Raw genomic sequence first — 56394 nt, 5'->3', positions numbered from 1 at the left:
CCCCCCTATAACCCTGTCATTTTTCACGTAGCACAATAGGTATTGCTGACTGCTGCTATCTGATATGGCGCCCGGAATCCTGATGCTGACTTAATACTCGGAAATAATAATTTCAGTCTTGGTATTTGGGAAATAAATCATATGTCGTTCAAATGGCGGGGGGCTGATACCCTCTCCTGTTCTGGTCGGGAAGTACCTATGCTGTTTTCACTCAGTATCCGAAAAATTTCAGATATATGATTAATAATATTATCAGCCTACTACCTTACCAAGTAGTGTCTGCTGAAGTGCCAGACAACCTCCAGATCCTGACAGCCTTTTAGTGCGAGTTTAACAATTTAAACCGGATGTCGTCGTACCTGCTTTGAGTTTTAACAGGAATGCATCATTTTACCACTACACGGGTCTCAGGCGCTTGATTTTTAAATTTACCAATAAGAAAATATTTAATCAGTTATAATCCATATAATAGGGAAATAATTTATAAACTCGACCACTGAGCTCCTGCAGTTCTCTTATTTTTAGTGATAAATAACCTTTGTTAACATTATATTTATGACAAACATCTGTCCTGGTGGCCCCAAGAACAAAATAGTCATGCAGTGCATTAATAACTTTGTCACTACGCATTTTTGAAATATCAATCAATAATTTTAAATGATCTTGTTCTGTTCTTCCTGGGATTAATCGATGTGCACTGCTAAAAATTTCATAAAATGATTTCATAGTCATCTATTAGCCTCAATACATTTAACAGTCAAAAAATAAATAGATAACGATAAATAAAAATATTATAATTACTATCTCTATACATATGCATCAAAAAATAAAGTATCATGTGCAAACCTGAAAATCATAAACTAATCGGATAATTACTAACATTTAGTATGTTTATTATATTTATGCTTTGTGTTTTTTGTATTAGCTAATTATGCACTTTCGTGTATAATGTGCACAATTAGTTAGTTGTTGTTAATTGTCGATAACAATATTTAAATTGAGACTATAATGATTAAAGAAATGACTATAAATGCGATAACAAAATACATTGAAGATACTATTGAAGTAGAAAATATTCATATTGATACTCTAGTTTCTTATTCTGGATATAGCAGGCGTTATTTACAAAAGATTTTTAAAGATAAACTCGGTTTTTCAATAGGTAAGTATATCCAGTTACGCAGGATAACAAGAGCTGCAATTCTCCTCAGACTATCCAACTTATCTATATCAAGTATATCAACGAGGTTGTGCTATGATTCACAACAAACATTTACAAGAGAGTTTAAAAAAAATACCGGCCACACGCCTCTTCAATATAGAAAAAATAAGATATGGACATTCCGCAATATGACTGGATATAGAGACATCAATGATTTATTCCCTCTTCCTGAAATTTATCACATAGATAGTAAAATTATTAATGGATTTTTATTTAGGCATAAAGATCAAATTCCTTTCACAGGAAAGCCATCAGAAGAAAGACTTAGGATAATAAATGAAAGATTAGAAAGAAAAAACACAATCTATATTTCAAATAAAATATGTTTAGAAAAAAAACCAGTGATGAAGTGTTAATAGATACTATTATCTGGACAGGTTCCGAACATTCTAACACCCAAATAGAATTAAATTCAGGTAGTTATGCTTGTTTTCCCTTTACAGGTTCTCATGAGAGCTATTTACGTTTTATTTATCACGTTTACATGAATTTGCTACCTTTTTTTAATCTTGATAAAAGAGATGATTTTGATATAGAGATAATATCTAAAGTAAATTTTTCAACTTTTTCTTTCCAGTATTTCATTCCTATTTATGTAAATGAAAAAGTTGATTTACCTAATAATATTCCTCCGTTGGTTGTAATCCCCGATTTTGATATCAACATATAAATTGACAGCAGGCAGCTGTCTGATTGTACTAATGAAAAATATACTTATTACAGAACTATACAAAGTCAGAATCCACGTAGCACATCATCCCTCTTCGGTCTTCCTCTTTAATGGCATCACCCAATTTATCCCAAATGTTCAATACTGGACGCGCCTTTGAGTATCTAATAAACTGATTGTAAGATTTAAACTTACAATCATGGGGCTTGAATATGGCCAGAACAATAACAGTGGATCTCGGAGATGAACTCCGTGACTTCATAGAATCACTCATAGAATCAGGTGATTATCGTACCCAGAGTGAAGTAATCCGCGAGTCACTTCGTCTCTTGCGCGAGAAACAGGCAGAATCACGTCTCCAGGCTCTGCGGGATTTACTGGCAAAAGGCCTGAGCAGCGGCGAACCCGTGGCGTGGGAAAAGGACGCGTTCCTGAAAAAGGTTAAAGCTGGCACGAGAGCTGCCGGTGAAAACCGCTAAACTCACACCTGAAGCAATTCAGGATCTGGAGGATATCTGGTATTACGGGTACCACCATTTCGGTGAGGAGCAGGCTGACAGATATATTAATCAGATATCCGGCATTTTTCAGGTTATAATTGATAATAATATCGGTACTCCCTTTTATTCAGACTGATACATATATTATTATCCGTATATTAAGTCAGCATCAGGATGCCGACCGTCATCTCAACTGGCATTAGTCAGTAACCTCATTGCGCTACGTGGAAACTGACAGGGTTACAGGGGTGTACCAGGTCAGAATTCACGTAGCGCTTCCTCTCCTTCTCTGCACCCTCCCCCTTCTGGTTCGATCCTGTTTGTCCTGGCATTACCCCAATTCTCCCAAAAACCGTAAAAACGCCCGCAGGCCTTACCACATCTGGCTTAAGCGTGGATCGGCGTCGAAAAAGGATCCTTTACGCATTTGGCTTTACCCGCAATAATGCGGGATAAGACAATAAAAGGATCCGCGCGCTGCGATTTATTGTCATGGCAGGATCGGCCGGTCAGGTGCAGAATACCTGTATCCATAACCAGTGCGTGCGCTACGTGAAAAATAACTGATGAACAACGTCATTCCCCTGCAGAATTCACCAGAACGCGTTTCGTTATTACCGATAGCACCAGGCGTTGATTTTGCGACTGCCGTGGCATTACGACGCATGGCCACCTCCACCGGCGCCACTCCGGCCTATCTTCTGGCACCGGAAGTGAGTGCCCTCCTCTGGTATATGCCCGACCAGCGACATCACATGCTGTTCGCTACGATGTGGAACACCGGTATCCGTATCGGAGAAGCCAGAACGCTGACCCCGGAGTCGTTCGATCTCGATGGTTTGCGGCCGTTTGTGCGGGTGCTGTCTGAGAAAGTCCGGGCACGGCGCGGGCGCCCGCCAAAGGATGAAGTCCGTCTGGTCCCGCTGACCGATATAAGCTATGTCAGGCAGATGGAGAGCTGGATGATCACCACCCGTCCCCGCCGGCGTGAACCACTGTGGGCCGTCACCGACGAAACCATGCGGAACTGGCTGAAGCAGGCCGTGAAGCGGGCCGAAGCTGACGGAGTCCATTTTTCGATTCCGGTGACACCACATACGTTCCGCCACAGCTACATCATGCACATGCTCTATCACCGCCAGCCGCGAAAGGTTATTCAGGCGCTGGCCGGTCACAAGGATCCGCGCTCCATGGAGGTGTATACCCGGGTATTTGCGCTGGATATGGCCGCCACACTGGCCGTGCCGTTCACCGGTGACGGGCATGATGCCGCGCAGATCCTCCGGACACTCCCCCCTCTTACGTGACAACGTCACTCACCACAGTTTATATAAGCTGTGGTGAGTAAACCTTCCCGGAGATAAGCTGTAGTGAGTGAAATAAACTGTAGCAAGCAACATAAGCTATAGTGAGCAGATGCCGGTTTATGGTGGGCACGACGGGCCCGCAGGTCTCGGGCAGTAACAGGCATGCCATTTTGACTGAGTTTGTGGATCAGGAAGGATATGCTTCCGGTATGGATTTCTCTCATCACTGCTTATATAAGCTGTAGTGAGCAGAACACTCACCAGAGGCAGTAATATAAGCTGTAGTAAGTAAACTGAGAAGGATTACTCACTACAGCTTATGCTCAGCGGGATTTGAAGAGTTTCTCCAGGTCATCGAGGGTGATTCCCAGTTTCTCGAGGAGCTTCAGTTTTTCAGCCATCTCCGGGCTGACATCACCCGTTGTGGCTGGCAGCTGCGGGTTCTCCGCACTCTCATCATGAGGTGGCTTTAACTTGGGCCGGCGGTAATGAATGCAGAAGAGTTTGGTGCGCCCCCGCTGGATCTCAGTGTAATCCAGGTAGCCAATCTCCCGGAGCTGCTCCATGGCACGCCTCACCGTCTGGTTCTGTGAGAACACCGGGGATTTCAGGTTAAGACGGGCCCGCAGACGCGCCAGAGATATCGGCGCCGGATCCCGTGGCAGACTCTCTATAAAGGTATACAGGGCCTGTGCAGACTCCCGGCGCTTCAGGGCATTGATGGCCTTGAGCTGCAGCAGCACTTTCCGGTCAAACTGGTAGAGCTCAAACAGCCGTGGATCGGCCTGCAGCTGGACGATATCCTTTTCCGTATCATAGTATGCCGACTGTACCAGATGCGTGATGTACTCTTTGGTGTGTTTCTCCGTTGTGCGGGAAAACGAAATCACCGTACCCGCAATACGTTTGAGCGAGGGGCTGATACGCTCCCGGAGCTTGCGTGATGACTGACTGGAGGGGATCCCACAGAGTTTGGCGAACTCGACAAAGGGCAGCTCAACTTTATCGCCGATAACCTTATGGCGGGCAAAGGAGTGGATCACCCCTACCCAGGTCTTGAAGTCATTATCCATATCCAGCCGAGGGCCGGTGATCTCGACCTTATCAAACCCTTCGGCTCTGGCGAGAGACAGACGCGTCAGTTCTTCCGTCGCATCAGTCCGGGAAAGCGTGTTTTTTTTGCTGTTCTTCAGTGATTTGAGCGTGGGAACAAACACCCCCAGCCGCATCAGTGCCACAGGCTGCACTGTATTACTGGCATTAGGTGTCAGATTTACGACTTCACCGGAGGATTTATCCACCTCTTCAAACAGCTTTTTTATGTCCAGATTGTCCTTGTCCAGAGAGCCTCCGATCGGTGGATAGTTTAAGAATAAAAGCAGCCACTCTTTTCATGTGATGGCCAGTAAAGCGCCAGACAACTGGCTTCAGTTTATGCACAGCCCTGATGAATTTTCAGGGGATATACTCACTGTAGTTTATATCAATGGCTCATTACAGCATATCCTTTGCATAATACAGCTTATTGTATACCAGTTACAGCTTATGATTAACATGCTACAGCTTATGTGATCATGCTCCAGGCCCAGTACTGATGCGGCCTTCAGCGGTGTCGGGATCTTCTTTGGATCTTACAGGGATCGTTTTAAGGATCTTATTACTGGATCGAATGACTGTATATGTGGATAACCTGCTGACCAGAAAGGTAATTCAGATGGTTCTCCAATGATCACTTGTCGTGACTCCAGTGCGTACCAGCTCCCTTCAGCTACTGTGTTATTGCGCTTCCTCGCCGGTTCGCGGGCTAAAGCCCGGTCACCGGACTGCGGCGAGCACTGATAGTTCAGCCCTCAATGTAGAGTATGCCGTACCTGAATTGCTCGCAGATCCATAATACGGTGGTTACGTAGTGCAGTTTAATAATGACTTCTTAAGATCAGACCCACCAAAGATAGTCTGAGGCTGCTCAGATTAGCGTCGTGAGTCTTCTCACTATACCTTTACGTGCTGTACCCGGATTCATAACCAACTTGTGGTTGAAACCTGCATACCATAACTCTATTATGTTTGTACGGTATGTTTCCGTACGTATTATAAAAGTATCACCATGACAGGCCTGGATAAATGTTATCGCCTTAAGGCCCGAACTTAACAAAGCTGACCGTTCTTTCAGAATTAAGAGTGGTCAGGGAGAAAAACCATGTCAGCACTGAAGAAGCAGCGCATCGATCTGAGATTAAATGAAGACGACAAACACATGATCGAAGAAGCTGCAGCAATGACTAACCAGTCAATTTCACAGTTCATGGTCAGTACCGCTTCAGAACGCGCTGCAGAAGTTATTGACCAGCACCGTCGACTGCTCCTCAATGAGGAATCCTGGAACCTCGTTATGGATGCAATTACTAATCCGCCAGTACCAAATGAACGACTGAAACGAGCCGCTAAACGTCTCCGGGAACTGGAGTAACAAATGGACGGTTTAAGGATTGAGATTTTTTCAGAGGAAGTTGAATATGAATTAAGCAACTTCGATTGTGGAGAAGAGTATCTGAATACTTTTCTCACTGATCATCTGAAACGGCAGCACAACAGTAAGATTTTACGTGGTTATCTGCTCGTGACGAGAGAGGATAAACCACGTGTCATGGGGTACTACACCCTGTCTGGCAGTTGCTTTGAGAAAACACTTCTACCCAGCAAAACACAACAAAAGCGTGTGCCCTATAAAAATGTTCCTAGTGTGACTTTGGGCCGTCTGGCAATTGATAAAAATCTTCATCGCCAGGGATATGGAGAAACACTTGTTACTCATGCTATGGGAGTTGTGTATCAGGCCTCGCAAGCTGTTGGTATACACGGAATGTTCGTGGAAGCACTGAACGACAACGCCAAAAAATTCTACCTTCGACTGGGTTTTATACAGTTAAAGGAAGAAAACTGTAATTCGCTCTTCTACCCGACAAAATCTATTGAAGAGTTGTTTGAAGTAAAAGATGAATAAAAAATCAGATTTAGACTGGTCCGACAAAGCTGTACAGCTTGTGCAAAGCAGCTTGGTCTGATTACAGTTTTTTGCACCGTTGGTAACATCATTGATGTCAAAATTGGTATTTTTAGGAACAATATTCTTTCATCTCACTAAAAGTTCCGATATCCCTTAAAGCCGGAAGTGGGTTAGGAGATGACAGAACAGGATGACAAAATAATAATAATGCAGGAAAAAGCACCTTCAGCATCGGTGCCTGTGAAGGCTATTTTCTCAGATACGTCAGGGCTGTATGCACCGCACCGGATAAGTACAATATATTTGGGACGCCCTTAACTAAGGGCGTCAGAGGCAGACGTTATTTGCTCAGGAGGCTGAGAGCTGACTGAATTGCAGCGGGTAGTGCCGGCAAGACACCGGCTACGGTCACGACGTTTGCCACATCGCCAAGCAGGGAGGAAATTCTGTCGCCAAACTGGCTTCCTGAACCTGATTTGATTTCTTGTTTGTATTCAGGATTAATGACGGCTAGTCCCAGTGTGGACTGAACGGCATCCATGACGGGCTCGATCCCTGAAATACTGTAGCATTCCAGCGCTTCTTGAATCTGAAACAGTTGTTTGAGAAGCATGGTTTTCATCGTGAGAGGGAGGTCAGCGCTGCGTATCTCACCGCGAAGTTCTGTAATTCTTACCAGCAGTGATTCTATTTCTTCTGCAGCAATGCCGGCGTGAGAGCCCCGTGTTTCAAAAATATCGGATAAAAGGCTCAGCTCGGACAGGGTTCTTTCGTCTATGTGGTTTTTAAATGTTTCCCAGCGGCCATTTAATGACTGTGAAGTAAATGCAGCCTCGATTTGGGCCCGCCAGTAGTCAGATTTATTCCTGAGTGAGGAAAAATGATCTTCCCTCACCTGCTCTATTCGCTCCGGAAGTTCCATGACTCGTGCCAGCCGGGAAAGCAACTGATACTCAGACAGATTCTGTGCTAGCAGAAGTGCTTTCCAGACTTCACGACAGGAAGTTGAAGCCGGATGACGTTGACCTTGCTCAAGAACGTCGAGCAGCCGCAGAGCCGGGTTATCAATCTTCAGTTCACTCATACTTTAAGTCCTTTCACTTATTATTTTACCCAGTCTTCCAGCTTCAGGTCCGGCACCCGCTCAAACTCTCTTGTATTATTGGTCACCAGTATCGCCCCGGCGGCGATGGCGTGCCCTGCAATCGCCGTGTCGTTCGGGCCGATCGGCGTCCCGGCCTGGCGCAGCGCCACTTTAATATCCGTGGTGGCATCCACCGCGGCGCGGTCCCAGGGCAGGATGGCATCGAGGCGCGCGCAGAATTCATCGACCAGTTGCACGTGACGCGGGGAGGCCTTCGGGCCGGTGGCACCGAAGCGCATTTCAGAGTAAGTAATGGCCGAGACCACAATGCGGTGACTACGCAGTGTCGCCTGCTCCAGGCGCTTCAGCACAGTTTCCGGCTGCTCGCGCATGATGAACGAGCAGATACAGGTGTCGAGCATATACGTATTGTTCAAAGTTCAAATCGTCCTTCGTCGCTGACAACATCCTCGCGCTCCGCCATAAAATCCGGATCGGCTTTTTCGAGCTCAAAGAATGAGCCCCAAGTCGGCCGGACGGGGCGCAGGATGATGCTGTCCCCTTCCCGGACGATCTCGAGCTCGCTCACCCCCTCAAAATCCAGATCGCGGGGCAGACGGATGGCGCGGTTGTTACCATTTTTAAATATCGATACGGTTCTCATGTTCTTTCTCTCCCGAGCAGATGGATATGTGAAACATATCCGGAATATTCAAAGCACCGGGTGTGTGCATATGTTAAGTATATGCAGATGTGGGGCATATGTATAGCCTTAGCATATGCAGATGCTAAGAATATGCGTATGTGAAACACAGGATGACAGGCATGTGCTTGCTGCGGCTATTCGCCCGGATTCCGAAGTGATTGTGACCTACAATCTTGCCGATTTCCCGCGTGGGAGCCTCGCTGAATTTGATATCGAAGCGCTTTACCCGGATGAATTCTTGTCTGACTTTTTCGACTTGAACCATGCCCTGGTGCTTGAAGCAGTGAGAATGCAGCGCTCGCACCTGCGTAATCCCCCCCTCACTCCAGACCAATTTTTGCAAAGCCTCCTGCAACTGGGCTTGCCTAAAATAGTGACTGAATTGGAAAAATATCGACTGATGATATAAGCCATTTAAACCGCCGCACACGGTGGTTTCAGTTGGGAGCATAGGATTAATTATTTTCTGTTCTTCATCTTTTAGAGTCTTATGCTGGTTAATATCTGAACATTGAACCTGATTTAACATGTTGTAACCTACCTTTGTAATTGCTCCTTGAGCAACCAACACATCAGAACCCACTTTTTATAATTCAGGGTGAAACCTGCATGCTACGGCACACTTTTAATCGGTTTAAATCCTCCTTCCTCTCGTTATGAAAGATGGGAGGGAGGTGTTTTCTCGCTAACATCATCGTTATTTGTGATGTGCAAAAAAATACGCCCATATCAAAAAAAGTTGCACATAACAAAATCACACGTACAATCACCCATATGCGAAATGATAAAAGAGGTGATGATGAAACGTGATTACGGCGGTGTAGGCACCATTGCGCTTCGTGCGAGCGCCCTCCTGAAGTCCATGAGCCAGGATATTGAAGATCAGCGCAAAGAATTCAATCTGACCGAGTATTATCAGACATTTACTCGTAATGCAGTGGCCAAATTACCGAAGCTGAGCCGTCGAATTGTGGAACAGGCCATTAAGGAGATGGAAGACGATGGGTATGAGTTCAATAAAAAGCAGGTAGGTAACGTTGAGCAGTATGCGTTAACTATCCAGAACGTCATTGATATATACGATCACCGTAAGATCCCCAAGTATCGCGATATCCATAAATCGCCTTACGTCATCTTTGTTGTAAATCTCAAAGGTGGTGTTTCGAAAACAGTTTCAACTGTTACTCTGGCTCACGCGTTGCGTGTTCATCAGGATTTGTTGCGCCATGATCTGCGTATTCTGGTTATCGATCTTGACCCACAAGCATCCAGCACAATGTTCCTGGACCATACACACAGCATTGGATCCGTCCTAGAAACCGCCGCTCAGGCAATGTTGAACGACTTGGATTCTGAGACACTACGCAAAGAAGTGATTAGGCAGACCATTGTCCCCGGTGTGGATGTTATCCCGGCTAGCATTGAGGACGGATTTATAGCCAGCCAATGGAAGGAACTGGTTGAAGAGCATTTGCCTGGACAAAACCAATATGAAATTCTTCAAAGAAACATCATCGATCGTGTAGCTGACGATTATGATTTTATTTTTATTGATACTGGCCCTCATCTTGACCCATTTTTGCTTAATGGGCTGGCCGCGAGTGACTTGCTGCTAACCCCTACCCCGCCAGCACAAGTGGATTTCCATTCTACGTTGAAATACCTCACTCGCCTGCCTGAAATGCTGGAGCGACTGGAGGAAGAAGGTGTAGAACCTCGCCTGAGTGCGAACATAGGGTTTATGTCGAAAATGACAGGTAAGCCTGATCACCAGACGTCTCACAGCCTTGCTCGTGAGGTTTATACCAGCAACATTCTTGATTCTTCATTACCTCGTCTCGACGGGTTTGAGCGTTGCGGAGAAACATTTGACACCATTATCAGTGCGAATCCTTCTTCATACCCTGGTAGTGCAGAAGCGCTGAAAAAGGCGCGTACAGAGGCTGAGCGCTTTACTAAAGCAGTGTTTGATCGAATCGAGTTTGTCAGGGGTATTGCAGCATGAAAAATATAGTTTCTCGTGGGCGAGTATTGGGTAGAAGTAATTCAGAATTTGCCCGTATGTTGGAAGGCAATGAAGGCTCAAAGACCTTTACTCTTAAGTCTGGTCGTCAGGCTAAATTTACTCATACAGTCATCATGAGCGGTGAGATTGAATCGCGCACTTTTGTTGACCCTGCAGTTAACGGACGTGATCAGTCTTTGCTCACACCTGAGTCAGTAAGCGATATTTCCCGTACTATAAAATTACAGCAGTTCTTCCCGGCAATCGGCCGGGAGGTTGATGGCCGCATTGAGATTTTGGATGGTACACGTCGCCGGGCTGCCTGCATATTTAACCAGACGAAGTTCGAAATTCTGGTCACGAAGGATGAAATTAGCCTCGATGATGCTCGTCAATTGGCAATTGATATCCAGACAGCTAGAGAACATACATTACGTGAGCTCGGCAAGCGGTTTGAAATTATGTACGACAAAGGCATGACTAAAGAGGAAATTGCCCGTGCAGAGAATATCTCCCCAGCCAAAGTGACGCGAGCTTTTCAGGCGGCGGCAGTGCCTGACGAGATGATTGCTGTATTCCCTGCCGTCAACGAGCTTTCGCTGACAGATTATCAGGCGCTACTTCAGATTGCTGAAGACGCAAAAACTAAAGGAGTGTCGGTGTCTGAGCTGGCGGAAAAAGTTAGCTCGCGCATTGCTGAATATGAAAGCACAAACGTCGATAAGACGAAAATCATGGCTATTTACAAGGATGAGAGTAAAAACCTAAAGCCTGCGCCAGTTAAATCGGTAGAGACAGAGAAACTGCGAGAGTTTTCTGATCGCCGACAGTACGCGCGTAAGAAAACCGATGCCAAGAAGCGTCTGGTTATATATGAGTTCGCTCGTATCCCCCCAACTGTGCAAGCTGAGATTGATGAAGCAATAAAAAAAATTATGGACCAGTTCCCTGCCGCCGATTAAATGGATATTGGGAGGGGGTAAAAGCTCCCTCTCCTGCAAATTTGTCCCACTCAAATTTCACACCTAACATCATGAATATAAATGTTTTTATCCGATTCTTTCATAGTGAAAGTCCCACGGCTCACCCTCGCTATTCGCCCTCCCCCATACTCAATTAATTAAGTTCTTTTTCGCTTGTCAACAAATGACTTTTAAAAAAATTCATCCTGAAAAGAGCTCCAAAGCAGTGCCTTGCTTTTGAAGGATAGAAATTTTGAATAATCTCCGTGAATACAAGACACGTCTGGCGACATAATGATGTCGCTGAAGGCTCCGCTTTACCCGACCATGACAAGGGTCATGGCCTTGTGGTTTTAAACTCTGACCGCTCTGAGTCGTGACGGACTGTGCCGTGCCTTCACTTTAGCCCGGTCACTGCGGATTCCAGTGTTCACAGTCCGTCACCTGCGCCCGGTCGCAGTATTTTTATAAGGTGCTCGCCGTTCTTCCCGTCGTTCTCTCACTCAAATTTCGCTCAATAACCGTCCAGAACCGCTTCGTGCTGTATCTGCGCTGCGGCCTTGGTGTCGCACTGGAATCCTCCGTTTTCCCCGGCTGTCGTGTCGGCACGGCACCGCCCGGTGTCGCGGAATATGTGAATAACGGAGGAAAAATCATGCACTATGCGAAATCTGTCACCCTGAACGTTGAAGAATCCGATCACCTGTCCTTTCTGCCGTATCTCTTCGGAAATGACTTCATGATTGCCGAGATGCAGGTCTACGCGCTGGCACGAAAAATGATGCCCGAATACGACGGGGATTCTGGCATTTCATCCGCCCACCTGACGGTGGTGGTTACATGATGCCGGACGGCGACCGTTTTCATATAATTAACAGTGAAAACTGGTTTGATCGCACCGTCAGTGCCGATGCTGCCGGAATCATCCTGTCCTCTCTGGCCATTAATCGCCGCTGCTGGGTTCATCATGACTGCGGGGATGCCGCCCTAACTCGCCTGTTTATGCTACGTGATACCCAGCTCTGGAATCACATCGCCTTTCACCCTGAATGCAACGCTATTTACGCCGCGCTTGACTGATTAACCGACGGGGCGGCTGTGCCGTCCCGTTGAGGCAGGAACCCCGCGACCTTCAGGGCGTTGAGGATGTCATCGGATGTCGCGTGGCCGCTCCGCTTTTCATGCTCATCCTCCACGATGTTCCGGCTTCGCGGTGAATTAAGTCCCGTGCGGCCTGCGACAAACGCCGTGCCTCTACTGTAGCCGGGCCGCGGCTGATGCAAGGGAAGCGTAAACGCCGTCACCTTCACCCGGTCGCAGTGTATTTCAAAGGCATTATCCGCCGTCTTCCCGTCGTTTTCCGGCTCAGTTTTCGCCGTCAAACCGTCCAGCCTGCTCCTGCTGTTCTACTGCGCTGCGGCTTCAGTGACGCCCTTGCATCCTCCGCTTTTCGCCCGGCTGTCGTGTCGGCACGGCGTAAGCCGGAACAGAGACGACATTGACTACGGAGGATTTTCTATGAGCACTACGACCACCACACCGGCTGTCTATGTGGGCACATATCACAAATACAACTGCGGCAGTATCTACGGCAAATGGTTTGACCTGACGGAATTTGACGGCCGGGAGGAGTTTTACGAGGCCTGTCAGGCGCTGCATGCCGATGAATGGGATGCCGAGTTTATGTTCCAGGACTGGGAAGGCATCCCGTCACAGTTCATCTCTGAATGCTCCATCGACTGGGATTTTGTCGCCGCCTACAAACAGGCTGAAGGAGAGGGCAGGGAAGCCCCCTTTATCGCCTGGGCTGAGTATACCGGCGAGTGTGACTATGACGCGTTTGACGATGCGTACCGTGGCGAGGCGGAAAGCGAGGAAGCCTACGCACAGGAGATGGTGGAGGACAACGGCCTGTTAAATGAGGTGCCGGAGCCGCTGCGCAGCTATTTCGATTTTGAGGCTTATGCGCGAGACCTGTTCAGTAGCGGCTATGTGTTCCATGACGGCTATGTCTTCAGCAACTGATTAATGTCCGGCGGGGAAACCCGCCGGACAGGGAGAAAACGTATGAAACTTGCCCCGAAAACCCGCGAAATCCTGCGACAATACAAGGCGGTGATTAATGCCCGCTGCCGTGAGAATGGCCAGTCGGCACTCAGAACGGAACAGGTGATCGACGAAATCTGTTACTACATGACCTGCCAGAACGCAGTTTTCCTTTGCGGACAGTTTATTCGACAGGACGGATACGACCAGTGAACAGGATGGCAGGCGTTCGTAGGCGCCTGTCAGCCCGCGCACAAAACCCTGGCAGGCTGGCGCCTGCGGGAAAGGGACGGGAAGCTGCGCTTCGCGCCTCTCCCTGTCCTTTCCCCCTCTGGCTCCAATGCCGTACACTGATAGAGGGTTTCTGTTAGTGTCGGAGGGTGTGATGTCCGGATCTAATCTCGCGGCAAAATCGAAAGAAGAACAGGATAAAGTCGCTGTGGACCTGGTGGCGTCTGGCGTGGCGTATAAAGAACGGCTGGCCATGCCGGTTGTCGCTGAACTGGTGGCCAGAGAGCAGCCTGAACATCTGAGGGAATATTTTATGGAACGACTGCGGCATTATCGCCAGCTCAGTACGTAGTTGCCGGACAAAAATGCCCCGGAATATGCAAAAAAAGAGGATGAGGTTAAAAAATAGCGCCTATCCTTGTGGGTCTTTCTGGTGGTGATAATACACAGCCTGTTCCCTGTCTGGTTTCACTGCCGCCGGGCGACTTCCCTGACGGGAACCGGGGCTGTCATGCTTCGCACCGAGCCAGCTGCGCTGTCTCTGCCCGGCCCCTTCGGGGCAGCGGGTTTCCATCCCAGGCTGTCGCAATTTCGCTTGCAGCATCCGTGATATGATGCGCCGCTCTGGCGCGCCGTTACCTGCGCTTTCCGCACCCCGGCGGTAAGGCTGCCGGGCTGTAAGGCGCAACGCCGTTTCGCGCGCCGCGCTTTCCGTCGTTGCGGCGGGTCCCTGCTCATTTTCTCATCTGCTGCCATTCCAGCGTTTAAGCCCCTGTCGCCGGGGGCTGATACAGCCACAACCTGCCGCACTGCCCCGGACAGGTGAGTCAGGCCGTGGCCGGTGCGCCCCTGCGGCGAAGGTTCTCAAACGGGTGAAGTTCAGTACCAGAGGGAACAAAGCAGCAGGTTCCCGCAAACCTCAAAACCGCGGCTCCCGAAACTCAACGGGTGATGTTCTGTGACTGCTCCCCGCCCTGTCGGGCGAGGTTTCCCACTTCTCAGGGCGCAACCGTCTGTACGACGGATTTACGCTGGCCTCCATGAGCAGAGACGACGAGTCCCGCCGCCTTTAGTTCCAGTATTCCTTTTTGCCGGATGTTGAGCGCCGCATTGATGTCGCGGTCATGTTCAACACCGCATTCCGGGCATCGCCAGATGCGTTTATGAAGCGGCATTTCCGGCATTTTGTAACCACAACAATGGCAGGTTTTCGAACTGGCAAACCACTGTTCGAGTTTTACCAGATGAACGCCTTTTTCTACTGCCTTGTACTCCAGCTTTGTGATGAAGCTATGCCAGCCTGCATCACCTATCGCTCTTGCCAGATTATGGTTTTTCATCATGTTAGCTGTTTTCAGCGTCTCGACAATTACCGCTTGGTTTTCGTCAACAATTGCACGAGAAAGTTTATGCTGAAAATCAGCACGGGCATTGGCTACCCGTTCGTGTAACGCTGCCAGACGGATTCTGGCCTTTTTGCGATTTGCGCTTCCCTTTTGCTTGCGGGATAACGCTTTTTGTTTGCGTCGCAGATTGCGACTGGCATTGATGAGATGACGAGGGTTAGCAACTTTTACCCCGTCGGACATAATGGCATAGTGAGACAGTCCCATATCCATCCCCATCACGCGAGAGATCTTTGAAGGTTTGGCTGGTGTTTCAATGCCATTATCACAGAGTATCGAAGCATAATATTTACCCGTCGCTGAACGGGTGATGGTTATGCTTTTCACCTTGCCAACAATTTCCCTGTGAATGTTCGCACGAATTGCGGAAATTTTCGGGATCTTGATTGTGTCGGCGGTGATTTTCAGGCTCGAACAATGATAACTGGACTGTGAACCGTGTTTACGCTTGAAGCGAGGATATTTAGCCCGCTTTTCGAAGAAATTCTTGAATGCCTGATCCAGATTTTGCAATGCAACCTGTAGCGAATTTGAGTCTGCCTGTTTGAGCCAGCTATAGCTGTGGGACTTTTTGGCGATGGGTAGCAGTGGCTGAATATGCTTTACGTTATTCAGTGAAACGCCATGGCGTTTGTACCAATGTGAGCGGATATGCAAAGCCTTATTGTACGCAAAACGCACTATGCCGAACTGTTTTTCTAACAATTCAGCTTGTTCTGGTGTCGGGTAAATGCGTACTTTTGTTGCCCTGTACATAATGGGTGCGCATGCGTAATATGGGCATTTTTATAGCATAAAAGAGCACTTTTTCAAATGGGTGTGCAAGAGGAAATTTTTACAGGGTATCTAAAGCGCCGTCATAGTGTCAGCAAACTGATAGTGCATCTGATCTTTGTAACGAAGTATCGCCGCAAGCTGTTAGATGGTGCGATGATTGAGCAAGTCCGAGAATCATTTTTATCTGCTGCCAAACGACTGGAAGTGGAAATACTGGAGATGGATGGCGAAGCGGATCATGTGCATGTATTAGTAGCATACCCGCCCAAACTGCCTGTTAGCGTGCTGGTGAATAACCTGAAGTCGATTAGTAGCCGTTATGTGCGTCAGTTGAATTCGCATCTGCCAAAACAGAGTAATAGCGGAGTTCTATGGTCGCGCTCTTATTTCGCCTGTAGTGCTGGCGGCGCAACAATCGAAACACTGAAAGCGTACGTTAGCTCGCAAAAAAAACCTGAATAGCCCCCTTTATATCCCCGCCCGTATTGGGCGAGGATTTACGGGGCATTTGTTAAAAATCAGGAAAAAAAATGGCAAAGACAGTATCCCCCTGAAGTCCCTGTCCGATGGTTCATTTACCCGTGAACAGGCGGAAGCAGTGGCGGCACAGTATCAGAATGTGACGATTGAAGACGATCAGGGGACACATTTTCGTCTGGTCGTGCGTCAGAACGGAGAAATGGTCTGGCGTACCTGGAATTTTGAGCCGGACGGCGCGTACTGCCTCAACCGTTATATCGCGGTCTACGGTATCCGCAAGCAGCATTGACATCCTCCCCGTCCTGAAGGGCGGGGATTCCTACAGCGTTCAGACCGGAGCCAGAATCACCTCGGTGGGTTCCTGCTTCAACGGGCGGCCTGACTGCACCATCCCTCCACAGGCAAGCACGGCGTGTCCCGCCGCTAAAATGTTACGCGCGCCGTTTACATCAGCGTTCGCTGTATACCCACACGCCTGACATCTGAATTTACTTTGTGACAGGCGGTTTTCTTTCGCAGTATGACCGCAGCACGTGCAACGCTGGCTTGTGTATGCTGGCGGAACAGCCAGCACCTGACCGCCACGCCAGAGCTGCTTGTACTCAAGCTGTCGGCGCATCTCATACCAGCCCTGGTCCAGTATCGAACGGTTTAAACCTGATTTTGCCCGGACATGGCGCCCCGGCTGGCTTATCGTACCCGCTGCTGACTTTGACATGTTGCTGACCTTCAAATCCTCAATGACTATCATGGCGTGGTTTTTGCTGATGGTTGTGGTGACTTTGTGAAGGTAGTCCCTGCGGATGTTTGCGATACGGGAATGCAGTCGCTGTATTTTGCGTTTCTGCTTCTGCCAGTTGTTGCTGAATTTGACCCTGCGGCTTAACTGGCGCTGAAGTCTCGCCAGCTTCTTCTGGTTTTTATGAAAACTGTTTACAGACTCAAAGACCGTGCCATCTGACAGCGTGGCGAGTTTAGCCACGCCAGCATCCAGCCCGACCATTGATGCTGAAGGGTGAACCGGAGTTGATACTTCACTTTCTGTCTGAATACTGATGTACCACTTACCGCAGGACTGGCTGACAGTGACGTTTTTTACCATGCCCGTGACCTGACGGCTGTTGCGGTAGCGTATCCAGCCCAGTTTTGGCAGAAAAATACGGCTGTTCCCCTGGTCGAGCTTTACACCCTGCGGATAGCGGAATGCATCATTCTGTCCCCGCTTTTTGAATCGGGGAAAAGCGGCACGCTTCTGAAAGAAATTTTTGTAGGCTCGCTCAAGGTCTTTCAGTGACTGTTGCAATGGCTGTGACGGGGCATCTTTAAGCCATTGCATTTCCGGTGAGTTTTTCCACTCAACCAGCCAAGAGGTCATTTTCGTGTAGGAAATATATTTATTTCCAGTCTCGTGATTCTCATTCTGACGTGCCAGAGCACGATTGAAAACGAAACGACATGCGCCAGCGAAGCGCCTCATTTCACGCTCCTGTTGACCATCTGGTCTTAACCGGAATTTAAATGCCTGTCGTCGTTTCATACCACTATTTTAAGCAAAAACAGTCAGGTAGAAAACCGTGCCTTATATCCCCGCCCTGAAGGACGGGGATATAAGGCTCATCGGGTAACGGGGAACACGCTCACAATGCAGTTTAATCGGGTGCGGTATACTCCAGTGTATTATTTGAATAGGTTCGAGAAAAAACTGGCTGAGCAACGCAGGATAAAGGCTATGCTCGATTTCATTAAAATGCACTCTGGAGACATTGCCCAGAAAGACGGGGATTAATTTAATATTAGCTCTTGAGCTAAGTTAGCTTTTAAGCTAATATAAAGAAACTGAATCAGGGAGCAGATTGAATGTTTACCGTAATTTTTCATGATGAAGCTGAAAAAGAATTCGTTGCTCTGCCTGTTACCGTTCGTGCCAAGCTGTCGCGCATACTCGCAAAGCTGGAGGCCAACCCACGTCAGCTTCGTGAGCCTGATACCAAACCCCTGGGTAACGGGTTGTTTGAAATCCGGACAATGGGCACCGATATCGCACGAGGATTGTGGGTATATCAGAGCGGTGAGCGCATTTTTTTGTTGAGAATTTTCATTAAAAAATCGCCTAAAACTCCACCGGCAGATATAGAGCTGGCATTTCGTAGACTTGAGGAGATGCAGAATGAAATATAAAACACTTAGCCAGGTACATGCTGAAGCGATGCATGATCCTGAATATCGTGCAGCGTATGAGGCTGAAGAAGCCTCAGAGCAGCTTCGGGAGACATTAGCTTCCTGGCGAAAGGAAGCAGGGTTGACGTCTGCGCAGGTTGCAGAGCGCATGGGTATTAAAGCGCCTACCATTTCACGCATGGAAAAGAACGCATCACGTATGAGTATTGATACACTGGTACGCTATGCCAGAGCCTGTGGTGTGAACTTTAAAATTCAGCAAGTATGAATATGCAGCAACAACAATAAAATACAGCGCGTCGGCATAGTTATTTATTCCGACGCGTGATTATTTAATATCATTCATTTTATCCCAGCCGGTTTTATTCTTCTACTGATGCATCCCTTTATTTCCTTCCTGTCAGCCGTTCATCGCCATTTGCCACTCTTGAATCAGCTGAATAATTTAAAACAGACTAATTTCTGCGCTATTGTGTAAACGATGGTGATGAACGTCTTGATTTTATCCCGGCACTCTTTTTTACACCGTCAACTGACAATATGATCGCCTGCTGGTTACGTCAGCATTCAGGTTACGATGGTAGTTTCTGGAACTACTGGATTGTTCCGCAGGATGTCGGCGGTAATGTAAATCCGAACAAAATTATCTTCACTACGACCCAAACTGGTTATATTGTACATGAAGGAGAACACGCTATAACATATGCATCTTGGGAAATTATTTTGAAGCAGAAGTCAGTGCCGATGCTGCCGGGATTATAGCGACGTTAATGATAATGAACAGGTTAACTTGGCAGGTGACAGATATGGGGCCTGAATATGCCAAAATCTATAAACATCTGGTCGCACGACAGGAGGCTCTGAAGGATTATGTCAGCCTCATTCAACATCCTGAGAAAGTATTAATATTCCGTGCGATTGACTGAAAACAAATGCGTCACTTTAGTGGCACATTTTTCTTTATATTCACATAAATTTCCTGAATTTCTCGCGCGTACTGCTGCCGTTTTTTCTCCTGTATCTCCGTATTACGAAAACCTGCATTATATGCACCTACAGCACGCCACGAATATCCCCAGCGTTTGAAAGCAATGGCGAGATAGTAGGCACCCGTATAGATGTTCATACACGGATCCATCAGCAGGTGCTCTGGTTTTATTCCATAATTCTCAAGTTCATTAAAATGCTGGGAATCGACCTGCATTAAGCCTGAACCAAAGCCAGTGACTGGATTTACGCCAATAGCATCAGCACGATAACGTGACTCTTTCCAGGATATAGCACGAAGTAAGTCAGGGTCTATCCTGTAATCCCGACCTGCGCGTTCGAAACAGTCGGATGAATAAGCCATATGCGTTAATAAGAGAAGAATGGCAGCAAGTACTTTTCTCATTTCCATATTATTTACGGGCGAACTCATGACCCAAGCATGCCATTTTTTTGATGACGGACAACGGCCCGGATACTGGAACTAACCCGGATGATACATATACCAAATCACGCTTCTCTGAAGCTATTTTCTCACACCCATCGCAAAACTATATTTTGCATGATTTGTCTTTATATTCAGTGCGTTATGATTATGGTATCTGGCAAATTAGCAAAATTTAAATCATACGCAGCACCGTAACGGTGCCGAGTTGTGGCTGGATCCGGCACTGTAAGCAGCACCGTTACGGTGTTAATTCTTTATTATCATATAGTTATTGTTTGTCTGAGATAAAGGCAGCACCGTAACAGTGCTGCTTTTTAGTTGAAGAGTGCTGCTTGCAGTGCTGCTTTTTAATGGTACAGTGCTGCTTACGGTGCTAGTTATAAATCAGGCGCTGTAGTAACAGGTTATTTACAGTGCCGGTTACGGTGCTGGGTCAGACAGTGAGTGCTTATTTTCATGCCAAGACAAAATGTATATTTGAAACAAAAAACCCTGGATGAAATCCGTAATATTGTTGATGAACGTATAGCAGAGGGGGCAAGTCCAGCCGATGCCAATATGTCGAGTGTCTGCTCTGAACTTCTGGAAGTGGGATTGCGTATTACCCTGCAGATGAAGAAACGTGAAGAGGAAGAAGAACGAAATGGTGGATTAACGGATGATGAATTATTCCGTCAGCGCTTGCTGGAAGAATGCATGAAGAGTCGCATGGCCTCGCAGTATATTCTGAGTTATATGTTCGATTTAAACGAAATAAAAGGGGACTCCAGAAAAAACTATCAGGAGTTGATCTCCAGGTTCAGGGAAGAGATAAAAGAGACTATGCAGACAGTGTTTCCTTGGCGTGAAAAATAGGATTGTTGTTAACAATAGTGTATTGAACTGCTGATCATCGTTTGATAAAATTTGTAATAAGTTTGATGGTGATGTTAATTCATCATTAAACATTAAAAAATTTTAAGAAGTCGTTCTGGCAGGGGATTGGCCTCCCGCTGCCAGAACTAACCACAGCCTAGTATAGGAGAATGCTAGTCATGGCTGAACGTAACTCTATTGATCTCATTCAGAGATCTCAAGATCTTTCTTCTTCTTTTTACCGCTATCATCGTCAGCATGGTGGTCTCTGGTATATCAAAAATAGCACAGGGCAATTTTTAGACTGTAGTGATGATTTCTTGTCCTTTGGCGCATTAAAGGATAGACAAGAGCTTTTGATTAGAGGACAGGAATCTTTTATGGCCAGCCTTTTAGGTGATGTGAGTAATTCAATTATTTGTTGTGAGCGTGAGATTGCTAATGGGGTTCCCCGTGTCGTTCTGTTTGTTGTAGCCAATATAAATAGTGAATTAACACCTCTCATTGTAACAATACATAAAATTGATATTGGAGTTTATGTCAAGATTAATAATCTTTCCTTTATGGGGATTGAAAACCTCATTCTTGAAAATATTGGTGTGAAGAAAAAAAGGAAAATCAACAGCGAAATAAAAATAGAAAGATTGTATAGCGTTAATCCATTTTCCTCTATGGATGAAAAAGAATGGTGTGTTGCTTGGTTGATGTCTGTTGGTCTCTCAAAATCCGAGATGGCGAAATATCTGGATGTAAGTGATACTGTTATAAAAAGAAGAATGCAGAAAATATATAGAACACTATTGCTCAAAAATTACAACAACTTCATGTATGTATCAGATCTGTTGTTATGGCGCAGATTTGTTCCTCCTAGTTTATTAAGCAAAAACACTGTTTCTGTACTTAATTTATTTTTTTAACATTTTGTGCTGTGTTCCCTGGTTAGGTAACTAGTCAGGGATTTTTTTTTATGAAACCATTCTCAACTGGTTATTGAGAGGTTGATGTATGAATGAAAAGCAATTGCCAAAAATTGTATCAGTAACGGTTTTGCTAGATTCGGACACAAACCAGAAGCTAATTTCAGCAGCGAAATTATCTGGATACTCGAAAGGTCTGGAGGCTGGTCTGCGTTTGACTCAACACCTGAATACTGTTCCTAAGCTTGATGAAAGCAGTTACTGGGAGATCCTACAGCCAAAAGAAAGCTAAGATTCTTTCCGTTTTTAAAATCTGTTTATTCGAAGGCACTCCGTAGCGGGAGTTTAAATATCAGCATCCGGCCATTGCCTTTTGCTGAGAACCTTTCTTTTGCATCTGTTATGTCCTGTTGTTTTTTGGGCAGGCATCGTTGCGCCCCGCAGATCGTATTTCTCGATCACGATCGGATTTGCACCCGAGGGCGGTAGCATGCCCGAAGCGATGCGGAGTTGGACTGTGAATCACTGTGCGCGGTTATTCACGGGGCAATTCCGCCCATATTAATTAACCGTTAAAGAGGAATTTTTATGGCTGAAATCGCTGTAATGAATGATGTGCTTTCTCAGACTGAGAAAAAACGTGAGCCGGGTCTGTTATCCCGTTGCCTGAATGCTGTCGGAAAAGGCTCCGGTAAAGCCCTGGTGAAATATGTTGCTGCGCCGCTGGCTCTCTGGCTGGCTGCACAGGGCATGGCGCAGGCCACTGACCTGGCGTCTGCCGGTAAGGCCGATGTGGAGGCAACCTTCGGTGAAGACTCCACCATGATGTATTACTTCATGATTGCGGAAGTTTTCCTGGTCTTCATGCTTTATCTGCGTAACCACAACCCGGCCACGTTTGTGTTGATCCCGGTGTTTATCGTGGTGACCAAAGTTATTTTCAGCATGATTGCCCCCTGACAGTAAAAAGGACGGTCAATGAGCGGTGAAATGGAAGATCGTTACATCTTTCCTCAGACGCTGACCGAACAGAAACGCCTCATCGGAATACCTCTCGATGAGGCGTCTGTTGGCCTGACACCGGCCTGTGTTGGGATTTACTTCAACCAGAGTCTGGCCGGACTGATTATTGGTCTTCTGTTCTGGTTTGTGTTGACCCATTTTAAAAAAGGGAAGGGCACTTCCTGGCTTTTTAACATGTGTTACTGGCACCTGCCCGGACTGAACGGACAGTTTAAGGTCCTGCCGGAATCAGCCTGGCGGCTGTGGCTTAAGTAACTAAGGAGGGGCATATGGATCTGAGCGCCCATCGCTCAGCCCTGAAGTTCACATCCCTGATGTTCGTCATTCTGCTGTTTTTCCTCGGACTGAGCCTGTCCGCCAACGTTCTCGCCTGGTTGCGTATTGAAGACCTGGAGCGGGGGCAAAAAGAAACCTATATCCCGATGTTTTTTAACCAGCCGTTTTCGCTCTCCCGTAACGTGGCAGATGCCAGCTATCTGCAGCAGGTCGCGGAATCGCTGATGTTCCTGCGGCTTAACGTCACGCCGGAGTCGATTAAAGCCCAGCATCAGGCATTACTGCGTTACTTCGATACGGCTGCACGTCCGCAGATGAAAGAGATCCTGGACGGTGAGGCCAGCCAGATCATTACCAATAACGTCAGTTCGGCGTTTTACATGACGGGCATTGATGTGTACCCGAAGGCCGGTGTAGTGGATTTTCGCGGGACTCTCAAAACGTGGATAGGTAAGCGGGAAGCCCTGCCGGAAGAAAAAGCGTACCGGCTGGAGCTGGGCTACCGGGATGGCATGACAACAATCAGGTCATTTAAGGAACTGGTGAATGAAAAAGATAAACCTGCACAGTAACTGGCAGAGGCGGTTGAGTGCCGTTGCGCTGCTGTGTGGTCTGGCCTGTGGTGTACAGGCTGCGCCGTCCGCACAGTTGCCGGTCAGAGTGCCGGTCAGCCCGGATGCGCAGGCGCGGATCGCGCTCAGCAATACCCAGCCCAACCTGCTGGTTGTGCCGGGCGACCGTATTGTGGCGGTGGACAGTGCGCAGGGGACGTTCACGAATGCCGGGGACTACGGGCAGACAGGCATGGCGAACGGGGGGGTTGTGCTGATGACGGAGAAAACGACCCCGTTCACATTTTATGTCCGCACGGAAGGTGGCCTGGTGGTGTCGGTCATCGGGCAACCGCAGGCACGGGACGGGCGGGTGGTGCATCTGATGAGTGACCGTCCGGTCCGCCAGAAGGCGGCTGAACCCTGGGAGCGCAGCCACGATTATGTGGCGTTGCTGGTTGATGTGCAGAAAGCTCTGCTGCGCGGGGAAGTTCCGCCGGGGTATGTGGCCTCGCCGGTTGTCGGTGAGCCGGTGTTTTCACTTCCTGCCGGTCTGACGCTCCGGGCGGAGACGATGTGGAGTGGTGATGCCCTGCGGGTGTACCGCTACCGGGTCAGTAACCGTCAGTCTGAGGCAAGGGCTTTACCGGAGCGTCTCTTCAGTGCGCCTGGCGTGCGCAGTGTGCTGATATCACCGTGGGCAGAAACACTGCTTCCCGGTGCCAGCGCGGAAGTCTGGGTGACGGTGGGGCAGGAGGAGGTGAACGGTGGCTAATGTCAATCAGCAGGTTCGCCGCAAACAAAACCTGCGCCTGGCCCTGATTGCACTTGGGATCAGTGCTGTTGGCGGGGGCGCCTGGTATATGTCCACGGTCAAGTCTTCCGGGAAAGCAGCACAGACGCAGCAGAAAGCACCGCCACCCAATATGACCGGCGTGGTGTCTCAGACGTTTGACAAGAAAGTCTCAGATGCCGCGGTGGCGGATATTCAGCATACCGCCAGCGAGGCGGAGAAAAAGCTCAAATCCTTTGAGTCCCGTCTGGCGAAGATGGAACAGCGGGAGCAGGACTACCGGGCAAAGATTGAAGAACAGGAGAATGAACTGGCCATTCTGCGGGCTGAACAGGAGGCCATGAAAGAGAGTGCCGGCCCTGAATTACCCGCAGGACAACCGGTTCCTTCTTTTGGCACCGGTTCTTCTGTTCCGCCGCCGACGGCGTTTTATCAGCCGGGAGCCGGTGGTGAGGTGAATAACCTGGCACCTGTCACGCAGTATCAGGTGACGCCACAGCCGAAAAAAGGCCTGTCCTCGATGACGGTGGATTACGGTGAGAAATCTGCTGTCAGTGATAAGCCGCTTCTGCCTTATATCCCGTCTGCCAGTTTTGCACCGGCTGTGGTGATTGAAGGGGCGGATGCGAATGCCTCTGTCACCGGCAACAGCGACCCGTCCCCTATGCAGTTCCGTCTGACCGGCCTGGTCAGAATGCCCAATGACAAAACCTATGACCTGACCGGCTGCATGGTGACTGCCGGGGCCTATGGTGACATTTCCAGTGAGCGCGCACTGGTTCGCACAGACCGGCTGTCCTGCCATAAGGATGAGGGGGTGATTGATATGCCATTCAAGGGACACGTCTCTTTCCAGGGCAAGAACGGTATCAAAGGTGAGCCGGTGATGCGCAATGGCAAAATTATCGGCTGGGCGTTTGCGGCGGGAGCAGTGGACGGTATCGGCAGCGGTGTGGCCAAAATTGGTCAGGAGACACCGGGTGCCGGCGCTGTGGCCTCTGTCTCTGGCAGTACGGTGATGAACGGTGCGCTGGGTGGTGGGGCATCACAGGTCGGTAAAACACTGAGTGATTACTACATCAAACGTGCCGAACAGTATCACCCTGTCATCCCGGTTGGTGCAGGAACGGAAGTGACGGTGGTGTTTCAGGAAGGCTTTCAGCTGAAGTTCACGGATGAGGACAAAAAGTCCCGCCCGGCACAGCAGGCGAAAGCCGTGGTGGATAACGGCATTCAGGTATCACAGCAGATGCTGCGGGAACTGAATCTGGGGGATGCGGTCCCGCAGTCGGCGGGCCAGATCGGAGGACAATGACAATGAAACCTGCATTACTGATGGTTCTTGCCAGTGGCCTGGTACTGACAGGCTGCGCCGGCATGAAAAGCGAGTTTGACTGCAATGCCACAGCCAGCAATGGCTGTATGACGATGGACGAGGCGAATAACAAGGCCCGGGCCATGACCGAAAATCAGAAAGGGAAAAAAACTGAGGGCCGCCGCACATTGCCACCGCTGGCTGCTGTGCCGATGGTTAAGGAAAACTCCACGACTGCTGGCGTGTCGTCTGTGACAAAACCCGTCGCAGCGACTGTAACTGCGGGGGCAGCATCCCGCAATCCGTTCCGGGGGCACGTGGCGGGAACAGGGCATGTCGCCGTCACTTCCGGTGGCGCTCAGGTTTCCCCTGCCTGGTCTGATATCGGGATGGCGCGTCCCGTTCGACTGCCGTCCACAACGGCACGGATGTGGATAGCGGCCTGGGTCGATGAGCAGGCGGTCTGGCATCAGCCGTCTGTCGTGTCTTTTGAGGTGGAGCCTGCCCGCTGGCAGCACCAGGAGGTGAAAGGGTGACAGAGAAAGTACCCCATGAACAACCTGAGGTGAAAGGCTGGCAGGTGTTGCTGTCGCAACTCATGGGCGGCTGGAAAAAACCGGACGGCAGTCAGCAGGCCAGGCAAATCCTTGATGAGATGGACTACCCCTCTTTCGCCAGTCTGTTGCCGTATCGTCAGTACGACCCGGACAGCGAGCTGTTTATCAATGCAAAAACTGCCGGTTTTGTCCTCGAATGCCGGCCTCTGTCCGGGGCCAACGAAGCTATCAGCAAGTCGCTGGATTATTTTTTGCGGGACAAAATTCCCCGCAAAATCCCGCTGACGTTCACCCTCGTGGGGTCTCAGTGTGTACGCCCGATGCTGGAGCACGGGCTGGCAGACTTCCGCTGGCAGGGGAAGCGAGCGGATGAATTCAACGCGATTACCCGCGCCTACTATGAACGGGCGGCGCTGACGCAGTTCGCCAACAAGAAAGGGTACCCGCTGACGCTGCGCCATTACCGTCTGTTTGTCTCGTATGCCGAAGAGGCGGGCAGCCTGACGGAGCAGAAAAAGACGGAGCTGAACCAGGTGGCCAACCGGGTGGTGGCCGGCCTGGCGTCGGCAGGGCTGTGGTCGAAGCGAGTGGATAAAAAGGGGCTGGTCTCACTCGTGCGCGAACTGGCGAATTTCCGCCACGGCAATATTGAGCCACCTGCCGGACATGTGGCGGAGTTTGAACCGCTGAACACTGAATGTGTCGACCGCTCCCTGCGGCTGATGCTGCAGCCTGACCGGATTGAGCAGAGCCTGCAGTCCCGGCGCGGAGGAGAGCGGGAGCGCACGCGCATTCTTAACTTCATGCTGGAGAAAAACCCGGAGAAGCCGTATGCCCTCTGGCAGATGGGGGACAACATCAGTAATGTGACCGATCCGCTGTGCTCCATTTCCTGCCCGTTTGTGATGACGCTGGCGCTGGAAGTGGAAGATCAGGCCGGTACCCAGCGGGAGGCTAACCGCAAATTCATCCAGCTGGACAAAAAGGCGAACTCACCCTTCGCAAAATTTGTGCCGTCAGTGAAAAAACAGGCCGCGGAGTGGGGCGGTTTGCGTGAATCCCTCAGTACCAACCAGGACTCACTGGCGCGCTTTTACTTCAACGTTACGCTGTTCTGTGAAGATAAGGACGAAGTGGCGTTGGAAACGGAGATGGCGGTGCTGAACACCTTCCGCCGTAACGGGTTGTCGATGTACATGCCGGAGTTTATGCAACTGCGTAATTACCTCTCCGTTTTCCCGTTCATGATGCCGGAGGGGCTGTGGAGCGATATCTGTCGTACGAATGCCATTCAGCGGGCGCGGGCCAGCAATGTGGCCAATATCCTGCCGGTGGTGGCGGATAACCAGGTCTGTCTGCAGGGGCTGCCCATACCGTCCTACCGCAACCAGCTCTCTTTCCTGAACCTGTTCGACCGCAATGCGGGGCTGGATACGGATAACAACAACCTCTCCGTTACCGGCACCTCCGGGGGCGGTAAATCGTTCCTGATGCAGGGCATCATTCGTCAGGTGCTGGACAGCGGTGGCCGGGCCTGGGTGTTTGATATGGGCGACTCCTACAAGGGGCTCTGCCGTAATGTGGGCGGGGTGTACCTGAATGCGCTCGATCTGCGCTTCAACCCCTTTGCCAACATTGTGGATATTAAGGAGTCTGCTGAGAGTATCCGTAACCTGCTGGTCGTGCTGGCTAACCCCTCCGGTAACTGCGATGACACCTTTATGTCGCTGTTGCTGAAAGCGGTGCATGAAGTCTGGTTGCGTAAAGAGAACGAGGCGCTGATTGACGATATCGTGCTCTACATGCGGGAAGCGCTGGAGCAGCCGGAATACCGCGACACCACCACTGTGCGTTCGCGCATGGATGAGATTATCGTCGGTCTGGAAAAGTACTGCCGTAATGGAATTTACGGTGAGTACTTCAACAGTAAAAAGCCGTCACTGGATGACAACGTGCGGTTCTCCGTGCTGGAGATGGGCGAGCTGAAGGACAAGCCTGACCTGCTGGCTGCCGTGATGTTCTCGATGATGATTTATGTCGAGCAGCGGATGTATCTCTCCGACCGTCAGCAACACAAGGTCTGTCTGATTGATGAGGCCTGGAAGCTGCTGTCGAAGGACAACAAGCGGGCCGAGGACTTTATCGAGAACGGGTACCGCACTGCGCGTAAATACAACGGGGCCTATATCACCATCACCCAGGGGATTGAAGACTTTGACGGGCAGAAAGCCAGTGGCGCGGCGAAAGCCGCCTGGGCTAACTCCTCCTTCAAAATTATTCTGCGCCAGAACCGCGATGCGTTCCGTAAATACTGCCTGGATACCCCGGACCAGTTTAACCGGTTTGAACGGGAGGTCATCGAGGGGTTTCCGGCGGCCCGTGAGGCACACTTCAGTGCCTTTATGTTGCGTTACGGCGGGCAGGTTTCTTTCCACCGTCTGCTGCTCGATCCCATCAGCCGGGTGATGTTCTCGTCTGACGGTGAGGATTTTGACTACCGTGAAGCCGGACTGCGTGCCGGCAAGGATATCCACGACATTATCGGAGAACTGGCTTGGCGCAAGTTCCCGCAGGAAATGGAGACACTGAACGGATGGATACAACAAACACACTGATACCTTCTGTAGATACTCCTGAAAACACTCCGCGCCGACGCTCAAAACGTCGCAACCGATGCCTGAAGCCTGTCGCCTGTGTGGTGGCCGGGATGGTGATACTGAATGCCGGCATTGCCCTGCTGCTGACAGAATGGCGCCAGCAGAAAACGGTCAGTTTTGATATGGCGGGGACGGTGAACAGCTTTATGGCGCAGGCCGCAACGCAGTCACTGGATGAGGCTCAGATAAAGGCGCTGACAGCCCGTTTCAACACAGCGCTGTCCGACAGCCTGACGGCATACCAGCGTGAACACCGGGCGGTCATTATCGTGGCCCCGGCGGTGGTGGGGGGGGCCGAAGACATCACCCCGGTTGTGCAGCAGGCGATTGCAGAAAAAATGGCGGAGGGGAAATAGACGATGGCCGATGATATCGAACGTTACCAGGCCCATATGGACATGCTGGAGACAAACCGGATACAGCAGATCCGCCAGCAACTGACAGGAGTCAGCGCCACGCAGTGTGAGGAATGTGGCGCCCCCGTTCCGGCAGAGCGTCGCAGGCTGATACCAGGAGTCAGGAAATGCGTGGGCTGTCAGGAGGTAGAGGAGATTAAGGGGCGCCAGTACCGGAGGTGGCAGTGAAGTGGATATGGTGTGGCCTGCTGATCAGCCTGCCTCTGGCAGCGAAGGATCTGGGCGTACAGGGCGACCTCTGGCCGGTACAGGAGCAGAGCATGCTGTCGATGATTAAGCAGCGCCTGAAAAGTATGGAGGCCAGCGGGGAGCTGGCTGACATGCAGGCGCAGTTTAAAGAGCGAGTGGTGCAGAACACCCTGCGACCGAAGTCAGTGGAGGGGCTACAGACCGATACGCAGTCACATACTCACCGGGTAGATCCGACGGTGAGCGTGGCGGCGGATATGGCCGATCAGAATGGCCGCTTGTTTGCCCGTAAGGGGCAGCGTATCAATCCGCTGGAGACCGTTTCCCTGCCCGGTCCGCTGTATTTTCTTGATGCGGATGACAAGCGCCAGACGGACTGGCTGAAGCAACAACCGGTGGAGCTGAACCGGAAAGTGATACTGGTGAAGGGAAATATCCGGGAAGCGACACAGGCGCTGAACACGCGGATTTACTTTGACCAGGACGGCACGCTGAGCCGCCGGTTCGGGCTGACATGGATACCGGCAGTTGTACGTCAGGACGGAAACACGCTGGTCGTGACCTCGGCGGCCATGCCGGAGGTGTCGCCATGATGCGAAAAACAGTGCTGGCTGGTCTGATTGCGCTGGGACTGTTGTCCGGAAATGCGCAGGCCGAAGACAAGGACAAGATGTGTGACGGGAACTTCGTAAACTCGATCAGCGATATCTGCTGGGAGTGCACTTTCCCGATGACCATCGGTGACGTTTCTGTGTTCGACGGGGATGCGCCGGACACGGAGAATCCGTCCATGCCGTTACAGATTTGTCCGCTGGAGCCTGTGGGTTACCGTATCGGGATGGCCATCGGTTACTGGGAGCCTTTTGCAATGACGGATGTGACCCGCTCCCCGTACTGTATGGTCAATCTGGGCGGTTTTAATATTCCGGTCGGCAAGGTGGGGGCGGGGAATGCCGGGCAGGAGGACAGGCCTGTATCGGGTGGTTTTTACCATGTGCACTGGTACAAATACCCGCTGACATACTGGCTGAATATTATCATGTCTCTGGCCTGCCTGCAGAAAGGCGATCTGGATATTGGCTATCTGTCAGAACTTGATCCGACCTGGGACGATGATGCGCTGGCGCTGATTTTATCACCGGAGGCGCTGGTCGTGGCCAACCCCATTGCGCAGGGTGCCTGCGCTGCCGATGCCATCAAAACGGTGAAAGGTAAACCCATCAATGCGCTGTTCTGGTGTGCCGGCTCACACGGCAGTCTGTATCCGTTTACCGGGTTTATTTCGGATGAATTCAGCCCGCAGCAGTCGTCGGTGCTGTTGTCAGAACGTATGGCGTTCAAACTGCACCGTCAGGGAATGATCCTCAACAGTATCGGGAAAGACCGGAAAATTTGCTGGGAATATCCGTCCCCGATTATGCCGAAAGACCGCTTCCGCTATCAGATGGTGAACATGCACCCGGATACGAAAGCCTGTCACCCGTTCGGGCGAACGGTGATGGCCTGGGAGGCCGGTCATGCGTCCCCCAATACCAAAAAGAACTACGGCTACCTGATCTGGCGTAAACGTAACTGCGTGTTTTTGTGAGTAGAAAAATGACAGTAAAAACGATACTGAAATGGCTGGATATGCTGACAGCCTGGGGATTTGTGGTCGGATTAGCCTGCTGGGCATATGATCTCTTTATGGTCCAGTCTCCCGCCCGGTTTCGTGTTTTTGGGCAGGGAGAGATTATGGGGGATTTTACAGGGGTGTTGTTTGTGATGATGCCTTATACAACATGTATCGGAATATCATGTGTGTCTCTTGGGCTATACAGAGGCTGGCCAGGGGAGCGAATATGCTGGAAGATGATTATCTGGCTGCATACCCGACTCCTGGCTCCGACACTTTTTAGTTATTATTCTGCATATGTTTTGTACGATAATGCAGAAGAACTGATTAATACGTCATTTTCACTTGATATGATGTCCACTTCCCCGGCGATTGTGATTATATTTTTCTGCTATTTCTTTTCTGCAGAGAAGTATTATAAGAATAAAGAAAAATAAAGATGAATAAATCAGTGCATTCCTGATTGAGTTGGCTGTTTCTTTAATGATGTATTCTGATTTGTAATTGCTGTTGTTAGCAACATGGTAAAATATTTTGTGTTTGATGGAGTATTTTGCTTTTTCCTCAAGACACTTTTCAGTGCACTGATGTTCGGGGATTGAATTAAGTAACTGTTCTGCTTGTTGATGGTTTTCGTTCTTGTTAAAGAAACGCGCTGCAATGATTTTTTTATCAAAGGAGTATGTATCTTTCTGTAGAAGATAGAGCAGGTGATTTACATCCTCCCGGTTGATATTTTTCTTATTGCCATAATATGCACTGAGATAGAGTGGATTATCATGCAATGTTTCATCCAGAACGGAAAGCAGACGTGTTCGTTCATTCTCAGACAGCTTGTCTGATATAAATAACCGGTATATATCCTCAACCTTGTTTTCAGGTTGTGGTGTGTAGAAAAAAGGATGCAGCGTTTTGGCATACGCAGATGTCCATAGTTCTGCCGGCTGTCCATGATTATCTGGTTCAATGGTTTCCCAGAACTGCGGCAGACCATTCTCGTCGGTGTAAGCAATAAACGCATGTCCGGGAGCATAAGCAATATTTATTTGCCGGTTCAGTAACTTTGCTGCATCAAGTAACAAATAAACATTCAGGTCACAGTCTGAAATCTTTCGCGAATAACCCGCTGAGGCGAGGGCGGTTTCCTGGTAAGAAAAATGCTCGCCCAGAATGTTGTTGGCGCACTGCAAAAACTGCCCTGTATTTCTGGTTGATGAACACTGTTTCTTTATTTCCGAAAGCACAAACTGAGAGTTTGATAAAGCAGCCTGAACTTCTGCATCGGAAGTCAGACCATAATGCTGGTCTGTCATGATTATCCGGTGTGTCAGCAGTGAGTTGTCAGGCTTAACTGGCCCGGATGACATTATCTGAACAGGATGCTCTGTTGTTCCGGCATTTCTGAATGCAATAAAGCCGGCGCCGGCGCTGCCAGCAATGAATATCAGCGCCATAAAAAGGCACTTCTTTCTGAATAACATCATATCCCTCTGCGTTTGACTGTTTTTCCGTAAATTTTAATCAGGAGTATTACTGTGTGGAAGATTGTCTCTGTCTGCAGCATAGCGATGACCTGCATGCTGTCACCCGGCATTGTCTGTGCTTCGCAGGACAGTGCGGTTTTTATTGAATCCCTGCGAGACCAGGATGATATCCGGCGCAGACAGGCGAATGTGCCGGAATTTTTGCAACAACCAGTGCCGGGGAAACAGCATGATGCCTGGATTCAGGGACTTTCAGGCAAGTCGCAGATGGTATCACAGCGTCGAAAGCCAGCCCCGCGCGCGCTCTATTTTGTGTCGTTTTCCATTCCCGAAGAAGGGCTGATCCGTATGCTGCCGGAGGCGCGGGCGCTCGGTATCCCTGCGCTGGTCAATGGACTTATCGACAATGACTTTCGTAAAACGGCGAATGCGGTGTTCCGGGTGGCCAGAGAGAAGAACAGTGGTGGCGTGCAGATTGATCCGACGCAGTTCGCGAAATATGGCATCACGACGGTCCCGGCCCTGGTGGTGACCTGCGGGCAAAAATACGACGTGATACGCGGCAATATCCGCCTGAAAGCGGCACTTGAACGGATTTCGAAGGAGGGAGAATGTGCATCGGTGGCGGAGGCGATTCTCAGGGAGAGTGAGCGATGAAACGAGCCATTGTGGTGGTACTGGCTGCGCTGGTCACATTCGGAACAGGGTTGCAGGCCAGTGATAAATATACGCCAGGCAAGCAGTTTGCAGACAGTCTGAAGGGCAGTGGCACTGGTGTACTGAATAATTTCCGTCCGGACGAGACAATCCCGGGTTATACCGATAATCCGCCAGAGACCGGGCATTATGGCGGCGTGACGTCTTCCGGCTCTGCCAGCCTGGAGAGTGCCGGTGCCGGGGCGCTGAACAGTTCTGAGGTGGGGAAGCTGACATCGGAGGTGATTATGAATCGGCCGAAGGACCCTATTTCCATGGATGCCCCCTTCCTCAGTGGCGGGTTCGATATTCAGGACAAGGCAGACATCATCACTAACGGGACTTATGACAAGTGCGAGACGGTGAATGTGAATAAAACCGAAATCACTTCTCATGTCTGTGAGCGAACGCCGGCTGTGGAACTGGCCTGTACGCGAAAAGCTGTTATCACGGGTGACTGGGTGGATGGGGAAGAATACCGTGAGATCACGATACCTCATTCTCAGTTTCGCTTCAGTCGGGATGGAAAAAAACTGGTGTTCAGTTTTACGTCCCCTGTAACCGGAACGATTGAGCATGCTGCGCTGACGGTTTATGCAGGATTTTTCTTCTTAAACTCCCGTTATACCTTTCTGAACTCTACTTTTAATGTGGGGCTGACAAACGGACAAAGCGGCACTTTTGTTCTGTCCGGAGCAGCAGGTTTGCATGTTACTGATGGACAGACGCTGACAGGTTCGGGGTGCTCAGCTAACGGAAACTGTATTTATGGCGGGAATGGCGACGATGTTATCTATGAAAAACTGGTCAGCGGAGCTTCCACTTTTACACTGAAACTCCGGATGAAAGTCGCCTCTAAAGAGTGGGCCCCGAAAGTCGAGTGGGTTGAATCCTGTCCGTTCGACAAATCAGAAGAAGTTCTGCAGGGGAGTCAGTGTACGGAAGCCGGCGGGAACCGGGTGGTCAGCGTGGGAGGTAAAAATTACACCGTTTACAGCGACTGCTGGGCCTGGAAGGACACTTATCTGAGTCAGGAAGCGGATAATGGCAGTTGTGATGTGTATATGAAAAATCCTGCCTGTACGGTGTCCCGCACGACCTGTCAGGAGAAAAACGGCAGTGCCTGCCTGCAGGAAGAGGTGGTGTTCTCCTGCGAGAAGAAGGTCAGCGGTGAAGCGCAGCTGTGCAGTGGTCAGCTGGTCTGCGCGAACGGGGAGTGTGATGCCATTCAAAATAATTCCTCTGACGGTTTCGGTAAGGCGGTCTCAGCACTTGCTGCGGTAACGGCTGCCGCAAAAGATGTGGCCGAGATGAATGACGTCAATGTCCGGGCTTTTACCGGTGAGCCTAAAGCGTGCCGGATGGCCATTGCCGGCTTCAGTAACTGCTGTAAGGACTCCGGATGGGGGCAGGGTATTGGCCTGGCACATTGTGACAGCGAAGAGAAAGCGCTGGGAAAAGCCAAAGAGAAGTTACTGACCGTTTATGTCGGGACCTACTGCTCGAAGAAAGTGCTCGGCGTCTGTCTGCAGAAGAAAAAAGCCTACTGTCAGTTTGACTCGAAACTGGCGCAAATCGTGCAGGCGCAGGGACGTAAGGGACAACTGGGGATTGGGTTTGGCAGCGGGAAAAATCCTGACTGTCGCGGTATTACAGTGGATGAACTGCAGTCCCTGAAGTTTGACCGGATGGACTTCAGCAACTTCTACAGTGACCTGAATGCCGGCACGACCATTCCGTCCGACAGCGAACTGGCGGAGCGGGTGAAAGAACAGGTGGCATCTGCCCTGCAGCAGTCTTCAGGCAAGGGGCGGTGATATGAAACCTGTCTTTTTAGGGCTTGTTATCTCGATGAATCTGCTTGTTTCAGGTCAGGCATGGGCACAACGTGAACCGGTGCGAACCTATGTGGATGACCCCATCGTGGGCTGGCACTGGTATAACGAACCGGTCTCGCCAGAAGAGGAAGAACGGCCTGTTTCACCTCCTGTACCGCTGACTTCATTGCCACCCTCCGCCCAGATGAAAGTGCTGCAGCGAATGACGGAAGATCGTCTCAATACCGCCATTCTGTATCCGACCGTGGAGAACTTCACGGCGTATATGAAGATGCAGAACTTCTGGACAAGTCAGGCCAGCCGTTTCAGCGCGGTGGCTACCAAATCCCTGCTGGCTCACCCCGAGCTGGATTACAACCTGCAGTACAGCCATTACAACAGTACGGTGCCGCTGCAGCTGCAGGCTGACCAGGCGCGTCAGGTGGCCGCCATTCGGCAACTGGCCAGTCAGTACGGGCTGTTCTTCTTTTACCGGGGGAATGATGCGCTGGACAGCGAGCTAGCGAAGGTGGTGCAGCGTTTCTCTGAGGAATATGGCATAGCCCTGATACCGGTCAGTATGGACGGTGCCCGCAGTGAAGCGCTGCCGCAGACCCGTCCTGACGGTGGTCAGTCACAGCGTCTCGGCGTCACCCATCTGCCGGCGCTGTATCTGGTTGAGCCGGGCGCGGAGCGTTATCAGCCTTTAGCGTACGGCTTTATGACGCAGGATGACCTGATGAAGCGTTTTTTAAGTGTGGCGACAGATTTTTCGCCACGGTCGTGAACAAAATGGAGAGATGTATGACACGCGAACGTTTTACTGAAAATCTGCTGATGTATCCGGGGATGGCGCTGATGGTTGCCTCGGTTATCTGGTTTTATCTGGCCGGCATGCTGTCCCAGCCCGCATCGGCAGTCAGTGATGAACTGGCGTATGCCCTGTATCAGATGACGCTGGTTCGTGATGCACTGGCGATATTTGTGGTCGGGGCGACACTGGGTTTGTCCGGTCTGGGGCTGGCCGCCGTTCATGCCTGGAAGAAGTGGCAAATTTCGCCAGTCCCTACCGGGGAGCAGTGAAATGCGAAAAACCGTATTAATTACCCTGCTGCTGGCAGTTTCTGGCGTGCAGGCTTCCACGCTGGATGAACTGCGCCAGCTTGAGGCGCATAAGGTATCGCCGGGTAAGGCTTCTCAGGCTGCATCACCGGTAGTCGGTACTGTAGCTGAACCTGCTCGCCGGGATTATCGTCTGCCGGACGGGCGGGTGGTGAACCTGAAAGATTACAAACTGGTGCTGTTTATGCAGTCGCGCTGTGGTTACTGCCAGCAGTTCGACCCGCTGCTGAAACGGGTGACCGGGCAGATGGGCTTGGATGTGTTTCCGTATACCCTGGATGGTATGGGTGATGCATCTTTCCCTGATGCCATTCCGGCCACCGAAGCGGTGGTGCGGGATATGTGGGGTGATATGCGCCCGGTCACGCCGGCGGCATTTCTGGTGGAGGTGAACACCCTGAAAACGCTGCCATTGCTGTATGGTATCGTTGATGAACAGACCCTGAAACAGCGTATTGACGAGGCGCTGGTTTTTTCGCTCGCTGCCCGAGCGGGAGTAAAGCATAAAAACGGAGCAAACAAATGAAAGAGGTTACTGAAAGAAAGAAGAGTATGCAGACGTGGGAATTCACGGAAAAACTGTGTAGTGTGTTGATAATATGTGGCGGTGTGCTTCTGATTGCCGGCGGGATAAGCGACTGGTTCTGGCGGGCAATGTTTGAGGCTATATACGTGGTACACACCGGTGATACGGGGGCGGCAGGCATGGCCACTGATCCCACCATTATCGCGGAATATGCAGCACTAAAGCCGCTTATGAATCTGACGATGTATATCGTTCCCTGGATCTTCTGGGCGTCAGGCTGTGGGGCTCTTTTGATGGGTTTTGCTGGTCTGTTGCTGTCGATTGTGTCTGGCACTATTTGTCGTATCTTTGGCAAACGAAGGGGAAAACAGAACGTCATCCGGTAACACTGCAGTGTGGCAGTTTTAAGCTCACCTTCTTTCGTTTCTTACCTGATTAATTCCTTACCATTATGAACCAAAAACCTTCTTTCCTGCTCCGGCGGGTAACGTTGTCATGCCTGGTTGCCGCTGCGCTGGCTATGCCTGCACAGGCTGACGTCAATACTGACCTGAATAAATTCTTCAACAAACTGGGCTTTGAAGGTAATGCCACGCGAGCGGCCGTCTGGCAGGGGCAGGCTGCGGGCTATGCCACGGGCGGTAACCTGTTTCTTCGTAATCAGGTTAATAATCTGCAGATTGCCTCCTTCACGCCTCCGCGAATCACCGCCGGCTGTGGCGGGATTGATGCCTATCTGGGCTCGTTCTCCTTCGTAAACAGTGAGCAGATCGAACGCTTTATTAAGCAATTGATGGGTAATGCCGTAGGGTATTTCTTCGACCTTGCGCTGCAGACGGCAGTGCCGGGCATGAAGCAGGTTAAAGATTTTATGCAGAAGCTGGCCAGCGACCTCAATAACATGAATGTCTCATCCTGCCAGGCGGCACAGGGCATCATTGGTGGGCTGTGGCCGAAAAACAGCGTTCAGTCCCAGAAAATCTGCCAGGACATTGCCGGTGAAACCAACATGTTCTCTGACTGGGCGGCGTCACGCCAGGGCTGCACCGTAGGCGGTCAGATGGACAAGGTGCTGGATAAAGCACCGGAGAACATGAAGGACCAGGTGATGCGTAACAAGAACCTGATGTGGGAGATCCTGAAGAAGAACGGCATGATGAACGGCAACACCGAGCTGATGGAGCTGGTCATGAATGTGACCGGGACACTGATTTTTGATGATAAAGGTGAAATCCAGTTTATCGGACCGCAGGCCAACCATCAGGGACTTATTCGTGCCCTGATGTACGGGGGGCAGGCCACGATTTTTGGATGTACATCCACGGGGGACTGTCTGAAGACCAGCAACCGCACAGTGACGGTCAGTCAGAGCAACAGCCTGAACCAGCGCGTACAGAATATGATAAAGAATATTTCTGACAAACTGCGTAGCGATGACCCACTGACCAACCAGGAAAAGGGATTTATTGAAAGCACCAGTGTCCCCATTCTGCGTTATCTGGTTGACCCGCAGATGCTGAATATATCCACGTTCTACCCGTCACTCTCCGATTACATCGCCTACGACATTCTGCTGCAGTATCTGAATGAACTGCTGAGTCAGGCGCGCGTGCAGGCGGGCAGCAAAAACTTCCCGGAAGAGCAGATGAAGATGCTGCGTGAGAATTTCTCGGAAGCCTCACGTCAGCTGGAAGGGCTGCAGGCGCAGGTGGATGTGAAAGCGAACACCCTGATGGAGCTGGAGCAGCGCATGGGGTATCTGCGTCAGCAGGTGTCCACACATCTGATGAGCCGTTATGAGCAGAACATGCGTTACACCTCGGTTTCTTCCGCGCAACTGACAACCGGGGGCAACTGATGAGCATGGTAGATACCATTTATGTCATGAGCGGCGGGGAGTTCTTTGAGGCGGCATTCAATGGTGTGGCCGCACTCATTGGCTCATCCACGTGGGACTCTTTGTTTCATATCGTAGGGTTCTTCTCGGCCATCGCGCTGTTCTTCGTCTATATCCGGGGTCATGACCCGAAAGAGGTACTGAAGTTCTTTGCGGTGTTCATTCTGATAACCAGCGTGCTGGTTATCCCGAAACGTACAGTGCATATCATCGATATGACCAACCCGACGCTGGTGCTGCGGGTGGATAATGTACCGACAGGACTGTCGGTGCCGTTCCGGTTTATTACCAGTATTGGTGGCTCGCTGACAAAGATTTATGACGCTGTATTCCATACCCCGGATTCTGTTGCCTACAGCAAAACCGGGATGTTATTTGGCGCAACGCTGATGGCCAACACCACCGACGTGGTGGCACAGAACGGCGACCTGGCCATGCTGCTGAATGGCTATGTCCAGCAGTGTGTTATCGGGGATATCATGCTGGTGAACAAGTACAGTATGGCCGACCTGATGCACTCCTCTGATCCGTATGAGCTGATATTCCGTAAACCCAGCCCGCTGCGGGGCGTGATTGTGCCATACGGCAATGGACTGGCGGCTGCAGGATTCCATACCTGTGAAGCGCTGGCCAACAATGTGCTGAAGAGGGAGCTGAAGGTGGATTCCTCAAAAGGCGGCAAGACCTGGGATTACTATGTGAACCGCTTTATCGGCCCACGCCCCGGTGCTGATACGCTGTTCGGTATGATGATGGCAGACAGTTATAACTTCTACTATCAGGGCGGGCGGGATGCCAGTGAAATTCTGCGCCAGAATGTGGTGATGAATGCGGTGAAGCAGGGGATTACCAGCCATACGGCGGCCAGCGGGAACGTGGCCAGCCTGGTGAATATGGCGGACCAGTCATCGAACAGTAAAATGCGTCTTAGCTGGGCGGCATCAGGCGGTCTGGCGGCAACGTTCACACCGGTGATGCATACTGTTTTGATGGCCATGCTGGTCGGGATGTTCCCGATTATAATCCTGCTGGCGACCATTCATGGTCTGACCCTGCCGGTGCTGAAAGGGTATGTGTTCTCCCTTGTGTATCTACAGAGTTGGCCGCCTCTGTATGCCATCCTGAACTATGCTATGGCGTTCTACCTGAAAGGTGAGACAAAAGGGATGAATTTCTCACTGTCGAACCTGAGCAGCATTCAACAGACCCACAGCGATATCGGCCTGATGGCGGCATGGCTGTCCAATGCCATCCCGTTTATTGCTGCGGGTCTGGTGTTTGGTCTGTGGCGCGTGGTTTCACAGGCCGGTAATTATCTGGGTTCTTCCATCAACAGCACAGCATCGTCAGCGGCCTCGCAGGCGGCAGACGGTACCTGGGCGTTCAATAATATGCAGATGGAGAATGTCTCCGGTTTTAAATGGGATACCAACCAGTCGTTCCGTGACGGTCAGATGCTGACTCAGCATGCCAGTGGTGCCACCACCACCCGAACCGCCGGAGGCAGTGTGGTTCATGACGGAAAAACCGGTATCTCCAGTCTGGCCACGGATATCCAGTTTGGCCGTATGCTCAGCAGCAGCTACCAGGCGCAACAGCGTGAAGCGGAAAGCCAGGTGCAGAGCCTCAGTCACAGCATCAGTCGGGGCAGCCAGCTGGTCGGTAGCCAGATGACACAGTGGGCGCAGCAGCGGGGTAACAGCGACACCGTGGTAAGCGGGGCTGACAGCAGCCGGGCTACCACACTGACACAGGCATTTAATAAACTGTACGGTGTAGCAGATAACTACGCAAAACGTAACGGTATTAGTACTTCAGAATCAGTGACAGAGGCGCTGAGTAAATCACAAGATATGAAGTTTAATGTTGGTGGGCATGGTGAAGTAGGTATTGATACCAGGAAACAGCTGGCAGGAAAAATTGTTGAATTAACAACCGGAGCCAGTGCAAGTGGAAAACTGTATACCGATATTGGATATACCGGGGCAGATGGCTCATCACATGGTATTAATTCTGATGTCAGCAACCGAACCAGTCATGATCGTGAGCTGACCGCACAGGAAGCGAAGGATGTTCGTGATGCGATGGATGTTATTAACAACTATCGAACAACGGACAACAGCAGCCATACCGACAACACCTCGTCATCCCTGTCGAATCAGCTGGCCAGCAACCTGAGTGATTTGCAGAACCAGATTCGTCAGTATAATGAAGCCCTTAACCGCAGTCATGAGTATGCTCAGATGGCCAGTTATGCGGAAAACAACAGTGCAAGTATTAACAGCAACTACAGCCAGGAGTTTGTTAACTATGTGCACCAGTCTGCTCCAGCGCGTGCCACTACCGTGCTGACCGATGCGGCCAACCCATCGTTGCGTGCAGAAAGGGAACAGCTGGCGCAGGCATTTGTGGATGAGAGACTGAGGCCACAACTGGAACAGGAATTCCGGGAAAACAGGCTGCGGGCTGCAGAAGGAATAGGAAACGTCGGTCCGGATGAGGGAATGAAGGCCAGCCTTAAGCAGACCCATGCGGCGAGTACCGAAGACATGCAACAACGTGCTGACACTGCGGGTGTGCAGACGTATGAACAGACCCGTGAGCAGGTGCGTGATGCCCGTCAAAATGTGGATTCCAGGGTGCTGCAAAATGAGCAGAAAATGGCATCATCTCTGGATGACATGGGGAACCAACGTGATGTGCTCTCGAGTCAGCATAATGATAGCGAAGGGAAATATAACGAGGCACTGGCACAGGAAAGAGAGAAGCAAGGACCTTGGCTGTTGTCGCCATTAGATGCCTGGAATTCAGACAAAGACGAAGAGAATATGCAGCGTTTAAGGGATTCTGTAAAAGGAAAAAATAAGTCATGATGCCGAATACCACATCTAATCAATTAATTGAAAAATTGGATTCGATTAACTGGGAATCTGACAAGTTAAGATTGTTGCAATATTGTAAACCTCCGTTGAAGATAACAGCATATTGCATGTTGCTTTCTGTTTTTGTAATGATTTCTACGGTCATTATTTATGATAAAATATCCATTGGGTTATTGATTTCTCTTCTGGTAAGCCACCTTTTTATAGGTTTTTTTACCACGATTGCATTATTGCAGACGTCTTTGTTGTGGGGGGTAATTAAAAAGGTCGCTCCAGATTCAGATGTCAATCTAAGAATTCAAAAAATAAGCAAGAAATGTATTGTGTATAGTTTAGGCATTTCTATTATTATTGTCGATTTCTTGATTGTTTTTGAACTAAATTTTGCTTTTTATTCTGGAGTTGTATTTGCGATAGTTGGTTGCATTTTTTCTGTGCTCTTTATGTTTAGGGTTGATGCTTGTATTCCAAAAGAGTTTATATGTGCTTTGAATATGAAGCACTTGCAAAGTATTGGGCGATTAAAACCAGAGGAAATGAAACAATTTTCTACTGCAAAAATTGCTTCACAAGCAAATGCTGTGAGTGATGATTTAGCTGTCGGGGGGCGTGAATATCCATTTTCTCATGGGATTAACCAAGCAACAGGCTTCCCGATGGTTAATGATTTATTTAAACCTACAGGAAACCTCAACGGAAGCAATCCATTGCAATCAAATAGCATGACCACATTTTCTGACTCTCATATAAATGATATACCAACAGGCTTTAATCCCGCATCAGGTTTACCAATGATGAATGACACTTTTGATATTAATGGGGATGTATTTGGTACAACCTCCAGTTTTTATGATGAACACCACAACTGGGACAACCATCATAGCCACGATAGAAATACCTGGGATAACCATTGGGATTCACATGACAGATGGTAGTTAAGGGAACCAGACTGTGAACTGGTAAGGTTTTATTTACTAGTTAACTCGAAATTTTCGAGTAATTTCTTTTTGCCTGTTGTTGTTATTCTGTAGTGGATAACGGCCGTTATCGTTTTCTTTTTAATAAGGAATATTATGTTCGCTAATAACATTTCTCATAAAAACAAAACAAAAGTATTTGCAGCTGCTCTGGTTCTTGGGGCGTTTATGCTCTCTGGATGTGGAGCGATGTCCACAGCCGTAAAAAAGCGTAACCTCGAAGTTAAAACTCAAATGAGTGAAACCATCTGGCTGGAGCCTTCCTCTGAGCGTACCGTTTATCTGCAAATCAAAAACACTTCTGATAAGGACATGAGTGGTCTGCAGGGTAAAATTAACAGCCAGGTACAGGCCAAAGGCTATCGTATTGTGAGCAATCCTGCCGATGCGCACTACTGGATTCAGGCTAATGTGCTTAAAGCGGATAAAATGGATCTGCGTGAAGCCCAGGGATTTCTGAACCGTGGCTATGGCGGTGCCCTTCAGGCAGCTGCTTTGGGAGCAGGGATCACTGCTTATAATTCAAATTCTGCAGGTGCAACGTTGGGTGTAGGACTGGCTGCAGGCCTCGTAGGTATGGCTGCCGATGCGATGGTTGAGGATATCAACTATACCATGGTGACCGATGTTCAGATTGCCGAACGTACAAAGGCAGAAGTCACCACTGATAATATTGCAGCTCTTAAACAGGGACGCTCCGGTTACAAGGTGCAGACCAGCTCTGAAACCGGTAATCAGCATAAGTACCAGACTCGCATCGTTTCCAGTGCCAACAAGGTCAACCTGAAGTTTGAAGAAGCAAAACCCGTTCTGGAAGATCAGTTAGCGAAGTCTATCGCCGGTATCCTGTAATACCTCCTTTCTAAAAGCTACTCCTGCTCTTTTACAGGCAGGAGTGCCGCAGTAAATAAATTTCAGCAGGTTTTTAATGAACATCAGGCTTCTGTGTGGTGCGACTCTTCTCGTCGTGCTGCTGATTGTCTGGTTCGTTAAATCCGAAACAGGCCATCGCTTTAATACATCAACACTTCTTAAAACGCGTCTGTGCTATCAGCAGCGACCGTTTTTTGACAGATCGGGAACGCGTGTTTTTCAGACAGCTTTGCGCGGCTTTCTCCGGCAGTCACCTGCTTGTCATGGCTCAGGTCAGACTTGTCGATGTTGTCTAGGTCAGAGCGGGGATAGGTGGAAGGGAAAGGCTTTCGCTGTTTCGGCAGATTTCGCAATGGCACTGCGATTTTGTTGTCATTGATGCCCGTAATTTTTCGGTCAAAGCCATTATTGAGCTGGATGACCGTTCGCATCTACGGCCAGAACGGCAGCGTCGCGATGCGCTTTTCAATATCGTTGTCACACAGGCGGATATCCCGCTGTTGCGCCCCCGTTCGTTAAAACAGGCCAGTGAAGTGGCCGCCTCTGTTCTCCGTACGCTGTGATCTGCTGATTCAACATTCTTTTCGCTCTTTAACAATCGGACGTCCCTATGAGTTCAACCAAGCATATTACGCAGGGTGGACAGGTTTTCAGCTACATGCTGAACATGTTCATGCAGGTTAATAAACGTGTTTCATTCTGGCTTATGTGGTTTTTTGTCATTTTTTTACCGCTGTTTTTCTGGCTTCGCCTCCCGTGGGAAACCATCCGTAACGGTGGTCTCTACTGGTGGCTCTCGATGACTGCACGTGGGGAGAAGGCGTTATACCGCGTGGCACCGGTGTATGACATTCCCTGGAACGGCCAGACCCTTCATGCGACCTCTGAGCAGATACTGAAAGACGACTACATGATCTGGGCCGGGAATATGTTCCTCCAGGAGCTTTATCTGGCCCTGTTCTGGGCGTCTGTTGCGGTTGGCGTGCTAGCCTTTCTGATTTTCCGTTTTCTGCGTCGCCTAGGGGAAAAACAGGCACAGGATGAACGGATGGGCGGACGTGAACTGACCGACGACGTGAAAGCCGTTGCCCGGGAGATGCGTCGCCGTGGCGAAGCGTCCTCCATCTGTATCGACAGCCTTCCCCTGATGCTCAACAGTGAAGTGCAGTACATGATGATGTACGGCACACCAGGTGCCGGTAAATCCAATACGCTCAATAAGTTGCTGAAGCAGATCCGGGCGCGTGGTGATATGGCCATTGTCTACGACAAAGGCTGTTCCCTGATTAAAAAGCATTTCAGTGAGCGGGATGATGTTCTGCTCAACGCGCTGGACAGACGCTGTGCTTACTGGGACATGTTCCGTGAGTTTGAGTCCATCCCGGATTTCGACAGTGCAGCAAATACGCTTATTCCGATGGGCACCAAAGAAGATCCGTTCTGGCAAAGTTCTGCCCGTACCATTTTTTCAGCGGTTGCCTACCGTCAGAAAAAGAAAGGTATTCACTCCTACAATGCCCTGTTACGCACGTTGCTGGCCATCGATCTGAAGGCGTTGCGTGACTATCTGGCCGGCACGGAGGCCAGTAACCTGGTCGAAGAGAAGGTTGAAAAAACAGCCATTTCCATCCGCAGCGTCCTGACTAACTATGTGAAGGCGTTACGTTATCTGCAGGGTGTCGAGCGCACAGGGCGCCAGCCTTTCACCATCCGGGAGTGGATGAGTACGGTGAACGATCCGCAGAAAAAACAGCATGGCTGGCTGTGGATCACCAGTAATGCCCGTCAGCACGAGTCCCTGAAGCCGCTGATTTCCATGTGGCTGGCGCAGGCGTCGAACTGCCTGCTCGGTATGGGGGAAAACCAGCATCGTCGCATCTGGTTTATCTATGACGAACTGCCCTCCCTCAACAAGCTGCCGGAACTGCCGGGAGTACTGGCTGAAGCGCGTAAGTTTGGTGGTTGTTTTGTGCTGGGATTCCAGGCTAAAGCTCAGATGGATTACACCTACGGCAAGGAGTTTGCCGATGCCATGCTGGGGCTGGTCAACACCCGTTACTTCTTCCGCTCACCGTCCAGTGCTGAGGCCGAGTGGGTACAGCGTGAAATCGGGCAGCGGCGTGACAGGGTCTTCAGTGAGCAGTACAGCTACGGTGCTGACACGGTGCGTGATGGCGTTTCCTTCAGCAAGGTGGAAGAAGATCGCTACCTGGTGAACTACACCGATATTCAGATGCTGCCGAACCTCAGCTGTTATGTCACGTTCCCCGGTGATTACCCTGCCGTTCGCATGAGCATGCGGTACGAGAAGATGAAGGACTGCGCGGAAGAACTGCTGCTGCGCGACATCAACGACACGCTTGACCCAGAGGTGGAAGCCGAAATCAACCGCCGTACGGAAGAAGAAGGCGATGTGGCCGCGCTGCTTGATCGGCTGGAGAAAAGGGATGCGGGAGAGGAGGCATCTCCGGACAGTGCAGGTGCCCCAACAGCGACTAAAAAACAGACATTACAGGATAGCGTTTCAGCGACTTCGGTTGTCGGGAACGCTGCCGTGGCGACGGCTGCTGCTGCTGACAGTCATCCGATAGATTCTCCGCAGGTCCCGACTGAAACAGAAGAACGTATCAATAAAGAAACGGGCGAAATCCTGTTACCGGGCGATGAAGGCTATGAAGAACGGACGGGGAAAACGGATGACCTGACCAGTTTGTCCATCGCGTCCATGCGGCAGGAAGAACGCAACCTGGTGACGCACACCCGACAGCCTGAGCGCGAGGTGGATGACGGTCGGGAGGTGGACTGGTAATGCTGAGTATCGCTCCGATTGCCGGTGGTGGCGCCGGTTATTATGCCGCTCAGGACAACTACTATTTTCTCGGCAATCTTCAGTCCCGCTGGCTGGGAGAAGGTGCGAAGGCACTGGGACTGGACGGTGTTGTGGATGCGCATCAACTGGATGAACTGATTGCCGGACGTTTGCCGAATGGTGAGAGTCTGGAACACATGTCCGGGGGTAAAAATGTGCACCGCAGTGGCTATGACCTGACCTTTTCCGCCCCAAAAAGTGTCTCTGTGCTGATCGCTCTGTATGGCGAGTCTCGCCTGCTGGATGCGCATAACCGGGCTGTGGAAACAGTCAGTAAGGAAATAGAGGCTATGGTGGGGACTCGTGTTATGACCGACGGGATCAGCCAGCATGCGCAGACCGGAAAGATGGTGGCAGCAACATTCAACCACGACACCTCACGTAGCCTTGATCCGCAGATCCACACTCACCTTTTATTGTTGAATATGACTGAAAAGGACGGGCGCTGGTCAACCCTTTCCAGTGACAGGAAAGGGCGCACTGGCACTATCGATGTGTTGTATGACAACAAAATTGCGCTGGGGCAGATTTACCGTCACGAACTGCGGCGGCAGGTTGAAGCTATGGGATATGAAACCGTGAACGTCGGCAAGCGGGGACTGTGGGAGATTAGGGACGTCCCTGTTGATATTTTCTCGACCCGCAGCCGGGAAATCCGTGAGGCTGCCGGGGAGAATGCCTCTGCAAAATCGCTTGATGTGGCAGCTCTCGATACCCGCCAGGCCAAACAGAAGGAGCCGGACCGGGATGAACTGCTCACAGAGTGGCATGAGCGCATTGACCGGACCGGATTCAGCTATTCCGCATTCAGGGAGAAAGCGCAGGCACGTGAAGCGCAGTTACGCGCAGAAGCGTTACCGTCAGGTGCCGGGGAGAAAAGCAGTGTATTGCCGGGGCAGCCCCCCTCTGTCTCTGCTCCTCTTCAGCAGGCGGTATCAGGGGCGATCTCCCTGCTCAGCGACCGTAAAACGCAGTTTACCTACTCAGAGGTGCTGAGCCGGACACTGGCGCAGGTGGAGGCGGAGCCAGGTATCATCGCGCAGGCGCGCGCCGGTATCGAGCTGGCCATCAGCCGGGGAGAGCTGGTACCGCTCGACAGGGAGAAGGGGCTTTTCACTTCGTCTGTACACCTTCTCGATGAGCTGTCTGTGCAGCAGCTGGCACAGCAGATGATGAGGGAGAACCGGGTGATGGTGACGGCCCGCCCTGGAGATCCATTACAGGGGGTAATGGCGGTACTGGCTGACACGTTGCCGGCTGTGGCCATTATCAGTACCGGTCGGGGAGCCGGAGCACAGCGTGAGCAGGTGCAGGCGGCCGTTGATCTGGCAGAGGCCCAGGGGCGTCAGGTTCAGGTTTTTGCACCGGACAAAAAAGGTGCTGCCTTTCTGTCGGAACAGGCAGGTCTGGCCGGCAGAGTTCAAGGTAAGGAGTTGTTGTCGGGAGATGAACTGACCACGGATAGTACACTGGTGGTGGCGGGGGCAGAGAAGTTGTCCGTGAAGGAGACGATTACGTTGCTTGACCAGGCGCTGCGCCGCAATGTGCAGGTCCTGTTGATGGACAGCGGCGGGCGTCAGGGCACCGGTAATGCACTAGCCACGCTGGAAGACGCAGGTGTCGTACGTCTGCGGGGAGGGCGGGATAACTACGTCAGTGTATCCGTTGTCAGTGTGAGGGATCGGCGTCAGCGTTATGCGCAGCTGGCTCAGGATTATGCCGTGTTGCATGCGCAGGGAGAAACGGTGGTGGCGCAGGCTCCGGGACGTGAGCAGGGAGCCGTTGTACAGGCCATTCGTCAGGAGCTGAGAAGTACCGGGGCGCTGGGAGACAGGGAAACGGTGATTCAGACGCTGACACCGGTGTTTCTCGACAGTAAAACCCGCCGTCTGACCGACAGCTACCGGGAAGGACAGATTCTGGAGCGGTATGATGCGGAACGCCGGAAGACAGAGCGTTACACCATCGACCGTGTGACGGCCCGTAGCCGTAAGCTCACGCTGACAGGAACGGACGGGCAGTCTCAGTTAATAAAAATACGCGACCTGGACAGCAGCTGGCGCTTATATCAGCCGGACACGCTGGCTGTGGCCGAGGGGGATAAACTGATCCTGACGGGAAAACACGGAAAACTGAGCGCAGGTGACAGTGTCACTGTGGAGTCAGTCACAGAACGCACGCTGACCGTGCGTCAGGGGGAGAAGCGGCATCGTCTGGCAGTTGCTGATGGTTTGAAGGTCGGTCAGGGGTATGTCACCACACCCGGCAAGTCCGTGAATGAGCAGGGAACCGTGCTGGCGGCAGTTTCTGCCCGTGACACGCAGGCGCAGACCCTGAACACGCTGGCAGTCAGTGGTGACCGGATTCAGATTTATACCTCCCTGTCAGAAGATGAAGCGCATGCCCGCCTTGAACGTTCTCCTCTTTATCGTCAGGCCCGGGAACAGGTCAGTCCGGAGGGCCGGCCACTGGATATTGCGATGCAGGAGGCAAAATCGGGCCTGATGTCTGTCGCGGAGAAGGCCGTGCGTCAGGCCATTGCAGTGGTGCAGGGCAGCAATGTGGTGTTTTCCCGTCTCGATGTGGCACAGGAGGCGCTGAAAGCTCACCCGGACATGACATTTTCAAAGGTCGGGACAACGTTCCGAACGCTGGTTCAGCGCGGCGAAGTGCTGGCTGTGCCGGGTGACAGAAGCGGAACCCGCTATGTCCCTGCCGAAACCTGGCTACAGGAAAAGGCCATTATCCGTACGCTGGCGGAAGGGAAAGGGACACAGCCTCCTCTGATGCAGGAAGTCAGCGATTCACATCTGCACGGGCTGACTGCGGGCCAGCAGGCGGCCAGCCGACTCATTCTGGAAAGCACCGACCGGTTTGTGGCCATTCAGGGCTATGCCGGGGTGGGTAAAACCACCCAGTTTCGTAGCGTGCTGGCCGCACTGAATACCCTGCCGGAAGGACAGCGACCGGAGGTGGTGGGGCTGGCGCCCACGCACCGGGCCGTCAGTGAGATGCAGAGCGTGGGGGTGAAGGCGCAGACCATTTCGTCATTCCTGATGGATACCGAACGGCGGCAGCAGACCGGGGAAAAGCTCGATTTTTCCAGAACACTGTTCCTCATCGATGAGAGCTCGATGGTGGGAAACAAGGATATGGCCGACACGCTGACGCGTATCGCCGGCGCCGGTGGACGTGGCGTGTTGTCCGGTGACAGCCTGCAGCTGCAGCCGGTGGCCAGTGGTGCGCCATTCACGCTGATGCAGCAGCGCAGCGCCATTGATGTGGCCGTTATGAAGGACATTGTGCGCCAGACGCCTGAGTTGCGCCCCGCGGTTTATGCCCTGCTCGAAGGGCGTGCGCCGCAGGCGCTGGACACCATCCGCAGCTTTTCACCGGCTCAGATTCCGCGTGAAGCCGGGGCATATGTTCCTGTTTCCTCTGTCACTGAAATCCGCCAGACGGCTGAGCAGAAAGAGCAGGCCGGGGACCGCGTTATCAGTGCCATTGTGGATGATTACACCGGCCGCACCTCAGAGGTCCGTCGGCAGACCCTGATTGTCACCCAGACCAATGCGGATGCACTGGCAATTAATACCGGTATCCATGACCGCCTCCACGCAACGGGAAAAACCGGTGAACGGGAAGTGACTGTTCCGGTACTGGTCCGTGAAAAAACACTGACCGAAGTCCTGAAGTCTGTCGCCGGACTGGCGCAGCACAGTGGCGACATTGCTCTGATAAACCAGCAGTATTACACCATTCACAGCCCGGACCGGACGGGCGGTGTGGTTATGTTGCGGGATACGGAAGGCCGGGACCATCTGCTCTCGGCCTTTGAGAGCAGCCTGCGGGATATCGCAGTGTATTCGCGTCGTGATATCCGCCTGTCCGAAGAGGACCTGGTGCGTTTCACGCGGCAGGACCGGGAGCAGGGACGGGACACCCAGACTCTGTGGGAAGTCAGCCGGATAGCAGATAACGGCGATATCACGCTGAAGAACGGGGAAAATACACGGCTGATTCAGCCCGGACGTGACATGACGGATGCGCATATTGATTATGCCTATGCCGGAACTGCGCACCGGGCGCAGGGGGCGAGTGAGGCCTTTGTGATTGCGCTGGCCGGGGCAACCGGTGCGCGCCAGCGACTTGCCTCCCTCAGTGATGCGTATGTGGCGCTGTCGCGTATGAAGCAGCATGTGCAGGTCTATACCGATGACAGCGGCAGGTGGCTCTCTGCTGTTGCGGGGAGTGAAAGACGCCAGACGGCACATGATATTCTGGAGGCCGGGCAGGATATCCGGGCTGTTTCCGGGCTGAAATTATGGGAGCAGGCCCGCACGCTGAACGACAGTGCTCTGGGGCGGGCGCTGTTACGGGAAACGGGACTGTCTCCGGACGGGGAGGCCCGTTTTATCAGTGGCAGCAGGAAATACCCACAACCGCATATCGCCTGGCCAGCTTATGACCGCAATGGCCGCCAACAGGGTGTCTGGCTGAGTGAAATTCGAATGGATGGGGACGGACGTCTGCAGGGGATCGGTGAGCAGGGGCGCCTGCTGGGGCATGAGCAGGCGGACCTGGTTGTGCTGCAGCAGAGCCGTAGTGGTATGACGCTGACGGCAACAGAGCAGCAGCAGGCGCTGGAGATGGCCCGCCTGCATCCTGAGCATGGGGTGATACTGAAGCAGGTGCCGGGGGCATTGCCGTCCTGGCTGGCAGAAAAACTGACGCAGGGCCGTGAGCACATACCGGACGCAGACCTGATAACCACACAGAGTGCACAAAAGCCGGACAGTGAACTTCTGAGCCTGACTTCGCCTGAAGAGAGAACGCGACAGGAAGCGGAAAAAGCCATTATGACCGCGCTGAGGGATGAAGAGAGTATCAGTCTCCTGCCAAAAGAAGATCCGGAGATGGCCGCACAGAAAGCGGCAGAACAGGAGCTGGCAGAGCGGGGAGCAAAATATGCAGAGCGCGATGCGGCAAGGGAGGAGAAAGTGCTGGAGCGTCTGGCTCAACAGGAACTGAATACTATCAGGCGACAGTATGCGCAGGACGTGTTGCGGGAGAATGAAAAGGAGCTGGTTATCAACAGGGAGAAGACACTGTGATACAGGATAATGCTAAGGCGGGTGTTCCATTCCTGAGCATCACCCCCCTGCAGCGTGATGTCATCAAAATTATCGCCTTTCTGGCTATGGGTGCAGACCATATCGCGACAGCAACCGGTGTGGGCTCTCCGTGGCTTAATGTGCTGGGGCGGTGTGCTTTCCCGTTGTTTGCACTGGTCTGTGGCTGCAATCTGGCGGGAAAAACGGTAAGGCAATCTTCCCTTAACCGACTGTGGTTGATGGCTTTACTGGCACAACCCGCCTTCTGGCTGGCATTCCGGGATGCCGGGAACCAGTGGTGGCAACTGAATATTCTGTTTTGCTTTGCTCTGGTGCTCCAGTTATGGCGGTTTGTGCAGAACCCCGGCGCAGTTAAGGGACTCCTGGCTGGTACCTGCGTGGCGTTTTATCTGCCTCTCAGTGCAGCCAGTTACGGCTGGGTTGGTCTTGTTATGGTGGCCATAGCAATCATGGTCTGGCAGGTGAAAAGCGCGTATCAGGTGGCTGTATTCGGTCTTTGGCTGATAACGGTGGTGACGGTGAATAGTTCCAGTCATGGAATAGCAGCGCTCTCTGGGGTATTGCTGACGCTGGCCGTGGTATATGGGGTGTATGCTCTTGTTCCGGCGTCAGAACAGCGGCTTCGGACCAGTCGGTGGTTTGCAGAGGGTTACATCATTCAGTTGTTGCTGATAGCCCTTGCGGTTACATCGTTTCGGGCTTAACGGAGTGATTGAACATTGTTTAAAATCCTCCAGGAAGAAACATTACAGGCCAACAGAGATGAATGAACAGAAACGTCCCGTTCTGACGCTTAACCGAAAGAGTTCTACGGAATCGCCGATACGTCGGCGAAAGCAGGTTGTCCATGTCACCACACCACCGGCGTGGAAGGATAAAAAGCAGAGGCTGGCTGAAAAGGCCGCCCGGGCTGCAGAACGGGCAGAAAAACGTAAACAACTTCTGGCGGAACTGAATATATATCAGAAAGTGCAGCCATTGGATGATGCGCTGGCACAGCTGAACACCTGGTGGCCGGGATTGTTTGAGGGGGGGAATCTTCGTCCGATGCAGTGTGGTATTCGTGAGCTGTTGCTTGCAGACATTGAAGCCCGAAATCTCCCCGTTTCCCGTAAACAGGTACGACGCGCCCTGAAGTCAGTTGCCTGCTCTGAAGCGTACCGTAAGACCATAATTACTGGCGTCAGCCGGTATAACCATATGGGGGAAATTTGCGGGAGTGTCACAAGTGAAGATGAGCAGGATGCAAGGGGGCGTCTGCAAAGACAACGCAGCCAGAATGAGCGTAAAGCCGAGCTTCAGGCCGCACTCGAAAAGTTATAAAAAATCCCTCCATCATGGGATGGAGGGAAAAACACCTAACTAACATTCGTTATCACAAGGGCTTCAGATGAAGCCTTGCAAACACATAATAACAAAGGTTTATTATACGGTGAAGTATGAGTGATTTGTCTTAATCTCTGTTTTAAACACCTTGAGCTGACGCCTTCGCGCGGCTCAGTTGTCCAACACCGGAAACGGGAAAAATCCAGTTTTCCCCGTTTCCGGTGTTTCTGATAACAAAACCCTTAAATGATCAAACTATGCGTCAGTGCGCCAACACTGACGCAAATCATGTTTCTCAAGTCGCTGATTTCAAAAAACTGTAGTATCCTCTGCGAAACGAATCCTTATTTGATCCTGGGGAGGCGAGATGTCGCAGACAGAAAATGCAGTGACTTCCTCATTGAAAGAAAAGCGGCTTGTGCGCAGAGGTAAGCCAATGTCTGACTCTGAAAAGCAGATGGCTGCTGTTGCAAGAAAACGTCTCACGCATAAAGAAATTAAAGTGTTTGTCAGCAACCCCTTGAAAGATCTCATGGTTGAGGTTTGCGAACGAGAGGGGCTCACGCAGGCTCAGTTTATTGAAAAGCTCCTCAGAACTGAGCTGCAAAAACTGGGGATGCTAAAGTAAAGACTTTACTTTGTGTAATAGCGTGCTAGATTACTGATCGTTTAAAGAATTTTGGCTGGCCACGCCATAAGGTGGCAGGGAACTGGTTCTGATGAGGTGTCTACCCGGGACCAGAAAAGCAAAAACCCCGATAATCTTCTTTAACTTTGGCGAGTGAAAAGATTACCGGGGCCCACTTAAACTGCATAGAAGCTGTTGCTCTATGCAGGGAGTATATGTGCATGCTCAGAAAAATTCAAGAACCGATTCTGTGCTTACTCCTTCCGTGCAACATAAGCGCAGGAAGGTGTGACTGAAAGGCTCCATCCGCAACACTGGAGTCAGTTATCTCCCGAAGAGCAGATCCGTTTCTGGGAAGAGTATGAAGCTGGCAGGACGACGTCTTTCCTGATTGAGCCGGAAAGAAAACGTACTCTGCGTCGTCGTGGCGAACACTCCACCAAACCTAAATGCGAAAATCCGTCCTGGTTTCGTCCTGCACGCTATAAGGCTCTGGGCGGTCAACTGGGATATGCCTATAATCGTCTGGTGAAAAAAGATCCGGTTACCGGGCAATACAGCCTGCGTATGCGCATGTCCCTGCATCCGTTCTATGTACAGAAGCGCGAATTTGCCGGTCGTAAATATGCTTTCCGACCAGAAAGGCGGCGTCTGCTCGATACCATCTGGCCAGTGCTGGTTAGTTTCAGCGATGCCGGTACGCATACCGTGGGGATGTGTGTGTCCCGTCTGGCCAGAGAAATCAGCCCCAAAGACAGCAAAGGAAACGTCATCCCTGAACTTGAGGTGACGGTCTCCCGACTTTCACGCCTGCTGGCCGAACAGGTCCGGTTTGGTGTGCTGGGTGTGTCAGAGGAAAGCATGTGGGATCGTGAAACTCGCCAGCGCCTGCCGCGCTATGTCTGGATCACACCCGCCGGCTGGCAGATGCTGGGCGTCGACATGGTGAAACTGCATGAACAACAGGTGAAGCGGTTGCGTGAAAGTGAAATCCGCCAGCAGCTTATCCGGGAAGGTGTGCTGAACGAAGATGAAGATATCTCCGTACATGCCGCCAGAAAACGCTGGTATCTGCAGCGTACTCAGGACGCACTGAAACACCGGCGTGAGAAAGCGGCCGCGCGTAAGCGTGCTAACCGCCTGAAGACGTTGCCAGCCGACAGCCAGATTTATGAGATGTCACGGCACATCCTGAAACGCATGCCGGCAGATGAAGCGTACTGGTGCACACCAGAGCTGCTTCAACAGTTAGCCATCAGGGAGTTGTACCAGCTTGAACTGACGCTGGCAGCTGCGCCTCCTCACTAGCCGTTTCGGCTCCAACAGTACAAATCATCGCCAGCCCCTCCGGGGCTTCTGGCGCTGGCTTCGTTCAGCTAAAAATCCCCACAACTATCCTAACCCCCCTCAGACGGTCGTATCCGGCCATAAAATCGCTCTCCGGCCGTCAGAACGCAGCCCCGTTGTTTCGTTTATCCACATAAATCCGCAAACAAATAAGTACTGAAAGCAGCAAATGGAAAACAGCAAACCCGCAATATATTCCTGAACCCTTTTATTAATCCTCTGCGTAGTTTCACCGCAGAGAAATTCTTTGTCCCTGAAACCACAGTGAACAATTACAAAAAGGCCTTCGCTTGCAGCGGCTAACGCCGCGCCGCTCAGAACCTGATGCACCTCCCATCGCTCCGCGACGGGCCCCGAAACCAGCTCCGTTTAGTTACAACACACAAAATATCCTTTCATAAAACCCACCCAGTCCGTGCAAATCTGTCGCTCCATACCCCCACCCACCACTGAAAAGCGACGACGCCCCGGCCCGAAGGGCCGGAACTACATCGCTTTTAATGATGGATGATGTAACTAAACTTCTTCGTTGCTGTCAGTAGTGTTGCTGGCAGTTTGTCATACACGCCCGTAAGCGGCCCTCACGGCCCGCTAACGCGGAGATACGCCCCGACTGCGGGTAAACCCTTGTCGGGACCACTCCGACGGCGCACATCAACACCTGAGCCGTATGACCGCGGGTTATGGCTTTACAGGGATGGGGAGGTTAATAGCGATCTTCTATCGATCAACCGGCTACGCCGGGCTACGGCGCCATTCAGCGACAGTGCCATATTTATCATTTGCTGGCGCCTCCATGCCGCTTTGCGGCATCAAAACCATGCAGAGTAATTGGTATGTTTTTCCGAATTGATACGACTTTACCCACGAATAAAATAGAAAAACCATCTATTCCTGAGGAGATAATGACATGATAGTGACTATCTATATTGCCTACATTTTGATTGCTGTCATGAATACTTGGTATCTGACAACACAGTTCAAACTTAAAAAGGAACTGGCAGTATCAGGCTCTTCCCCAGAACAGCTTAAAGAGAACCGTATCAGTATCGGACTCTGCATGCTTATTTATCTGGTGGATATTCTGTTTGCCACAATAACAACCAGTGTTGCCTGAGAGACTGTCTGAATAAAACGTCACATACAGTAGACCTTATCGCAGCAGGCTACAGTGTGGGATTAACCGGGCCAGGACAGCGCGACAAAAATGGTCACCATGTTGCCAAGTTTCCGTGGTGAGGATAAAAACCCTGGTCGCTATGAAATGTTCTATGGTGAATTAGATGATATTGAAGCAGCTTATGATTGGTTATCGAAGCAGAGCTATGTCGATCCGGAACGTATCTATCTCGCAGGCCACAGTACTGGCGGTACACGAGTTCTGCTTGCAAGTGAGTATAGTACCAAATTTAGAGGCTATTTCAGCCTTGGGGGAGTACCAGATCTGAAAGCTCGCGTTGAGGGTGGCGAAATGTCGGTAATAGTTCCTTTTAAACGAACTAAACGAGAGTTTCAACTACGCTCTCCTGCCAGATACGTTAAATCGATCAAAAAACCTACATGGTATTTCGAAGGAGAAGAAGCTTATTGGCAAGCATTTGACAATATCGCAAAAATTGCTAACAAAGAAAAAAT

At 50.8% G+C, this 56394-nt stretch carries 61 protein-coding genes and 5 pseudogenes; 56 read left to right on the top strand and 10 right to left on the bottom strand.

All coding sequences use genetic code 11. The features are described from left to right. Positions 1 to 450: 450 nt before the first annotated feature. The gene (locus OGY83_RS18000; protein ID WP_286636535.1) at positions 451 to 732 is read right to left on the bottom strand and encodes a PapB/FocB family fimbrial expression transcriptional regulator; all 282 of its coding nucleotides are present in this window, start codon (positions 730 to 732) and stop codon (positions 451 to 453) included. Between the two features lie 276 nt (positions 733 to 1008). Between OGY83_RS18000 and OGY83_RS17995 the strand changes: the two genes are divergently transcribed. The 5 genes and pseudogenes from OGY83_RS17995 (at position 1009) to OGY83_RS17980 (ending at position 3699) form a co-directional block, all read left to right on the top strand. Next, positions 1009 to 1578: a helix-turn-helix domain-containing protein gene (locus OGY83_RS17995; RefSeq protein WP_286636534.1), complete on the top strand. Its 570-nt coding sequence runs from the start codon at positions 1009 to 1011 to the stop codon at positions 1576 to 1578. Next, entirely contained in the window at positions 1545 to 1892 is a 348-nt protein-coding gene (locus OGY83_RS25200) for a GyrI-like domain-containing protein (protein WP_353622048.1), read from the top strand. Before OGY83_RS17995 ends, OGY83_RS25200 begins: the two co-directional genes overlap by 34 nt. 212 nt (positions 1893 to 2104) lie before the next feature. Then, positions 2105 to 2371 (top strand): type II toxin-antitoxin system ParD family antitoxin, encoded by a 267-nt coding sequence (locus OGY83_RS17990; RefSeq protein WP_286636533.1) that lies wholly within the window; start codon positions 2105 to 2107, stop codon positions 2369 to 2371. Continuing rightward, positions 2358 to 2595 (top strand): annotated as a pseudogene (locus tag OGY83_RS17985) (type II toxin-antitoxin system RelE/ParE family toxin). Before OGY83_RS17990 ends, OGY83_RS17985 begins: the two are co-directional and overlap by 14 nt. Positions 2596 to 2958: 363 nt before the next feature. After that, complete coding sequence (locus tag OGY83_RS17980; RefSeq protein ID WP_286636532.1) at positions 2959 to 3699, top strand: tyrosine-type recombinase/integrase; 741 nt, start codon at positions 2959 to 2961, stop codon at positions 3697 to 3699. Positions 3700 to 4022: 323 nt separating this feature from the next. On the opposite strand, the gene OGY83_RS17975 is transcribed toward OGY83_RS17980, so the two are convergent. After that, positions 4023 to 4772, bottom strand: coding sequence for a RepB family plasmid replication initiator protein (locus OGY83_RS17975; protein ID WP_432264039.1), 750 nt, complete (start codon positions 4770 to 4772; stop codon positions 4023 to 4025). Between OGY83_RS17975 and OGY83_RS25325 the strand changes: the two genes are divergently transcribed. The 3 genes from OGY83_RS25325 to OGY83_RS17965 all read left to right on the top strand — a co-directional run bounded on the left by OGY83_RS25325 (position 4756) and on the right by OGY83_RS17965 (position 6703). Next, positions 4756 to 5064: a hypothetical protein gene (locus tag OGY83_RS25325; RefSeq protein WP_502873120.1), complete on the top strand. Its 309-nt coding sequence runs from the start codon at positions 4756 to 4758 to the stop codon at positions 5062 to 5064. The two genes, OGY83_RS17975 and OGY83_RS25325, sit on opposite strands and share 17 nt — an antisense overlap. Positions 5065 to 5899: 835 nt before the next feature. Further along, positions 5900 to 6169, top strand: a complete 270-nt coding sequence (locus OGY83_RS17970; RefSeq protein WP_032641193.1) for a type II toxin-antitoxin system TacA family antitoxin — start codon at positions 5900 to 5902, stop codon at positions 6167 to 6169. Between the two features lie 3 nt (positions 6170 to 6172). Then, positions 6173 to 6703 (top strand): GNAT family N-acetyltransferase, encoded by a 531-nt coding sequence (locus tag OGY83_RS17965; protein ID WP_286636530.1) that lies wholly within the window; start codon positions 6173 to 6175, stop codon positions 6701 to 6703. Between the two features lie 343 nt (positions 6704 to 7046). Here the strand turns inward: OGY83_RS17965 and OGY83_RS17960 are convergent, their stop codons facing one another. The 3 genes from OGY83_RS17960 to vapB are packed head-to-tail and all read right to left on the bottom strand — an operon-like array spanning position 7047 to position 8454. Continuing rightward, on the bottom strand, positions 7047 to 7790 hold the full coding sequence (locus OGY83_RS17960; RefSeq protein ID WP_286636529.1) for a hypothetical protein: 744 nt from the start codon (positions 7788 to 7790) through the stop codon (positions 7047 to 7049). A 20-nt stretch (positions 7791 to 7810) separates the two neighbouring features. After that, positions 7811 to 8227, bottom strand: a complete 417-nt coding sequence (locus tag OGY83_RS17955; RefSeq protein ID WP_286636528.1) for a type II toxin-antitoxin system VapC family toxin — start codon at positions 8225 to 8227, stop codon at positions 7811 to 7813. Next, positions 8224 to 8454, bottom strand: coding sequence for a type II toxin-antitoxin system VapB family antitoxin (vapB, locus tag OGY83_RS17950; protein WP_001261284.1), 231 nt, complete (start codon positions 8452 to 8454; stop codon positions 8224 to 8226). Before vapB ends, OGY83_RS17955 begins: the two co-directional genes overlap by 4 nt. A 163-nt stretch (positions 8455 to 8617) precedes the next feature. On the opposite strand from vapB, the gene OGY83_RS17945 reads away from it, so the two are divergent. The 7 genes and pseudogenes from OGY83_RS17945 to OGY83_RS17915 all read left to right on the top strand — a co-directional run. Next, positions 8618 to 8905, top strand: coding sequence for a VapC50 family PIN domain-containing toxin (locus OGY83_RS17945; protein WP_286636527.1), 288 nt, complete (start codon positions 8618 to 8620; stop codon positions 8903 to 8905). Between the two features lie 390 nt (positions 8906 to 9295). Continuing rightward, positions 9296 to 10501 carry an AAA family ATPase gene (locus OGY83_RS17940; RefSeq protein WP_174770248.1) on the top strand — a complete coding sequence of 402 codons (1206 nt, stop codon included), beginning with the start codon at positions 9296 to 9298 and terminating at the stop codon, positions 10499 to 10501. Beyond that, positions 10498 to 11463 carry a ParB family protein gene (locus tag OGY83_RS17935; protein ID WP_286636526.1) on the top strand — a complete coding sequence of 322 codons (966 nt, stop codon included), beginning with the start codon at positions 10498 to 10500 and terminating at the stop codon, positions 11461 to 11463. The genes OGY83_RS17940 and OGY83_RS17935 overlap by 4 nt, the downstream gene beginning before the upstream one ends. 655 nt (positions 11464 to 12118) lie before the next feature. Next, a pseudogene (locus OGY83_RS17930) lies at positions 12119 to 12543 on the top strand (antirestriction protein). Positions 12544 to 12981: 438 nt separating this feature from the next. Further along, on the top strand, positions 12982 to 13488 hold the full coding sequence (locus OGY83_RS17925) for an antirestriction protein ArdA (protein WP_286636524.1): 507 nt from the start codon (positions 12982 to 12984) through the stop codon (positions 13486 to 13488). 42 nt (positions 13489 to 13530) lie between these two features. Further along, a complete protein-coding gene (locus OGY83_RS17920) occupies positions 13531 to 13722 on the top strand; it encodes a hypothetical protein (protein WP_286636522.1) in 192 nt (63 codons plus the stop codon). Positions 13723 to 13894: 172 nt separating this feature from the next. Then, positions 13895 to 14159, top strand: a pseudogene (locus OGY83_RS17915) (DNA polymerase III subunit theta); the annotation flags it as partial. A gap of 579 nt (positions 14160 to 14738) precedes the next feature. On the opposite strand, the gene OGY83_RS17910 reads toward OGY83_RS17915, so the two are convergent. Continuing rightward, positions 14739 to 15902 (bottom strand): RNA-guided endonuclease InsQ/TnpB family protein, encoded by a 1164-nt coding sequence (locus OGY83_RS17910; protein ID WP_286636520.1) that lies wholly within the window; start codon positions 15900 to 15902, stop codon positions 14739 to 14741. A gap of 57 nt (positions 15903 to 15959) precedes the next feature. Between OGY83_RS17910 and tnpA the strand changes: the two genes are divergently transcribed. Next, the gene (gene tnpA, locus OGY83_RS17905; RefSeq protein ID WP_286636518.1) at positions 15960 to 16385 is read left to right on the top strand and encodes an IS200/IS605 family transposase; all 426 of its coding nucleotides are present in this window, start codon (positions 15960 to 15962) and stop codon (positions 16383 to 16385) included. Positions 16386 to 16467: 82 nt separating this feature from the next. Next, positions 16468 to 16692, top strand: coding sequence for a DUF905 domain-containing protein (locus OGY83_RS17900; RefSeq protein WP_502873123.1), 225 nt, complete (start codon positions 16468 to 16470; stop codon positions 16690 to 16692). A 39-nt stretch (positions 16693 to 16731) separates the two neighbouring features. Here OGY83_RS17900 and OGY83_RS17895 read toward each other — a convergent pair whose 3' ends face one another. Continuing rightward, positions 16732 to 17940 carry an RNA-guided endonuclease InsQ/TnpB family protein gene (locus OGY83_RS17895; protein WP_286636517.1) on the bottom strand — a complete coding sequence of 403 codons (1209 nt, stop codon included), beginning with the start codon at positions 17938 to 17940 and terminating at the stop codon, positions 16732 to 16734. A gap of 66 nt (positions 17941 to 18006) precedes the next feature. Here OGY83_RS17895 and OGY83_RS25320 point away from each other — a divergent pair. The 4 genes and pseudogenes from OGY83_RS25320 to OGY83_RS25195 form a co-directional block, all read left to right on the top strand. Next, a pseudogene (locus OGY83_RS25320) lies at positions 18007 to 18189 on the top strand (hypothetical protein); the annotation flags it as partial. A gap of 71 nt (positions 18190 to 18260) precedes the next feature. Then, on the top strand, positions 18261 to 18581 hold the full coding sequence (locus OGY83_RS17890) for a type II toxin-antitoxin system RelE/ParE family toxin (protein WP_286636516.1): 321 nt from the start codon (positions 18261 to 18263) through the stop codon (positions 18579 to 18581). Further along, positions 18571 to 18849 (top strand): helix-turn-helix domain-containing protein, encoded by a 279-nt coding sequence (locus OGY83_RS17885; protein ID WP_045449985.1) that lies wholly within the window; start codon positions 18571 to 18573, stop codon positions 18847 to 18849. Before OGY83_RS17890 ends, OGY83_RS17885 begins: the two co-directional genes overlap by 11 nt. A gap of 194 nt (positions 18850 to 19043) precedes the next feature. Further along, a pseudogene (locus OGY83_RS25195) lies at positions 19044 to 19507 on the top strand (antirestriction protein). 11 nt (positions 19508 to 19518) lie between these two features. Here the strand turns inward: OGY83_RS25195 and OGY83_RS17875 are convergent. Continuing rightward, complete coding sequence (locus OGY83_RS17875; RefSeq protein WP_286636569.1) at positions 19519 to 19974, bottom strand: transglycosylase SLT domain-containing protein; 456 nt, start codon at positions 19972 to 19974, stop codon at positions 19519 to 19521. Between the two features lie 498 nt (positions 19975 to 20472). On the opposite strand from OGY83_RS17875, the gene traM reads away from it, so the two are divergent. From traM to traU, 14 genes are all read left to right on the top strand, one after another. Further along, positions 20473 to 20871 carry a conjugal transfer relaxosome DNA-binding protein TraM gene (gene traM / locus OGY83_RS17870; protein ID WP_286636513.1) on the top strand — a complete coding sequence of 133 codons (399 nt, stop codon included), beginning with the start codon at positions 20473 to 20475 and terminating at the stop codon, positions 20869 to 20871. Positions 20872 to 21050: 179 nt separating this feature from the next. Continuing rightward, a complete protein-coding gene (locus OGY83_RS17865; RefSeq protein ID WP_286636512.1) occupies positions 21051 to 21788 on the top strand; it encodes a hypothetical protein in 738 nt (245 codons plus the stop codon). A gap of 88 nt (positions 21789 to 21876) precedes the next feature. After that, on the top strand, positions 21877 to 22080 hold the full coding sequence (locus OGY83_RS17860; protein WP_286636511.1) for a TraY domain-containing protein: 204 nt from the start codon (positions 21877 to 21879) through the stop codon (positions 22078 to 22080). A gap of 296 nt (positions 22081 to 22376) precedes the next feature. Further along, positions 22377 to 22748, top strand: a complete 372-nt coding sequence (locus tag OGY83_RS17855; protein ID WP_286636509.1) for a type IV conjugative transfer system pilin TraA — start codon at positions 22377 to 22379, stop codon at positions 22746 to 22748. Positions 22749 to 22766: 18 nt separating this feature from the next. Next, positions 22767 to 23066, top strand: coding sequence for a type IV conjugative transfer system protein TraL (gene traL, locus OGY83_RS17850; protein ID WP_286636507.1), 300 nt, complete (start codon positions 22767 to 22769; stop codon positions 23064 to 23066). Between the two features lie 14 nt (positions 23067 to 23080). After that, positions 23081 to 23659 carry a type IV conjugative transfer system protein TraE gene (traE, locus tag OGY83_RS17845; RefSeq protein WP_045449990.1) on the top strand — a complete coding sequence of 193 codons (579 nt, stop codon included), beginning with the start codon at positions 23081 to 23083 and terminating at the stop codon, positions 23657 to 23659. Then, positions 23634 to 24413 carry an F-type conjugal transfer protein TraK gene (traK, locus tag OGY83_RS17840; RefSeq protein ID WP_286636504.1) on the top strand — a complete coding sequence of 260 codons (780 nt, stop codon included), beginning with the start codon at positions 23634 to 23636 and terminating at the stop codon, positions 24411 to 24413. Before traE ends, traK begins: the two co-directional genes overlap by 26 nt. Further along, positions 24406 to 25746 (top strand): F-type conjugal transfer pilus assembly protein TraB, encoded by a 1341-nt coding sequence (gene traB / locus OGY83_RS17835; RefSeq protein WP_286636503.1) that lies wholly within the window; start codon positions 24406 to 24408, stop codon positions 25744 to 25746. Before traK ends, traB begins: the two co-directional genes overlap by 8 nt. A 2-nt stretch (positions 25747 to 25748) precedes the next feature. Further along, positions 25749 to 26282 carry a type IV conjugative transfer system lipoprotein TraV gene (gene traV, locus OGY83_RS17830; RefSeq protein ID WP_286636502.1) on the top strand — a complete coding sequence of 178 codons (534 nt, stop codon included), beginning with the start codon at positions 25749 to 25751 and terminating at the stop codon, positions 26280 to 26282. A gap of 62 nt (positions 26283 to 26344) precedes the next feature. Continuing rightward, positions 26345 to 28918, top strand: coding sequence for a type IV secretion system protein TraC (gene traC, locus OGY83_RS17825; protein WP_353622052.1), 2574 nt, complete (start codon positions 26345 to 26347; stop codon positions 28916 to 28918). Continuing rightward, positions 28897 to 29316, top strand: a complete 420-nt coding sequence (trbI, locus tag OGY83_RS17820) for a type-F conjugative transfer system protein TrbI (RefSeq protein WP_286636500.1) — start codon at positions 28897 to 28899, stop codon at positions 29314 to 29316. The genes traC and trbI overlap by 22 nt, the downstream gene beginning before the upstream one ends. 3 nt (positions 29317 to 29319) lie before the next feature. Further along, complete coding sequence (locus OGY83_RS17815; RefSeq protein WP_095715695.1) at positions 29320 to 29544, top strand: TraR/DksA C4-type zinc finger protein; 225 nt, start codon at positions 29320 to 29322, stop codon at positions 29542 to 29544. Beyond that, positions 29541 to 30158 (top strand): type-F conjugative transfer system protein TraW, encoded by a 618-nt coding sequence (gene traW / locus OGY83_RS17810; RefSeq protein WP_286636499.1) that lies wholly within the window; start codon positions 29541 to 29543, stop codon positions 30156 to 30158. Before OGY83_RS17815 ends, traW begins: the two co-directional genes overlap by 4 nt. Further along, positions 30158 to 31153 carry a conjugal transfer pilus assembly protein TraU gene (gene traU, locus OGY83_RS17805; RefSeq protein WP_286636567.1) on the top strand — a complete coding sequence of 332 codons (996 nt, stop codon included), beginning with the start codon at positions 30158 to 30160 and terminating at the stop codon, positions 31151 to 31153. Before traW ends, traU begins: the two co-directional genes overlap by 1 nt. Before the next feature lie 368 nt (positions 31154 to 31521). On the opposite strand, the gene OGY83_RS17800 is transcribed toward traU, so the two are convergent. Continuing rightward, a complete protein-coding gene (locus OGY83_RS17800) occupies positions 31522 to 32634 on the bottom strand; it encodes a hypothetical protein (RefSeq protein WP_286636497.1) in 1113 nt (370 codons plus the stop codon). 81 nt (positions 32635 to 32715) lie between these two features. Between OGY83_RS17800 and trbC the strand changes: the two genes are divergently transcribed. From trbC to traT, 10 genes are all read left to right on the top strand, one after another. After that, positions 32716 to 33321 carry a type-F conjugative transfer system pilin assembly protein TrbC gene (trbC, locus tag OGY83_RS17795; protein WP_286636496.1) on the top strand — a complete coding sequence of 202 codons (606 nt, stop codon included), beginning with the start codon at positions 32716 to 32718 and terminating at the stop codon, positions 33319 to 33321. Next, positions 33318 to 35177 carry a type-F conjugative transfer system mating-pair stabilization protein TraN gene (gene traN, locus OGY83_RS17790; RefSeq protein ID WP_286636495.1) on the top strand — a complete coding sequence of 620 codons (1860 nt, stop codon included), beginning with the start codon at positions 33318 to 33320 and terminating at the stop codon, positions 35175 to 35177. The genes trbC and traN overlap by 4 nt, the downstream gene beginning before the upstream one ends. Position 35178: 1 nt before the next feature. After that, on the top strand, positions 35179 to 35964 hold the full coding sequence (traF, locus tag OGY83_RS17785; protein ID WP_286636493.1) for a type-F conjugative transfer system pilin assembly protein TraF: 786 nt from the start codon (positions 35179 to 35181) through the stop codon (positions 35962 to 35964). A 17-nt stretch (positions 35965 to 35981) separates the two neighbouring features. Beyond that, positions 35982 to 36260 carry a hypothetical protein gene (locus OGY83_RS17780; RefSeq protein WP_286636491.1) on the top strand — a complete coding sequence of 93 codons (279 nt, stop codon included), beginning with the start codon at positions 35982 to 35984 and terminating at the stop codon, positions 36258 to 36260. Position 36261: 1 nt separating this feature from the next. Beyond that, positions 36262 to 36825, top strand: a complete 564-nt coding sequence (trbB, locus tag OGY83_RS17775; protein WP_286636489.1) for a type-F conjugative transfer system pilin assembly thiol-disulfide isomerase TrbB — start codon at positions 36262 to 36264, stop codon at positions 36823 to 36825. Then, positions 36822 to 37211, top strand: coding sequence for a hypothetical protein (locus OGY83_RS17770; protein WP_286636488.1), 390 nt, complete (start codon positions 36822 to 36824; stop codon positions 37209 to 37211). The genes trbB and OGY83_RS17770 overlap by 4 nt, the downstream gene beginning before the upstream one ends. Before the next feature lie 65 nt (positions 37212 to 37276). Then, a complete protein-coding gene (gene traH, locus OGY83_RS17765) occupies positions 37277 to 38683 on the top strand; it encodes a conjugal transfer pilus assembly protein TraH (RefSeq protein WP_053289422.1) in 1407 nt (468 codons plus the stop codon). After that, positions 38683 to 41595, top strand: coding sequence for a conjugal transfer mating-pair stabilization protein TraG (gene traG / locus OGY83_RS17760; RefSeq protein WP_286636487.1), 2913 nt, complete (start codon positions 38683 to 38685; stop codon positions 41593 to 41595). Before traH ends, traG begins: the two co-directional genes overlap by 1 nt. Further along, entirely contained in the window at positions 41592 to 42539 is a 948-nt protein-coding gene (locus OGY83_RS17755) for a hypothetical protein (RefSeq protein WP_286636486.1), read from the top strand. Before traG ends, OGY83_RS17755 begins: the two co-directional genes overlap by 4 nt. A gap of 138 nt (positions 42540 to 42677) precedes the next feature. Continuing rightward, entirely contained in the window at positions 42678 to 43433 is a 756-nt protein-coding gene (traT, locus tag OGY83_RS17750; protein WP_286636485.1) for a conjugal transfer complement resistance protein TraT, read from the top strand. Positions 43434 to 43612: 179 nt separating this feature from the next. Here traT and OGY83_RS17745 read toward each other — a convergent pair whose 3' ends face one another. Further along, positions 43613 to 43885: a hypothetical protein gene (locus OGY83_RS17745; protein ID WP_286636483.1), complete on the bottom strand. Its 273-nt coding sequence runs from the start codon at positions 43883 to 43885 to the stop codon at positions 43613 to 43615. Between OGY83_RS17745 and OGY83_RS17740 the strand changes: the two genes are divergently transcribed. The 11 genes from OGY83_RS17740 to OGY83_RS17695 all read left to right on the top strand — a co-directional run. Beyond that, a complete protein-coding gene (locus tag OGY83_RS17740; RefSeq protein WP_353622051.1) occupies positions 43787 to 44017 on the top strand; it encodes a DUF2726 domain-containing protein in 231 nt (76 codons plus the stop codon). The two genes, OGY83_RS17745 and OGY83_RS17740, sit on opposite strands and share 99 nt — an antisense overlap. A 47-nt stretch (positions 44018 to 44064) precedes the next feature. After that, positions 44065 to 46263, top strand: coding sequence for a type IV conjugative transfer system coupling protein TraD (traD, locus tag OGY83_RS17735; RefSeq protein WP_286636481.1), 2199 nt, complete (start codon positions 44065 to 44067; stop codon positions 46261 to 46263). Further along, complete coding sequence (gene traI, locus OGY83_RS17730) at positions 46263 to 51437, top strand: conjugative transfer relaxase/helicase TraI (protein WP_286636480.1); 5175 nt, start codon at positions 46263 to 46265, stop codon at positions 51435 to 51437. Before traD ends, traI begins: the two co-directional genes overlap by 1 nt. Then, positions 51434 to 52162, top strand: coding sequence for a type-F conjugative transfer system pilin acetylase TraX (gene traX / locus OGY83_RS17725; RefSeq protein WP_286636478.1), 729 nt, complete (start codon positions 51434 to 51436; stop codon positions 52160 to 52162). The genes traI and traX overlap by 4 nt, the downstream gene beginning before the upstream one ends. Positions 52163 to 52220: 58 nt before the next feature. Next, the gene (gene finO / locus OGY83_RS17720; RefSeq protein ID WP_286636476.1) at positions 52221 to 52781 is read left to right on the top strand and encodes a fertility inhibition protein FinO; all 561 of its coding nucleotides are present in this window, start codon (positions 52221 to 52223) and stop codon (positions 52779 to 52781) included. 370 nt (positions 52782 to 53151) lie between these two features. Further along, on the top strand, positions 53152 to 53412 hold the full coding sequence (locus OGY83_RS17715) for a replication regulatory protein RepA (RefSeq protein WP_286636475.1): 261 nt from the start codon (positions 53152 to 53154) through the stop codon (positions 53410 to 53412). Positions 53413 to 53627: 215 nt separating this feature from the next. Then, entirely contained in the window at positions 53628 to 53708 is an 81-nt protein-coding gene (gene tap, locus OGY83_RS17710) for a RepA leader peptide Tap (protein ID WP_353622050.1), read from the top strand. Then, entirely contained in the window at positions 53701 to 54720 is a 1020-nt protein-coding gene (repA, locus tag OGY83_RS17705; RefSeq protein WP_286636473.1) for a plasmid replication initiator RepA, read from the top strand. The genes tap and repA overlap by 8 nt, the downstream gene beginning before the upstream one ends. 594 nt (positions 54721 to 55314) lie before the next feature. Beyond that, the gene (locus OGY83_RS25315) at positions 55315 to 55590 is read left to right on the top strand and encodes a replication-associated protein RepA4 (protein WP_502873119.1); all 276 of its coding nucleotides are present in this window, start codon (positions 55315 to 55317) and stop codon (positions 55588 to 55590) included. A 79-nt stretch (positions 55591 to 55669) separates the two neighbouring features. Further along, on the top strand, positions 55670 to 55876 hold the full coding sequence (locus tag OGY83_RS17700; protein ID WP_286636470.1) for a hypothetical protein: 207 nt from the start codon (positions 55670 to 55672) through the stop codon (positions 55874 to 55876). A 90-nt stretch (positions 55877 to 55966) separates the two neighbouring features. Then, positions 55967 to 56394: alpha/beta hydrolase family protein (locus OGY83_RS17695; RefSeq protein ID WP_353622047.1), on the top strand; the 428-nt coding region annotated here is incomplete at its 3' end.

The organism is Citrobacter sp. Cpo090 (assembly GCF_030332665.1).
GTDB classification, from domain to species: Bacteria; Pseudomonadota; Gammaproteobacteria; order Enterobacterales; family Enterobacteriaceae; genus Citrobacter; species Citrobacter portucalensis.
This window is presented reverse-complemented; position numbering and strand designations above follow the sequence as displayed.

Coding starts and splice junctions, on each gene's coding strand:
- OGY83_RS18000 (WP_286636535.1), bottom strand. CDS start 732: ATGACTATGAAATCATTTTATGAAATTTTTAGCAGTGCACATCGATTA.
- OGY83_RS17995 (WP_286636534.1), top strand. CDS start 1,009: ATGATTAAAGAAATGACTATAAATGCGATAACAAAATACATTGAAGAT.
- OGY83_RS25200 (WP_353622048.1), top strand. CDS start 1,545: ATGTTTAGAAAAAAAACCAGTGATGAAGTGTTAATAGATACTATTATC.
- OGY83_RS17990 (WP_286636533.1), top strand. CDS start 2,105: ATGGCCAGAACAATAACAGTGGATCTCGGAGATGAACTCCGTGACTTC.
- OGY83_RS17980 (WP_286636532.1), top strand. CDS start 2,959: ATGAACAACGTCATTCCCCTGCAGAATTCACCAGAACGCGTTTCGTTA.
- OGY83_RS17975 (WP_432264039.1), bottom strand. CDS start 4,772: ATGGATAATGACTTCAAGACCTGGGTAGGGGTGATCCACTCCTTTGCC.
- OGY83_RS17970 (WP_032641193.1), top strand. CDS start 5,900: ATGTCAGCACTGAAGAAGCAGCGCATCGATCTGAGATTAAATGAAGAC.
- OGY83_RS17965 (WP_286636530.1), top strand. CDS start 6,173: ATGGACGGTTTAAGGATTGAGATTTTTTCAGAGGAAGTTGAATATGAA.
- OGY83_RS17960 (WP_286636529.1), bottom strand. CDS start 7,790: ATGAGTGAACTGAAGATTGATAACCCGGCTCTGCGGCTGCTCGACGTT.
- vapB (WP_001261284.1), bottom strand. CDS start 8,454: ATGAGAACCGTATCGATATTTAAAAATGGTAACAACCGCGCCATCCGT.
- OGY83_RS17940 (WP_174770248.1), top strand. CDS start 9,296: ATGAAACGTGATTACGGCGGTGTAGGCACCATTGCGCTTCGTGCGAGC.
- OGY83_RS17935 (WP_286636526.1), top strand. CDS start 10,498: ATGAAAAATATAGTTTCTCGTGGGCGAGTATTGGGTAGAAGTAATTCA.
- OGY83_RS17925 (WP_286636524.1), top strand. CDS start 12,982: ATGAGCACTACGACCACCACACCGGCTGTCTATGTGGGCACATATCAC.
- OGY83_RS17920 (WP_286636522.1), top strand. CDS start 13,531: ATGAAACTTGCCCCGAAAACCCGCGAAATCCTGCGACAATACAAGGCG.
- OGY83_RS17910 (WP_286636520.1), bottom strand. CDS start 15,902: ATGTACAGGGCAACAAAAGTACGCATTTACCCGACACCAGAACAAGCT.
- tnpA (WP_286636518.1), top strand. CDS start 15,960: ATGGGTGTGCAAGAGGAAATTTTTACAGGGTATCTAAAGCGCCGTCAT.
- OGY83_RS17895 (WP_286636517.1), bottom strand. CDS start 17,940: ATGAAACGACGACAGGCATTTAAATTCCGGTTAAGACCAGATGGTCAA.
- OGY83_RS17890 (WP_286636516.1), top strand. CDS start 18,261: ATGTTTACCGTAATTTTTCATGATGAAGCTGAAAAAGAATTCGTTGCT.
- OGY83_RS17885 (WP_045449985.1), top strand. CDS start 18,571: ATGAAATATAAAACACTTAGCCAGGTACATGCTGAAGCGATGCATGAT.
- OGY83_RS17875 (WP_286636569.1), bottom strand. CDS start 19,974: ATGAGAAAAGTACTTGCTGCCATTCTTCTCTTATTAACGCATATGGCT.
- traM (WP_286636513.1), top strand. CDS start 20,473: ATGCCAAGACAAAATGTATATTTGAAACAAAAAACCCTGGATGAAATC.
- OGY83_RS17865 (WP_286636512.1), top strand. CDS start 21,051: ATGGCTGAACGTAACTCTATTGATCTCATTCAGAGATCTCAAGATCTT.
- OGY83_RS17860 (WP_286636511.1), top strand. CDS start 21,877: ATGAATGAAAAGCAATTGCCAAAAATTGTATCAGTAACGGTTTTGCTA.
- OGY83_RS17855 (WP_286636509.1), top strand. CDS start 22,377: ATGGCTGAAATCGCTGTAATGAATGATGTGCTTTCTCAGACTGAGAAA.
- traL (WP_286636507.1), top strand. CDS start 22,767: ATGAGCGGTGAAATGGAAGATCGTTACATCTTTCCTCAGACGCTGACC.
- traE (WP_045449990.1), top strand. CDS start 23,081: ATGGATCTGAGCGCCCATCGCTCAGCCCTGAAGTTCACATCCCTGATG.
- traK (WP_286636504.1), top strand. CDS start 23,634: ATGAAAAAGATAAACCTGCACAGTAACTGGCAGAGGCGGTTGAGTGCC.
- traV (WP_286636502.1), top strand. CDS start 25,749: ATGAAACCTGCATTACTGATGGTTCTTGCCAGTGGCCTGGTACTGACA.
- traC (WP_353622052.1), top strand. CDS start 26,345: ATGGGCGGCTGGAAAAAACCGGACGGCAGTCAGCAGGCCAGGCAAATC.
- trbI (WP_286636500.1), top strand. CDS start 28,897: ATGGATACAACAAACACACTGATACCTTCTGTAGATACTCCTGAAAAC.
- OGY83_RS17815 (WP_095715695.1), top strand. CDS start 29,320: ATGGCCGATGATATCGAACGTTACCAGGCCCATATGGACATGCTGGAG.
- traU (WP_286636567.1), top strand. CDS start 30,158: ATGCGAAAAACAGTGCTGGCTGGTCTGATTGCGCTGGGACTGTTGTCC.
- OGY83_RS17800 (WP_286636497.1), bottom strand. CDS start 32,634: ATGGCGCTGATATTCATTGCTGGCAGCGCCGGCGCCGGCTTTATTGCA.
- traN (WP_286636495.1), top strand. CDS start 33,318: ATGAAACGAGCCATTGTGGTGGTACTGGCTGCGCTGGTCACATTCGGA.
- traF (WP_286636493.1), top strand. CDS start 35,179: ATGAAACCTGTCTTTTTAGGGCTTGTTATCTCGATGAATCTGCTTGTT.
- OGY83_RS17780 (WP_286636491.1), top strand. CDS start 35,982: ATGACACGCGAACGTTTTACTGAAAATCTGCTGATGTATCCGGGGATG.
- trbB (WP_286636489.1), top strand. CDS start 36,262: ATGCGAAAAACCGTATTAATTACCCTGCTGCTGGCAGTTTCTGGCGTG.
- OGY83_RS17770 (WP_286636488.1), top strand. CDS start 36,822: ATGAAAGAGGTTACTGAAAGAAAGAAGAGTATGCAGACGTGGGAATTC.
- traH (WP_053289422.1), top strand. CDS start 37,277: ATGAACCAAAAACCTTCTTTCCTGCTCCGGCGGGTAACGTTGTCATGC.
- traG (WP_286636487.1), top strand. CDS start 38,683: ATGAGCATGGTAGATACCATTTATGTCATGAGCGGCGGGGAGTTCTTT.
- OGY83_RS17755 (WP_286636486.1), top strand. CDS start 41,592: ATGATGCCGAATACCACATCTAATCAATTAATTGAAAAATTGGATTCG.
- traT (WP_286636485.1), top strand. CDS start 42,678: ATGTTCGCTAATAACATTTCTCATAAAAACAAAACAAAAGTATTTGCA.
- OGY83_RS17745 (WP_286636483.1), bottom strand. CDS start 43,885: ATGCGAACGGTCATCCAGCTCAATAATGGCTTTGACCGAAAAATTACG.
- traD (WP_286636481.1), top strand. CDS start 44,065: ATGAGTTCAACCAAGCATATTACGCAGGGTGGACAGGTTTTCAGCTAC.
- traI (WP_286636480.1), top strand. CDS start 46,263: ATGCTGAGTATCGCTCCGATTGCCGGTGGTGGCGCCGGTTATTATGCC.
- finO (WP_286636476.1), top strand. CDS start 52,221: ATGAATGAACAGAAACGTCCCGTTCTGACGCTTAACCGAAAGAGTTCT.
- OGY83_RS17715 (WP_286636475.1), top strand. CDS start 53,152: ATGTCGCAGACAGAAAATGCAGTGACTTCCTCATTGAAAGAAAAGCGG.
- tap (WP_353622050.1), top strand. CDS start 53,628: ATGTGCATGCTCAGAAAAATTCAAGAACCGATTCTGTGCTTACTCCTT.
- OGY83_RS17700 (WP_286636470.1), top strand. CDS start 55,670: ATGATAGTGACTATCTATATTGCCTACATTTTGATTGCTGTCATGAAT.